This window comes from Runella sp. SP2, from assembly GCF_003711225.1.
Taxonomy (GTDB): Bacteria; Bacteroidota; Bacteroidia; order Cytophagales; family Spirosomataceae; genus Runella.
In genome coordinates, this window is the sequence record NZ_CP031030.1 from 7237844 (window position 1) to 7295514 (window position 57671).

Annotated in this window: 49 protein-coding genes (1 of these 49 cut by a window edge); 28 read left to right on the forward strand and 21 right to left on the reverse strand. The window is 45.1% G+C overall.

Annotated elements, in window-relative coordinates:
• From DTQ70_RS29130 to DTQ70_RS29155, 5 genes are all read left to right on the forward strand, one after another.
• Positions 1 to 740, forward strand: partial view of a D-alanyl-D-alanine carboxypeptidase/D-alanyl-D-alanine-endopeptidase gene (locus DTQ70_RS29130; protein ID WP_122934067.1) — the 3' portion only. Its footprint begins 595 nt before the window's first position; only the last 740 of its 1335 coding nucleotides appear in the window; the start codon falls outside the window, past its left edge; it ends in the stop codon at positions 738 to 740.
• Positions 741 to 754: 14 nt separating this feature from the next.
• Complete coding sequence (locus DTQ70_RS29135) at positions 755 to 1945, forward strand: DUF2252 domain-containing protein (protein WP_122934068.1); 1191 nt, start codon at positions 755 to 757, stop codon at positions 1943 to 1945.
• A complete protein-coding gene (locus DTQ70_RS29140; protein WP_122934069.1) occupies positions 1942 to 2508 on the forward strand; it encodes a Crp/Fnr family transcriptional regulator in 567 nt (188 codons plus the stop codon). The genes DTQ70_RS29135 and DTQ70_RS29140 overlap by 4 nt, the downstream gene beginning before the upstream one ends.
• 69 nt (positions 2509 to 2577) lie before the next feature.
• A complete protein-coding gene (locus DTQ70_RS29145) occupies positions 2578 to 3186 on the forward strand; it encodes a hypothetical protein (protein ID WP_122934070.1) in 609 nt (202 codons plus the stop codon).
• A gap of 289 nt (positions 3187 to 3475) precedes the next feature.
• Entirely contained in the window at positions 3476 to 3934 is a 459-nt protein-coding gene (locus DTQ70_RS29155) for a hypothetical protein (RefSeq protein ID WP_122934072.1), read from the forward strand.
• Positions 3935 to 4065: 131 nt separating this feature from the next.
• On the opposite strand, the gene dnaJ is transcribed toward DTQ70_RS29155, so the two are convergent.
• From dnaJ to DTQ70_RS29170, 3 genes are all read right to left on the reverse strand, one after another.
• Positions 4066 to 5217, reverse strand: a complete 1152-nt coding sequence (gene dnaJ / locus DTQ70_RS29160; protein ID WP_122934073.1) for a molecular chaperone DnaJ — start codon at positions 5215 to 5217, stop codon at positions 4066 to 4068.
• Between the two features lie 4 nt (positions 5218 to 5221).
• A complete protein-coding gene (locus DTQ70_RS29165) occupies positions 5222 to 5770 on the reverse strand; it encodes a nucleotide exchange factor GrpE (RefSeq protein ID WP_122934074.1) in 549 nt (182 codons plus the stop codon).
• A 244-nt stretch (positions 5771 to 6014) separates the two neighbouring features.
• Positions 6015 to 8804 (reverse strand): putative LPS assembly protein LptD, encoded by a 2790-nt coding sequence (locus DTQ70_RS29170; protein ID WP_206019613.1) that lies wholly within the window; start codon positions 8802 to 8804, stop codon positions 6015 to 6017.
• A 170-nt stretch (positions 8805 to 8974) separates the two neighbouring features.
• Between DTQ70_RS29170 and DTQ70_RS29175 the strand changes: the two genes are divergently transcribed.
• The 9 genes from DTQ70_RS29175 to dapA all read left to right on the forward strand — a co-directional run bounded on the left by DTQ70_RS29175 (position 8975) and on the right by dapA (position 21737).
• On the forward strand, positions 8975 to 10615 hold the full coding sequence (locus tag DTQ70_RS29175) for a sulfatase-like hydrolase/transferase (RefSeq protein WP_122934075.1): 1641 nt from the start codon (positions 8975 to 8977) through the stop codon (positions 10613 to 10615).
• 30 nt (positions 10616 to 10645) lie between these two features.
• On the forward strand, positions 10646 to 11788 hold the full coding sequence (locus DTQ70_RS29180; RefSeq protein WP_122934076.1) for a Gfo/Idh/MocA family protein: 1143 nt from the start codon (positions 10646 to 10648) through the stop codon (positions 11786 to 11788).
• A 209-nt stretch (positions 11789 to 11997) separates the two neighbouring features.
• Positions 11998 to 12867 carry a type 1 glutamine amidotransferase gene (locus tag DTQ70_RS29185; RefSeq protein ID WP_122934077.1) on the forward strand — a complete coding sequence of 290 codons (870 nt, stop codon included), beginning with the start codon at positions 11998 to 12000 and terminating at the stop codon, positions 12865 to 12867.
• 74 nt (positions 12868 to 12941) lie between these two features.
• Positions 12942 to 13151, forward strand: a complete 210-nt coding sequence (locus tag DTQ70_RS29190) for a type II toxin-antitoxin system HicB family antitoxin (RefSeq protein ID WP_122934078.1) — start codon at positions 12942 to 12944, stop codon at positions 13149 to 13151.
• Positions 13152 to 13408: 257 nt separating this feature from the next.
• On the forward strand, positions 13409 to 14608 hold the full coding sequence (locus DTQ70_RS29200; RefSeq protein ID WP_122934079.1) for a hypothetical protein: 1200 nt from the start codon (positions 13409 to 13411) through the stop codon (positions 14606 to 14608).
• A gap of 353 nt (positions 14609 to 14961) precedes the next feature.
• Positions 14962 to 18039, forward strand: a complete 3078-nt coding sequence (locus tag DTQ70_RS29205; RefSeq protein ID WP_122934080.1) for a TonB-dependent receptor — start codon at positions 14962 to 14964, stop codon at positions 18037 to 18039.
• Positions 18040 to 18066: 27 nt separating this feature from the next.
• The gene (locus tag DTQ70_RS29210; protein WP_122934081.1) at positions 18067 to 19383 is read left to right on the forward strand and encodes a RagB/SusD family nutrient uptake outer membrane protein; all 1317 of its coding nucleotides are present in this window, start codon (positions 18067 to 18069) and stop codon (positions 19381 to 19383) included.
• 119 nt (positions 19384 to 19502) lie between these two features.
• Positions 19503 to 20768, forward strand: a complete 1266-nt coding sequence (locus DTQ70_RS29215) for an aspartate aminotransferase family protein (RefSeq protein ID WP_122934613.1) — start codon at positions 19503 to 19505, stop codon at positions 20766 to 20768.
• Between the two features lie 84 nt (positions 20769 to 20852).
• Positions 20853 to 21737: a 4-hydroxy-tetrahydrodipicolinate synthase gene (dapA, locus tag DTQ70_RS29220; RefSeq protein WP_122934082.1), complete on the forward strand. Its 885-nt coding sequence runs from the start codon at positions 20853 to 20855 to the stop codon at positions 21735 to 21737.
• Positions 21738 to 21817: 80 nt separating this feature from the next.
• On the opposite strand, the gene DTQ70_RS29225 is transcribed toward dapA, so the two are convergent.
• Positions 21818 to 24346, reverse strand: coding sequence for a M14 family metallopeptidase (locus tag DTQ70_RS29225; protein ID WP_122934083.1), 2529 nt, complete (start codon positions 24344 to 24346; stop codon positions 21818 to 21820).
• A gap of 167 nt (positions 24347 to 24513) precedes the next feature.
• Here DTQ70_RS29225 and DTQ70_RS29230 point away from each other — a divergent pair, with 167 nt between their 5' ends.
• The 3 genes from DTQ70_RS29230 (at position 24514) to DTQ70_RS29240 (ending at position 28437) form a co-directional block, all read left to right on the forward strand.
• A complete protein-coding gene (locus DTQ70_RS29230; protein WP_122934084.1) occupies positions 24514 to 25620 on the forward strand; it encodes a Gfo/Idh/MocA family protein in 1107 nt (368 codons plus the stop codon).
• 292 nt (positions 25621 to 25912) lie between these two features.
• Positions 25913 to 27412, forward strand: a complete 1500-nt coding sequence (locus DTQ70_RS29235) for a choice-of-anchor I family protein (RefSeq protein ID WP_122934085.1) — start codon at positions 25913 to 25915, stop codon at positions 27410 to 27412.
• A gap of 143 nt (positions 27413 to 27555) precedes the next feature.
• Entirely contained in the window at positions 27556 to 28437 is an 882-nt protein-coding gene (locus tag DTQ70_RS29240) for a serine hydrolase (RefSeq protein WP_122934086.1), read from the forward strand.
• A gap of 366 nt (positions 28438 to 28803) precedes the next feature.
• On the opposite strand, the gene DTQ70_RS29245 is transcribed toward DTQ70_RS29240, so the two are convergent.
• Both DTQ70_RS29245 and DTQ70_RS29250 read right to left on the reverse strand, forming a co-directional pair.
• A complete protein-coding gene (locus tag DTQ70_RS29245) occupies positions 28804 to 30600 on the reverse strand; it encodes an acyl-CoA dehydrogenase (RefSeq protein ID WP_122934087.1) in 1797 nt (598 codons plus the stop codon).
• A 4-nt stretch (positions 30601 to 30604) separates the two neighbouring features.
• The gene (locus tag DTQ70_RS29250; RefSeq protein ID WP_122934088.1) at positions 30605 to 32317 is read right to left on the reverse strand and encodes an AMP-binding protein; all 1713 of its coding nucleotides are present in this window, start codon (positions 32315 to 32317) and stop codon (positions 30605 to 30607) included.
• Positions 32318 to 32549: 232 nt separating this feature from the next.
• Between DTQ70_RS29250 and DTQ70_RS29255 the strand changes: the two genes are divergently transcribed.
• The 4 genes from DTQ70_RS29255 (at position 32550) to DTQ70_RS29270 (ending at position 34237) form a co-directional block, all read left to right on the forward strand.
• Positions 32550 to 33098, forward strand: coding sequence for an RNA polymerase sigma factor (locus tag DTQ70_RS29255; protein ID WP_122934089.1), 549 nt, complete (start codon positions 32550 to 32552; stop codon positions 33096 to 33098).
• A 23-nt stretch (positions 33099 to 33121) separates the two neighbouring features.
• Positions 33122 to 33451, forward strand: coding sequence for a hypothetical protein (locus DTQ70_RS29260; protein ID WP_122934090.1), 330 nt, complete (start codon positions 33122 to 33124; stop codon positions 33449 to 33451).
• A gap of 99 nt (positions 33452 to 33550) precedes the next feature.
• Positions 33551 to 33802: a hypothetical protein gene (locus DTQ70_RS29265; RefSeq protein ID WP_164490264.1), complete on the forward strand. Its 252-nt coding sequence runs from the start codon at positions 33551 to 33553 to the stop codon at positions 33800 to 33802.
• A gap of 15 nt (positions 33803 to 33817) precedes the next feature.
• Positions 33818 to 34237, forward strand: a complete 420-nt coding sequence (locus tag DTQ70_RS29270) for an Hsp20/alpha crystallin family protein (RefSeq protein ID WP_122934092.1) — start codon at positions 33818 to 33820, stop codon at positions 34235 to 34237.
• A gap of 116 nt (positions 34238 to 34353) precedes the next feature.
• On the opposite strand, the gene fumC is transcribed toward DTQ70_RS29270, so the two are convergent.
• Positions 34354 to 35775, reverse strand: coding sequence for a class II fumarate hydratase (gene fumC, locus DTQ70_RS29275; protein WP_122934614.1), 1422 nt, complete (start codon positions 35773 to 35775; stop codon positions 34354 to 34356).
• A gap of 168 nt (positions 35776 to 35943) precedes the next feature.
• On the opposite strand from fumC, the gene DTQ70_RS29280 reads away from it, so the two are divergent.
• From DTQ70_RS29280 to DTQ70_RS29295, 4 genes are all read left to right on the forward strand, one after another.
• Positions 35944 to 36195, forward strand: a complete 252-nt coding sequence (locus DTQ70_RS29280; RefSeq protein ID WP_122934093.1) for a hypothetical protein — start codon at positions 35944 to 35946, stop codon at positions 36193 to 36195.
• The gene (locus DTQ70_RS31370; RefSeq protein ID WP_122934094.1) at positions 36176 to 36439 is read left to right on the forward strand and encodes a type II toxin-antitoxin system RelE/ParE family toxin; all 264 of its coding nucleotides are present in this window, start codon (positions 36176 to 36178) and stop codon (positions 36437 to 36439) included. The genes DTQ70_RS29280 and DTQ70_RS31370 overlap by 20 nt, the downstream gene beginning before the upstream one ends.
• A gap of 173 nt (positions 36440 to 36612) precedes the next feature.
• On the forward strand, positions 36613 to 38274 hold the full coding sequence (locus DTQ70_RS29290) for a UxaA family hydrolase (RefSeq protein ID WP_122934095.1): 1662 nt from the start codon (positions 36613 to 36615) through the stop codon (positions 38272 to 38274).
• Between the two features lie 136 nt (positions 38275 to 38410).
• The gene (locus DTQ70_RS29295; RefSeq protein ID WP_122934096.1) at positions 38411 to 39637 is read left to right on the forward strand and encodes an MFS transporter; all 1227 of its coding nucleotides are present in this window, start codon (positions 38411 to 38413) and stop codon (positions 39635 to 39637) included.
• A gap of 69 nt (positions 39638 to 39706) precedes the next feature.
• Here the strand turns inward: DTQ70_RS29295 and DTQ70_RS29300 are convergent, their stop codons facing one another.
• The 3 genes from DTQ70_RS29300 to DTQ70_RS29310 all read right to left on the reverse strand — a co-directional run bounded on the left by DTQ70_RS29300 (position 39707) and on the right by DTQ70_RS29310 (position 41977).
• Entirely contained in the window at positions 39707 to 40435 is a 729-nt protein-coding gene (locus DTQ70_RS29300) for a hypothetical protein (protein ID WP_122929371.1), read from the reverse strand.
• 595 nt (positions 40436 to 41030) lie between these two features.
• Entirely contained in the window at positions 41031 to 41264 is a 234-nt protein-coding gene (locus DTQ70_RS29305) for a PspC domain-containing protein (protein ID WP_122934097.1), read from the reverse strand.
• Positions 41265 to 41386: 122 nt separating this feature from the next.
• Complete coding sequence (locus DTQ70_RS29310) at positions 41387 to 41977, reverse strand: Uma2 family endonuclease (RefSeq protein ID WP_122934098.1); 591 nt, start codon at positions 41975 to 41977, stop codon at positions 41387 to 41389.
• A 153-nt stretch (positions 41978 to 42130) separates the two neighbouring features.
• Between DTQ70_RS29310 and thrA the strand changes: the two genes are divergently transcribed.
• Entirely contained in the window at positions 42131 to 44593 is a 2463-nt protein-coding gene (gene thrA, locus DTQ70_RS29315; RefSeq protein WP_122934099.1) for a bifunctional aspartate kinase/homoserine dehydrogenase I, read from the forward strand.
• A 374-nt stretch (positions 44594 to 44967) separates the two neighbouring features.
• Here thrA and DTQ70_RS30955 read toward each other — a convergent pair whose 3' ends face one another.
• From DTQ70_RS30955 to DTQ70_RS29355, 8 genes are all read right to left on the reverse strand, one after another.
• Positions 44968 to 45561 carry a hypothetical protein gene (locus tag DTQ70_RS30955; RefSeq protein WP_164490265.1) on the reverse strand — a complete coding sequence of 198 codons (594 nt, stop codon included), beginning with the start codon at positions 45559 to 45561 and terminating at the stop codon, positions 44968 to 44970.
• Between the two features lie 20 nt (positions 45562 to 45581).
• The gene (locus DTQ70_RS29325; protein WP_122934101.1) at positions 45582 to 46085 is read right to left on the reverse strand and encodes a DUF6141 family protein; all 504 of its coding nucleotides are present in this window, start codon (positions 46083 to 46085) and stop codon (positions 45582 to 45584) included.
• A gap of 157 nt (positions 46086 to 46242) precedes the next feature.
• The gene (locus DTQ70_RS29330; protein WP_122934102.1) at positions 46243 to 46872 is read right to left on the reverse strand and encodes an HPP family protein; all 630 of its coding nucleotides are present in this window, start codon (positions 46870 to 46872) and stop codon (positions 46243 to 46245) included.
• A 99-nt stretch (positions 46873 to 46971) separates the two neighbouring features.
• The gene (locus DTQ70_RS29335) at positions 46972 to 47682 is read right to left on the reverse strand and encodes a class I SAM-dependent methyltransferase (RefSeq protein ID WP_122934103.1); all 711 of its coding nucleotides are present in this window, start codon (positions 47680 to 47682) and stop codon (positions 46972 to 46974) included.
• 34 nt (positions 47683 to 47716) lie between these two features.
• Complete coding sequence (locus tag DTQ70_RS29340) at positions 47717 to 48463, reverse strand: SDR family oxidoreductase (RefSeq protein WP_122934104.1); 747 nt, start codon at positions 48461 to 48463, stop codon at positions 47717 to 47719.
• An 18-nt stretch (positions 48464 to 48481) separates the two neighbouring features.
• Positions 48482 to 49636: a hypothetical protein gene (locus DTQ70_RS29345; protein WP_122934105.1), complete on the reverse strand. Its 1155-nt coding sequence runs from the start codon at positions 49634 to 49636 to the stop codon at positions 48482 to 48484.
• Between the two features lie 19 nt (positions 49637 to 49655).
• The gene (locus DTQ70_RS29350) at positions 49656 to 51104 is read right to left on the reverse strand and encodes an ATP-binding protein (protein ID WP_122934106.1); all 1449 of its coding nucleotides are present in this window, start codon (positions 51102 to 51104) and stop codon (positions 49656 to 49658) included.
• An 82-nt stretch (positions 51105 to 51186) separates the two neighbouring features.
• Positions 51187 to 53571 carry a TonB-dependent receptor domain-containing protein gene (locus DTQ70_RS29355; protein ID WP_122934107.1) on the reverse strand — a complete coding sequence of 795 codons (2385 nt, stop codon included), beginning with the start codon at positions 53569 to 53571 and terminating at the stop codon, positions 51187 to 51189.
• A 230-nt stretch (positions 53572 to 53801) separates the two neighbouring features.
• Here DTQ70_RS29355 and DTQ70_RS29360 point away from each other — a divergent pair, with 230 nt between their 5' ends.
• Together DTQ70_RS29360 and DTQ70_RS29365 are read left to right on the forward strand one after the other, a co-directional pair.
• The gene (locus tag DTQ70_RS29360; RefSeq protein ID WP_122934108.1) at positions 53802 to 54863 is read left to right on the forward strand and encodes a sensor histidine kinase; all 1062 of its coding nucleotides are present in this window, start codon (positions 53802 to 53804) and stop codon (positions 54861 to 54863) included.
• Entirely contained in the window at positions 54860 to 55558 is a 699-nt protein-coding gene (locus DTQ70_RS29365) for a LytTR family DNA-binding domain-containing protein (RefSeq protein ID WP_122934109.1), read from the forward strand. The genes DTQ70_RS29360 and DTQ70_RS29365 overlap by 4 nt, the downstream gene beginning before the upstream one ends.
• A 16-nt stretch (positions 55559 to 55574) precedes the next feature.
• Here DTQ70_RS29365 and DTQ70_RS29370 read toward each other — a convergent pair whose 3' ends face one another.
• From DTQ70_RS29370 to DTQ70_RS29385, 3 genes are all read right to left on the reverse strand, one after another.
• Positions 55575 to 56105: a GNAT family N-acetyltransferase gene (locus tag DTQ70_RS29370; RefSeq protein WP_229600036.1), complete on the reverse strand. Its 531-nt coding sequence runs from the start codon at positions 56103 to 56105 to the stop codon at positions 55575 to 55577.
• Positions 56062 to 56358 carry a DUF1778 domain-containing protein gene (locus tag DTQ70_RS29375; RefSeq protein ID WP_122934615.1) on the reverse strand — a complete coding sequence of 99 codons (297 nt, stop codon included), beginning with the start codon at positions 56356 to 56358 and terminating at the stop codon, positions 56062 to 56064. Before DTQ70_RS29375 ends, DTQ70_RS29370 begins: the two co-directional genes overlap by 44 nt.
• Before the next feature lie 235 nt (positions 56359 to 56593).
• On the reverse strand, positions 56594 to 57421 hold the full coding sequence (locus DTQ70_RS29385; protein WP_122934112.1) for a S9 family peptidase: 828 nt from the start codon (positions 57419 to 57421) through the stop codon (positions 56594 to 56596).
• Between the last annotated feature and the right edge of the window lie 250 nt (positions 57422 to 57671).

Sequence of the window (57671 nt, forward strand, 5' to 3'; positions counted from 1 at the left end):
GCACGGCCGCTTGGTCCGAAAAATTCAAACTAACGCGTGACGAATTTGCCAATAATTTTTACTCGATGGGTTGGCCTACCAAATCGTTTACCGAAGATTTACCCTTCCGCGTCGCCAACTCCACCATGGCCTATTTGCTTTCGGATACGCTCAAAAAAGAAGTTCGGTTGTTTCCCAAAACAGCTCTTGGGCCACAGTTTAAGACACTTTACAGCTTGCCTATCGATACCCTCTACCGCCGTATGTTGCAAGTGAGCGACAATATGTTTGCCGAGCAAATTTTACTCTTATGCGCCTCCCAAATCGACCCTAACAACGAAGGCATCGACGCTACGAAAGCCATTGAGCACGTTAAAAAACAGTTTTTGGCCGACCTTCCCGACGAGCCTATTTGGGAAGATGGTTCGGGCTTATCGCGCTACAATTTGTTTACGCCGCGTTCGGTGGTGAAATTATTACAGAAAATATACGCAAAAGTTCCTGAGCAAGAACGCCTCTTTGGGCTGATGGCCATTGGTGGAAAAGCGGGAACCATTCGGAATCAGTACAAAAGCAAAACGCCTTTTGTTTTTGCCAAAACGGGCTCGTTGGCCAATACGTATTGTTTGAGTGGCTATCTTCGTACCAAAAGTGGCAAAACGCTGATTTTTAGTTTAATGAATGGAGCGTACATCAAAAAAACGGCCGAAATTCGTGCAGAAGTTGAGAAAATTTTGACCGAAATTCACGAAAAGTACTAGACGTAATTACACTTATGACAGTCAACGAACACATAAAGCAGTCGAATCAAGGACGTAACCCACAGTTGTTGGAGCAAAAATACGAGCGTATGTCGGAGGGGTTGTTCCTATTTTTTCGGGCAACTTCATCGGTCTTTTTTCAAGACCTTGCGCAACATTTTTCGACTACCGACCCAACTCGCGTTTGGGGGTGTGGGGATTTGCATTTGCAAAATTTTGGTACCTACAAAGCCGAAAATCGTTTGGTTTATTTTGACATTAACGATTTTGATGACGCCGCCCTACTTCCCGCTACTTGGGAGTTAGCGCGAATGCTTACGAGCCTTTATATTGCGGGGGAAGAGTTGGATTTGGAACCCGAAGAAAATGAACAAATGGCGCTCGCGTTTTTGGACAGTTATACCAAAACCCTGCTTTCAGGAAAACCCATCGACATTGAGAGGCGTATTGCGACGGGGATGTTGGCCGAATTTTTTGACCAACTCGAAAAACGCCGTCGCAAGGATTTTATCAAAACACGTACCGTCAAAGTAGAAGGCGAACGCAAACTCAACCTCGAAAACGGGAAGGTGTTGCCTATATCGGCGCAAAAGCGTTCGGAAATTGAAACGTTGCTAACGGCTTGGCTTCAACAACATCCCAATCCGTTTTTTACCCGTATTTGTGACATTGGTGTTCGGCTTACGGGTACGGCGAGTTTGGGCTTAGAACGTTACGTGATTTTGGTCGAAAACACCAAAGAAAAGCAGTATTTGCTCGACCTCAAAGAAGCAAGAACGTCCACGCTAACACCATTTTTGCCGCTTCCCCAGCCCACTTGGCCGACCGAAGCCGCTCGGATTGTGGGTGTTCAAAGTCGGGTTAACAATGTACTACCAACCTTGTTTTGTGAAATCGTAGCTCAGGGAAAATCGTTTGTGTTGAAAGAACTTCAACCTGAGCAAGACAAGCTAGACTTTCATTTGTGGGACGGCGAGTTGGAGACGCTCGAAGACCTGATCCGAACTACGGCCGTTATTGTTGCCTCGGGGCACTTGCGAAGTGCAGGGCGGCAAGGTTCGTCGATTGCTGATGAGCTGATTGACTTTGCAAAACAACCGCAGTGGCAGCAAGACCTACTCACGTTTTGCCGTGAATACCCCAACAAAGTTCACCAAGATTATTTCGCCTTCTGTGAGGCGCACGAAGAAGGTTTCTTTGAATGATGTCGCCCATTATTCAGTTTTTTGACGAAATAGAACGGCTTCCCGAGGAAGCCAAAGCGCTCATTGCCCAAAAAGCCAAGCTGCACCGATTTACCAAGGGAGAAATTATTTTCCAACAAGGCCAAGCCTGCCACCATATGTTTTTTATGGTGTCGGGCTTGGCGCGGGTTTTTCACGGAAAAGAAGACAAAGAAGTGGTCGATTGGCTGGCGACACAGGGAAACCCTTTTACAGCCATCGATAGCTTTTATGCTCGGCAGCCTAGCCGATATACGATTGAGATTCTGGAAGATTCGCAGGTGTACTCCATTGGGTATGATGACCTAGAAGCGCTTTGTCGGCAGTTTCACGTCGTGGAGCGCATTGCCCGTTTGGTGACAATGGAGCAGTTTTTGATTTTACAAGAACGCGTTGACATGATTCAGTTTCAGAATGCGCAACAGCGGTACGATACCTTCCTTCGCCGCTTTCCCGACCTTGCTAACCGCCTGCAACTGACGCATATTGCCTCCTATTTGGGCATTACCCTCGAAACCTTGAGCCGCATCAGGGCCAAATATTGATTTTTTGACATTTGTCAAATGAAGTGTTGGGCGCTTTCCAGACTTTTGGGGGTATAAACGCTCCCCACAATGGACAAGACAAAAAGCCTTCACCGAATTTCGGGAATCATCATTGCAATCTTTGCCGCAGCCCACCTTTTTAATCACGCAATGGCGTGGTATGGCATTGATAACCACCGCGAAATAATGGAAGCCCTGCGCAAGATATACCGTCAGCCCGTTGTCGAGACAGGACTTCTGTTGTGTTTTGGGTTTCAAGTATATAGTGGTATCAAGCAAGCGATGACCCTTAGAAAAGCTCCTCATTTGAGCTTAAACGACCGTTTGCAAATGTACGCGGGTTTAGCTTTTGCGTTTTTTATTGTTCAACACATTGGGGCAGTGGTTGGGCAGCACCTCTACTTTGGTACCGACACCGACTTCTATTTTGCGGCTCGGGTAGTGTTAGAAGCACCGTTTAAGTTTTACTTTATTCCCTATTATTTCTTGGGAATCATGGCGTTGGGTATCCACGTAGCAGCTACGCACCGTAAAAAAATCGCTGGAAGGGTGGGTGAAAAGCAAGCCAATTTTCACGCTTGGATTATTATCGCTTTGGCCTTTTGTACTGCTATTCTGATTTTGTATGTTTTTATGGGAGGGCGCTATGAGATACGTGGATTTTTGGGTATTGATTAAAAGAAGTAGCGGGGGACAGAACCCGAGTCTAGTACATGTTATGGAAACAATTTTGATTATTTTATGTATCTTTGAATATACAAACATAGAGTAATTATATGCCTCGAAATATGGCTTTGGTGGGCACAAAAACTCACCAACACATTTATAATCAAGAAGAATCTGATTTGGCCTACTGGCTATCAAGAAGCCCAATTGAACGACTACAAGCGGTTACTAATTTGGTTAGACAAACTCTTCCAGTAGGGAAACGAATGAATAGAAAAGTGGCTAATAAAAAGACAATGAAATGACTTTAGACCCTGATTTTGAAGAGTTTATTAAGCTACTCAATCAGTTTGAAGTAGCCTATATGGTAGTTGGAGGATATGCCTTGGCTTTTCCTGGAAAACCGAGATATACTGGCGATTTGGATATTTGGATTGGAATTTCGGACGATAATGCGTCTAAAATGCTCTTGGTACTCAAAGAATTTGGATTTGGCTTACTTGGTTTTGAAAAAGAAGATTTTTTAAAAGAGAACCTTATTAATCAATTGGGGTATCCACCTCTCCGAATTGATATTCTGACAAGCATTGATGGAGTCTCATTTGAAGAAGCGTACCAACATAAACAAATCATCGAAATAGAAGATTGGAAGGCCAATTATATTGGCCTGAATGATTTTATTCGTAACAAACAAGCCAGTGGCCGTTTGCAGGATTTGGCTGATGTGAAAGTACTGGAAAGTAAACAGCGAAAACCGTGATTTTATAAAGTAGCGTTTACTCTTATTTCCGAACTGTCATACTGAGATAAGTAGCAATTCCACTATCACGTTTCCCAAAAACAAAAAAACGGGCACTTCTCAGCGCCCGTTTTTTGTTATATATGAAAATCTTAATGGAAGAAATCCTTCATTTTTTCAAAAAAACCTTTCTCATTTTTTCCAGGTTTAGGCTGGAAGTTGGGAGAATTACGGAGTTTTTCGAGCAGGGCACGTTCGTCGTTACTTACTTGTTTTGGCGTCCAAATATTGATGTGAATCAACTGATCACCACGGCCGTAGCCATTGAGTTCTTTGATTCCTTTTCCTTTCAAACGCAAAATTTTACCGCCTTGAATACCCGCTTCAATCGGTACGCGTGCCTTTCCGTCGAGGGTAGGGACTTCTACGGCTGTTCCTAATGCAGCATCAATAAAACTCAGGTGCAAGTCATAGACTAAGTTGTTGCCATCACGCTTCAACTGTTCGTCTTCTTCTTCCTCCACGACAATCAGCAAATCACCTGCTATACCGCCACGGGGAGGCACGTTTCCTTTGCCACTCATTGAAAGCTGCATTCCGTCGGCTACACCGCCAGGAATTTTGATGCTAATCAAATCCTCTTCTAACACCCGTCCTTCACCTGCGCAAGCTTCGCAACGTTCGGTGACAATTTTTCCTTCTCCGTTACAAGTGGGGCAAGTGCTAGTCGATACCATTTGGCCGAGCATTGTGCTTACTACTTTACGTACTTGGCCGTTTCCGTTACAAGTATGACAGGTCTTCAGCGAGCCGCCATTTTTAGCGCCGTTGCCGCCGCAAGTGTTGCAACTTACGTAGCGTTTTACTTTGATTTTTTTATCAGCTCCTTCGGCGACTTCACGAAGGTCTAGTTTGAGTTTGATGCGGAGGTCTGTCCCACGGCGCACGCGGCGACCACCGCCGCCGCCACCGCCAAACATATCCCCAAATGGTGATGAATCACCAAATATATCCCCAAACTGAGAGAAAATATCGTTGATGTCGAAACCTTGGCCACCGCCAAAGCCGCCGTTTCCGCCCATGCCTGCGTGCCCAAATTGGTCATAACGTTTGCGTTTTTCGGCATCACTAAGCACTCCGTAGGCTTCGGCAGCTTCTTTAAACTTTTCTTCTGCCGACGGGTCGTCAGGATTTTTGTCAGGGTGGTATTTGATAGCCAATTTACGGTAGGCTTTCTTGATTTCATCCTCCGACGCCCCTTTGCTTACGCCAAGAATTTCGTAATAGTCTCTTTTTTGTGCCATTATCTTAACTACCCACTACCACTTTTGCGTAGCGAATCACTTTTTCGTTCAAGAAATATCCTTTTTCTATTTCATCAATCACCTTGCCCTTTAAGTCTGCGCTAGGGGCAGGGAACTGCGTAATCGACTCGTGTAGGTCTGCATCAAATACTTCCCCTTTTGCCGTCATTGGTTTTAGACCTTTGGCTTCCAGTGTTTTGGAGAACTTGTTGTAAATCAACCCAACACCTTCTTTCAACGGGGCAATTTCGCTTACCGTTTCAAAAGAGGCCATCGCGCGTTCAAAATCATCAACGACTGGCAACACCGCCTTCATCAATTCTTCATTGGCATTTGAAATAAGGTCGAGTTTCTCTTTGGCAGTACGGCGGCGGAAGTTCTCAAAGTCGGCGTATAAACGCAAATATTTGTCTTTCAATTCCGCTACTTCGGCTTCCAATTTTTCCGTTTTGGTTACTTCCGTTTCTTGCGCTATTTCTGTAGCCTCTTGGGTAGGCGTAGTTTCTTCTGCCACAATCTCTTCGTTTTGGATTGGTTCGTTCTCGGTTGTCATATTTTTAAAAATACCTTTATTGCTCTTTTTTATAACTACAAATATCTAAAATTTCTTTGCCACAGTAGCCAAAACTGACAGATTGGCAGATGTGCAGCGGGTTGCTCACAACCCGCTTGAAAGCGGCAAAGATGAAAGGGCAAAATTTAAAAATGTAAATGTGCAAAACCTCAAGTGTGCCAAGGGTTGCTCACAACCCGCTCGAAATCGCAACAAATAAAACCTCAAACAGGAAACCCCCAACCTAAAACCCACCCTGATCGTAGAAGGTACGGCGGCGTGAAAGTTTCAAGTCTCGTAAAAGGGCGGATTTGGCGCGGATTTCAAAGTTATAGTTGTTGGCGCGGAAGCCTGACCCAGCAAAAGGTGTCCAGTTGAACGACATTTCCCAGCAGTGCAAGTCGCGAATGATACCGATATTGGTAATCGAAGGTGCTTTGGCTACAACGTCAACGCCCGTCGAATACGTAAATTTCCACTTAGGAGTCAAGCTAAAGTCTCCCTGCATGGTCAGGGCCTGAATGGTCGTTGCTTTGGCCAAGCCTTGTTTGGTGTATCCGAAGTTGTAACTAAAATTAACCGTCCACGGAATGTTAAAATCAACGTATGCCGCAGGATTGGCATTAATCATCCGTTGTTGTTCTTCGGTATTAGGGGTATTGGCTTTTTTAGGCTTATCGGCACCTTTGGGGGCAAACCGCGTCGAAAAGGCGATGTTCATGTTCGACAGCTTGGCCAGCCCTTGGTTTGCCATCACCGAATATTTATTGATTTTACGTCCAACCGTACCGTAAGCCGCGTCTTGCACATAAGCGTAGGGGTCAAAACTAGCCGAGAAGTTGAAATTCAGGTTTTTAAACAACTGCGCGTTGGCCGCTAAACTAATATCTGACATATTGAGCGAGTCGGCCATGAGGTTATACGAACCGTTCAAACTCAAGTTGTCCAAAATAGATTTTTTCTCAAACTGTTTGCCCGTAGAGTCGGATTTAGGGCGGAGTTTGGCTTCAAATAAGTTGTTCAAACTCCACGAAATTGCGGCGGCTGAGGTACCTGAAGTCGTTAAGTTTCCACCCACGGTTCGATAACGATTCAAGTAACGCACTTCGCCTCGCTCATTAACCACCGTTTTTTCGTACAAATTCGACTGGTCAGGTACATAACTAATGCTTGCCGATGGAATCACGGTATGACGAATGGCCTCCAAGCGTTTGCCTTTGATAAAAAATGTTCCGTAGAGGCGGGTATTGACACTGGCGCTGAACGAAACGTTGTTGGCAAAATAGAACCCTTTGAGGGTGTCCACTTGTACTTTGTTTCCGCTAATGTATTTGTATTGAAACTTTTGCGTAAAGGCATCACCCGACATCGAAATGCCTGGAGTGATGTTAATGTAGCGGAATAGTTTAATGTTCGGTAAAGAAATCGGAATCGAAAAACGCCCCGTAAACTGTGAGTTTTTGATAAACTGACTGAAAGTTTCGGCGTTTAACGCATAAGTAGTGATGGGACTTGTGCTACTTCCCACCACGTTGGTAGGAGGATTCGCCCATACAAATCCCAAGCGTGCACTTGACGTATCAGCATACACAATGTTGTTGTTGGCCGTTAGCCCTCCGCTGAAATCCATCCCCAAGCGAAAGCTTTCATACCACGCACCCGTCCCACCTTTGAGGGCAAAAGGAGCGATTTGGTTGATACCGAAGTTAAAATCAATACCTGCATCAATCGCCCCTGGGTCAATTTGATTTCCGTCGGCATCTACTTTGGAGCGGTCGGGGAAACGCTGATTGACGCGCATACTAGCTCCCATCCGCGCAAATTGCCCAAACTGCTTGTTGTATTGTACCGACGACCCCGCCACGTTTTGGATGTAGCGCTGGGTGCTAAATTCGTTGAACTGGTTAAAGCTATTGCTACCGATGTTGACCGAAGCACCAAAACTCGACGTCCCGCGGGTGACGGGTGTGTGTGTCCAGTTGAGACTAAAGTCATTACGTGGTTTGTTCAACACCTTGATTTCGTTTCCTTGCACGTTGCGGTTGAAGCGCAGGTTAAAGTTCCCGTTGAAACGGTATTTGACCGCATACGGCATGGCTAGTCCTATTCCCCAGCTTCCTCGGGAGTAAATCTGCCCCGTAATGCTCATGTTGATTTTGTCACTAATCGCCCAGTAATAGCCCCCGTCGCGGAGGTAGTAACCACGGCCATTGGGCTCTTCGCCGTAGGTAGGCATGATGAGTCCCGACGTACCAATTTCTTTTTTCTTAGGAATGGGAAAAAAGCCAAAAGGTAAACCAATGGGCAAAGGTACATCGGCAATTACTAAATTGAACGGCCCCGAAATGACCTGTTTTTCGGGAATGACTTTGATTCTCTTGGCTGCGATGTGGAAGTGAGGGTGGGTCAGGTTACAGGTTGTATAAATCGACCCACGAATGTACATATTGTCCTCGGCGTCTTTCTTTACCGTTGTCCCACGGATATTGCCATCGCCTTGTTGGGTCACAATACCTTTAATAAATCCTTTCCTTGTCTTGAAATTATACCGCAGTTCTTTGGTGTCATACTTTTCGCCGTTGTCCTCAAAAATAGGTTCTCCAACCCATTTTTTGGAGGTTGTATCGTACGTTCCTTTGGCAAAAACCTCGTTGGTTGTCCAGTTTAAACGAATGTAATCCGCCTGTAGGACAATGGCTCCATACGTCACTTTGGCTTGTCCGTAAAGATGCACTTCCTGGGCGGTAGGATCCATGATGGTCGAATCTTTGGCGCTATAGACCACCGTGCTTTTGAGGTCGCTTTCGGCTTGGAGGGTATCTTTTTTGGTGCTATCGGCATTGGCCATGGTAACTCCAACGCGAGGAAGTGATGCCGAGCGCTTTTGGAGCGAATCGGGAGCTACAACGGGATTCGTTGGTTTACGAGGAAGTAGCCTTTGGGCCATTAACCCAAAGTTGCCCATCAAGATTAGGGCCAAACATAGCAGCCAATGGGCGGCACTTGCGATACTCTTCTGTGTTCGTGGAGACAACTTTACAACTACTTTATTTGCAAAAGTACGGCATTCCGCGTTTTGAAGGGACGAAAGTTTGTTAAAAGTTATTAAAGCCCTTTTTTGTCTCCCCTCAATTTGCTTCCCTCATCAGTAAAATCAGACGAGCCAAGTCTTAAAACGTCAGACTGTTAAACTTCGTATTTTTTATGAAACACGTCTTTGCGGGGGTGCTAGCCATCGCCTTTCTACTGTCAAGCTTTAAGCAAGCGAATTTCAACGCTCCGCCGCCAAAACATCCTAATATTTTGTGGATTACGTGCGAAGACATGAGTTATCACCTAGGGAGTTTTGGAAGCAAACTGGTTCAAACCCCTCAGCTTGATCAACTTGCCGCCGAGGGTACGCGCTACACCAACGCGTTTGCTACTGCGGGTGTGTGCGCCCCTAGCCGTTCTGCGATTATTACGGGGATGTATCAACAATCCATAGGTACCCAACACATGCGTACCTTGGCTGCTTCAGCGGTGGCTTCCGACGCCTATCCACCTGGTTTTAAGGGTTATTCGGCGGTTATTCCTGATTATGTCAAATGTTTTCCTGAATACTTACGAGCGGCGGGTTATTATTGTACCAACAATTCCAAAGAAGATTATCAGTTTGAAGCTCCTCCGACTGCTTGGGACGAAAGTAGTACACGGGCGCATTGGCGTAATCGTCCCGATAAAAACCAGCCTTTTTTTGCCGTTTTTAATTTTACCACTACACATGAGTCGCAGGTATGGGCGCGGTTGAAAGAACCTTTGCTCGTCAAACCCGAGGATGTCACCGTACCTCCCTATTACCCCGATACCCCCGAAGTCCGCCTTGATATTGCGCGGCATTTGTCGAACGCCATGGTGATGGACCAACAAGCAGGAAAAATATTGGAACAACTTCGGGAAGATGGCCTTGCCGACAATACCATTGTGTTTTTCTTTTCCGACCACGGCGATGGCCTTCCTTACGTCAAGCGCGAAGTGACGCAGCGCGGTTTGAGGGTTCCTTTTATTGTTAAAAATCCGTTTGTTCCCCAAAACCAACGAGGAAAAGTAGATAACCAACTGATTAGCTTCGTTGATTTGGCACCGACGCTGCTGTCGTTGGCGCACATTCCTATTCCCAAACATTTGCAAGGGCAGGCATTTTTGGGACAACAAAAAGCCAAAAACCCACGAAAGTTTGTATTTGCCGCCCGCGACCGCATGGACTCGGAATACGACCGCGTACGAAGTGTACACGATGGGCGTTATCAGTACCTCCGCAACTACATGCCCGAAAAATCATACTACCAGAATATTCGCTACCGATTGCAACAACCGTCGATGCAATCCATTTTAAAACTCAAAGAGGCAGGTCAGCTCAATGCGACGCAGTTACGGTGGTTTAGTCCCAGCAAGCCTACCGAAGAATTGTACGACTGCCAAAATGACCCCCACCAATTTGTCAACCTTGCAGAAATGGCTCAGTATCAGCAAAAATTAAAAGAAATGCGGGACGTCTATGACCGTTGGATTCAACAAGTAGGTGATAAAGCTGCCGAACCCGAAATGGAAATGGTTGGTCGATGGTGGGGAGGAAAAGACACCCCTCCGCAAACGCAAATCCCCATTATCTCCGTCAATTCTTCTAAAATTACGTTAACTTGCGCCACCAAAGGAGCCTCTATTGGGTACAAAAAACACTGGAAAGCATCAAGTTGGCAGGTATATACCCACCCTTTAGAGCTATCCAAAGGCGATTCGCTGTACGTGATTGCACAGCGGATTGGTTACCGACGGAGTGGAATTGTTACTTATCCTCAATTATAAACCCACGTTCAAACCCAAATCACTATTACTATGTCAAAAACTCAAGTAGCCGTAGTAGGTCTTGGCTTTATTGGCCCAGCCCACATCGAAGCTCTACGGCGTTTGCCCGACGTTGAAGTAGCAGGTATTGCCGATTTTTCGGCCGAAATCGCCCAAGCCCGTGCCCAATCGCTCGGCACAGCCGCTTACGATTCGTTTGATGACCTCCTTCGCGACGACTCTATCGAATGCGTTCATATTTGTACGCCTAACTTCCTCCACTACGAGCAAGCCAAAAAAGCGTTGTTGGCGGGTAAAAATGTGGTTTGCGAAAAACCACTTGCTACCACCACGGCTCAAGCCGAAGAATTGGTAGAGTTGGCCGATAAATTGGGCTTGGTTAATGCCGTTCACTTCAATCTTCGCTACTACCCATTGATTCGTCAGATGAAAACGATGCGTGAAAAAGGCGAACTCGGTGACATTTATTCGGTACAAGGTAGCTATTTGCAAGACTGGCTTTTCTTACCGACCGACTACAACTGGCGTTTGGAGCCTTCGCAATCGGGCGACTCGCGCGCCGTTGCTGACATCGGCTCGCACTTGTTCGACCTCATCGAATACATCACAGGTCTTCACATCACCGAAGTAATGGCAGATTTTAATACGGTTCACAAAACGCGTATGAAACCTAAGAAGGCCATCGCCACTTACTCAGGCAAGTTGTTGCAAGCCTCTGACTACGAAGAAGTACCTATCACTACCGAAGATTTTGCCTCGATTTTGTACCGTTTCGACAACGGAAACACGGGCGTCGCTACTGTAAGTCAGGTATCGGCAGGGCGCAAAAACCGCTGTACGCTCGAAATCAGCGGTGCAAACCAAACCTTCAACTGGTGCTCAGAAACCCCTAACGAAGTATGGATGGGGCGTCGTGAAGTAGCCAACCAAGTATTGTTGCGCGACCCTGCCCTTGCCCACGAAGAAGCACGTGCTTTGATGACTTTCCCAGGTGGCCACAACGAAGGCTTCCCCGATACATCGAAGCAGTTGTTTAAAGAAGTATATGCAGCCATCCGCAACGGAAAACCAGCCAATCCAACGTATCCAACGTTTGCCGACGGCTTGCGTGAACTTCGCCTCTGCGACAAAATCGTAGAAAGTAGCCGTGAGCGCCGCTGGGTAACTGTGTAGCCGCTGATTAATTTGAAAATTAGCTAATTCGACAATTTCCTCATTTTCAAATTACCACATTTTCAAACTGTTGAATTAATATTTCCGTAACTTTGCGGAGAAAATAGTATTTTTACATCGTACCGCCACTGACCTTTATGTCTCTTTTTCAGGAGCTTGAAGTCAATGGCAGTACGATTTTTTTATTAAGCTAATAGAGAGAAATTACAATGGAGCCACTAAAGATTGCCATTTTGGACATGTACGATGGGTATGCCAACGAAGGAATGCGTTGTATCAAAGCCATCACAGAGCACTTTGTGAATCAAGAAGGAATGGCGGCTACCTATGAGGTATTTGATGTGCGCCAAAAATGCGAAGTGCCTGATTTGAGTTTTGATATTTTTATTTCATCGGGCGGGCCAGGCAATCCTCAACCCGTGGGCGAGCCGTGGGAAAAACCTTTCTTTTTGCTCCTTGACCAACTTTGGCAATACAACCGCCAACCGCATCATCCCCGCAAAAAACACCTCTTTTTGATTTGTCACTCCTTCCAAATGGCGTGTTTGCACTGGGGCGTTGGATTGGTTTGTAAACGTCGTTCGACTTCTTTTGGGATTTTTCCAATGACCAAAACGCGCAGCGGCCAAAATGAGCTCTTATTTAAAAATTTGCCTGACCCATTTTATGCTGTTGATTCACGGGACTTTCAGGTGATTGAGCCTAATCATCATCATTTAGAGCGGATTGGTGCCAAAATATTGTGCATCGAAAAAGAACGTCCGCACGTGGCGCATTTGGAAAGAGCAGTGATGGCAGTACGCTTTTCTCGTGAAGTATTTGGGACGCAGTTCCACCCCGAAGCCGACGCCGAAGGGATGCTTCGTCACTTCCAAAAAGACGAAAAACGCGAAGGAATCATCAAAAACCACGGGGAAGAAAAATACAACGACATGGTTGCTCACCTCCAAGATCCCGACAAAATTATGCTTACCGAAGCATCTATCATTCCAACTTTTCTCCAAAAAGCAGCCGAACAACTCAGTGCGAATGTCGTAGTTAGCATGCAAAGTGAGATGAATGTCGAGGTCAGAATGTAGCGTGTCGAATGAAGTTTTATTTGGAGAAATTGATTTGTTGATTATTTTTGGTTGATTATCGAACTTCAAACGAGATGCAAGAGCTTATTTTTATCGTCGAAGAAGATGTTGAGGGTGGATATACAGCCCGCGCATTGGGTGAAGCTATTTTTACTCAGGGAGATACCGTGGAGGAACTTAAAGAGATGATTAAAGATGCCATCGAATGCCATTTCGATTCTCACGAGGCTAAACCTAAGATCATTCGTCTTCACTTCGTAAAAGATGAAGTTTTTGCAATTTAAATGAAGACTCCCAGAGATATAACAGGTGAACAGCTAATAAAACAGTTGAGAAAACTAGGATATGAAGTCGTACGATAAACTGGGAGCCATATTCGGATTAGAACACAACAAAACGGTATTCATCAAGAAACAATCCCTCATCATTCTCCCTTAAAAATAGGCACATTGAATGCAATCTTAAACTCAGTTGCGTTGCATTTTAAACTTTCGAAAGAAGAACTTTTGGCTATTTTGTTTGGGTAAACCTCTTAGTTCCTATGATTACACAACTTCGACAAACGTACAACGCAGCTTTCAGCGAGGAAAAATATAACGAATTTGTTGCGGGCATTCACGCCGATTGGCCCAATCAACTCGAATTTAGGGTGGCAGAAACGCCCGTTTTTGTGCCAAAATCCCTGAAAAATAAACTCATTGAAGCCTGTGAATCGTTTGTGGATGTGATTGTAGGAAGCGAGTTCAAAACCCAAACTCAACCCGCCATTCCTGCTGACCAAAACGTACCAAACGAAAATAATCATAGCTCATTTTTGGCCATTGATTTTGCCATTTGTAAAGATGCCAACGGAGAACTTACGCCTCAACTGATAGAATTACAGGGCTTTCCGTCTGTTTTTGGGTTTCAAAGTTACGTCACCGAGAAATTTCGCGATTATTTCCCTATTCCTGCCGATTTTAGCAATTATTTTAGCGGGGTGCGTACACAAGCTGAGTACATTGCCAAGTTGAAAGAAGTGATTGTTGGCCACGAAAATCCCGAAAATGTCATTTTGCTGGAAATTTATCCAGAACAACAAAAAACCCGCATCGACTTTGCCGTGACGGAAGCATTTTTGGGGGTAAAAGCAGTTTGTTACACAAAAATCAAAAAGCATGGACGTGAGCTATTTTATGAAAAAGACGGCCGCGAAATCAAAATCAAACGCATTTATAACCGACTGATTTTTGATGATTTGGGTAATTTTCCTGACCTTCAAACAGCGTTTAGCCTTACGGATGATGTGGACGTGACTTGGGTAGGGCATCCCAACTGGTTTTTTCGTATTAGTAAATATACACTTCCATTTCTCAAATCTCCCTACGTACCCGACACCCGCTTCGTGAGCGAATACGCTGGGCAATTTCCTGCTGATTTAGAAAATTACGTCCTTAAACCTCTGTTCTCATTTGCGGGAAGTGGCGTAAAAATCCACGTGTCTCCCGAAGACCTGACGTCCATTACCGACCCTGAAAATTGGATTTTACAACGAAAAGTGGCTTATGAACCTATTATTCAAGCCTTGGATGGACTAGTGAAATGTGAGATTCGGATGCTTTATGTGTGGGAAGACAATGCCCCGCGCCCGCAGTTGCTCACAAGCTTGAGCCGCTTGAGCCGTGGTGAAATGATCGGCGTTCGCTTCAACAAAGACTTTACGTGGGTAGGAGGGAGCACCTGTTTTTACGAACCTGACTAAGTATATCTGCTAAGTACAACTAACTTTTGACACGGTAAAGCTTTGACTTTTCGGTAATTGTGCGTTATGTTTGTGTTACCAAATAGTCGTTTTCCACACAAAAGAGTATTGTATGCCAAAACTGGCCAAGAAAACTAAGCAGGACTATTTCCTGTCAGTGGATGATTTGTTAAGTATAAACTTCTCAGACAATCTCATCGTACTTTCGTGTCGTTTTTTTAGTCCATTTTGGTCTAACAACGCCTCCTTTGTGTAATTTTTATCGTATCCAAAGTATTGTTTAAAGAATTCGATTGGAACAAGGTTCTGATTTGGTACTTTTTTTATTTATTAACTCTAACAAACTAAACTGTATGAGACACATTTTACGTGTAAGCCTATTAGTGGCTATGTGCTTGTCGGTTCTTCTGGCAAGAGCGCAAGACAAGGTGGTGACAGGAAAAGTTACCTCGGCAGAAGATGGGGTAGGAATACCTGGCGTTGCTGTTGCCGTGAAAGGCACAACCAAAGGGACTAACTCTGACGCTGAAGGAAACTATCGGTTGGCCGTTCCTGACAATGCAACGTTGGTTTTCAGTTTCGTGGGATTCACCGTTTTGGAAGAAAAAGTAAACGGCCGCTCAGAAATCAACGTTCAGCTAAAACCTGAAACAAGAAGTTTGAGCGAAGTCGTTGTAACAGGATACGGCTCACAAATCAAGCGTGAGTTGACAGGAAACATCGCCAAAATTCGCCCTGCTGATATCCAAGACATGCCTGTTAATACCTTCGACCAAGCCATTCAAGGAAAGGCCGCTGGAGTACAGGTAACGGCAGGTTCGTCGAAGCTAGGGCAAGCGATTCAGGTACGGGTACGTGGTAACTCGTCGGTATCGGCTTCTAACCAGCCTTTGTATGTATTGGATGGAATTCCAGTAACGACCCAAAACTTGAGTAACAACGGTGGTGCTACTAACCCATTGGCGGACATCAACCCGCAAGACATTGAGTCAATTGAAGTATTGAAAGATGCCTCTGCGGCAGCCATTTATGGTTCGCGCGCGGCCAATGGCGTTGTACTTATCACCACCAAACGTGGTAAGTCGGGACGGACAAACATCAACTTCGGTTATCAATTTGGTTCAAGTAAGCCAACCAAGCAGGTGAAGTTTTTGAATACGGAACAGTATTTGAAACTATACCGCCAAGCGGCTGCTAACTCGGATCGTATCGACGGTATTGACCCTAAAGCCGCTGATTCTTACACAACTTATATGGAAGATTTCTTCCAAACACAAAGTCTAGGAACATTTGGCACTGCTAACCAAGCTGACACCGATTGGGGTGGATTGGCGTACCAAAAAGCGCCAATGAGCCAGTATGACTTAAATATCAGCGGAGGAAATGACAAGACTTCGTTCTTTGTGTCAGGGCAGTTGCTTGACCAAAAAGGGATTTTGATTGGTAACGCCCTCAACCGTATGTCGGGTCGTATCAACCTCGACCAAAAAGTATCTGATCGTTTCCGCATGGGAATCAACATGAGCATGGCCCGTACGTTGAACAATCGTTTGTCGGGCGACCGTCAGTTTGACAACCCGATTCAGATGGTAGCTTTGCCTCCAATGACGCCACAAAACGACCCAGAAACGGGTCTTCCAGTAGGAACGCCTCCAGGTGATATTTCGATTCCTGTGTATTATAATCCACTTATCAATATCGGTAATGCCTACTACAATACAACTGTTAGCCGCAGTATTAGCAGCATATATGGCCAGTTGATGATTGTAAAAGGACTGAATTTCCGTTCTGAACTAGGGGTGGACGTATTGAATCAACAAGAAGAGTCTTACTACAATAGTAAAACACAACGTAATTTCGGTGCACCAAATGGTTTAGGCGAAAATGCCTTTACCCGGGTTGAAAACTACAACACCAACAATTACTTTACGTATAACAACAGTTTCGGAAAACATACCATTGATGGTACATTGGGGATGTCGTATCAGCAATCACAAGAGAAGTTTGCCCTTACCCAAGGCCAAGATTTCCCTTCGGATGCGTATCGTATGATTGCGAGTGCGGCCCGTAAAACAGCGGGTACTTCTACCGAAACCAATTTCCGTTTCTTGTCTTATTTTGCCCGTGCCAACTACAAATTCAACGACCGTTACCTGTTAGGATTGAGCGCACGCATCGACGGATCGTCACGTTTCGGACGCGACAGCCGCTACGGATTCTTCCCTGCGGTTTCGGCGGGTTGGGTACTTTCGGAAGAAAGCTTCTTGCAAAACAATGCTGTTATTAGTTTCTTGAAAGTTCGTGCGAGTTACGGACGTACAGGTAACGCCGAAATCGGAAACTTCCCACAACTTGGACTATACACGGGCGATGCCGCTTATGCAGGTTTGCCAGGCCAACGCCCTTCGCAGTTGGCTAACCCCGATTTGAAATGGGAAACTTCAGACCAAGTTGACATTGGTATCGACTTTGGTATCCTCAATAACCGCATCAGTGGGGAAATTGACTACTACAACAAACAAACTTCAGGGCTTTTGTTGAACGTAAACGTACCAGGTACGACTGGTTTTACAACCCAAGTGAAAAACGTAGGTCGCTTGGAAAATAAAGGAGTAGAATTTGTATTAAATACCGACAACTTGGTAGGGGCATTTAAGTGGAAAACAAGCATCAATTTGGCTGCTAACCGCAACAAAATCACCGATTTGCAAGGTCAAATTATCGAAGCGGGTCTTAACAACATGAGCCGCGCCGTAGAAGGACAACCACTCGGGACATTTTTTACCGCCGAATATGCGGGCGTAGATCCTGCCAACGGAGACGCCCTTTGGTATAAAAATGTGACAAATACCGATGGTACAATCGACCGCAGTACAACAAACGTCTATAACCAAGCACAACGCGTTGTCGTAGGAAACCCACAACCTAAACTCCTTGGTGGTTTGACAAACACGTTTAGCTACAAAGGATTTGACTTGAGTATCTTCTTCAATGGTGTGTTTGGTAACAAACTCAATTTCTACGGTGTAGGACGTTTCTCTTCAGCCAATGCTCGTTTTGAAGATAACCAAACGGCAGACCAGCTGGATTCTTGGACCAAAGAAAATCCAAACGCAAAATTCCCAGAAGCACGTTTGTTCTTCAACAACGGTGCGCAACCATCAAGCCGTTTTATCCAGGATGGTTCGTTTGTTCGTTTGCGTAACGTGACACTTTCATACAGTTTGCCAAAATCATTGTTGAACAAAGCCAAAATCAACAGTGTACGTTTGTTCTTGACGGGTCAGAACTTGTTGACCTTCACGAAATACACAGGTTGGGATCCAGAAGTAAATGCCGACGACATCGTAACCAACATTGCGCAAGGCTATGACTTCTACACAGCACCTCAAGCGAAAACCATTACGGGAGGTATCAACATTGGTTTTTAATTTTTCAACACTTTGATTTTTCACACAATGAATACATCCATTAAATCTTTTGTACTTGCAGGCTCAGTAATGCTCTTGAGCGCTGCCTGTGCCAACCGACTCGATGTACAGCCGACTCAAAGTATCGACGAATCGACGGCCTTGGCAACCGAACAAGACGTAAACGTAACCCTCGTTGGGGCGTACGACGGAATGAGTAGCATAAATGTGTATGGTGGCGCATTCCAATATACGGGCGACCTTCTTGGTGATGACCGCGAAGTGATTTTCGGTGGAACATTTACTACTTTAGACGAGCTTTGGCGTAAAACAATTACCCCTGGAAACGCCCAGACTACGCTCACTTGGAACAACTCGTATGCTGCGATTAACCGTGCCAATAACGTGTTGAGTGCCCTCGACAAAGTAAGCACTGCTAACCGAGGTCCCGTTGAAGCGCAAGCTCGTTTCATTCGGGCGGCGATTTATTTTGAACTCGTACGCTTGTATGCAAAAGCTTGGGGTGACGGCGATAATGCGGCCAATTTAGGCGTACCGTTGGTATTGAACCCTACTCGTTCGGTGACTGACGAAGATTACAAAGCGCGTAACAGCGTCGCAGAAGTGTATGCCCAAATCATTGACGATTTGACAAAGTCGGAGCAATTGGCCAAATACCCGCCTGCTATTGCCCTTTTGGCACGGGTCTATTTGATGCAAGGGAACAATGCCTCTGCGCGTGATGCGGCCAACCGCGTTATTGCATCTGGGTTATTTGAACTTGAAACTGATTTTGCCAATGCCTTTGTTGACGACAATGCCGAGAGCATTTTCAGCATCGTAGTAACCGATCAGGATGGTGCTAACGACATGAATACGTATTATGCTTCTGCTTTGAACCAAGGGCGTGGCGATATTCGTGTTCAAACAAAACACTTGGCATTGTACGAAGCAGGTGATGTGCGTGGGAAGTTTTTTGACACTAGTAACAACGGAACGCGTACTTTTACTAGCAAATTCAACGACCGTTTTGGCGATGTACCCGTGCTTCGTTTAGCAGAAATGTACCTTATCCGTGCAGAAACAAATTTCCGCTTAGGAACGACTGTAGGAGCAACGCCTTTGGCAGATATCAACATGATCCGTGCTCGCGCAGGTTTGGCACCACTTGAGTCACTTACTCTAGCCGCTATCCTGAAAGAACGTAAATTGGAATTAGCGTTTGAAGGTCAACAAATTCACGACATCAAGCGTACCAAAGGAACGGTAGGAACAACGGTTTTTAGTGCCAATAACTTGGTTCTTCCGATTCCACAACGTGAAATAGATACCAACAAAAAATTAGTGCAAAACCCAGGTTATTAATCACTTGGGAGTTTCTTTATCAACAATTTGAAGAGTAGTTCAGACACGTCGCATATTAATTTGTGCGACGTGTTTATTTTATTCGTAAATCGCTTTTTGATACCATTGTTTTGAATAGTATGACGAATCGTCACGAGCTTTTTTATAATTACCTCGCCCAAACGTCTGATTTTCCGCTCGCACTCGACATCGACCGTGCCGAGGGAATTTATCTTCACGGAACCAACGGCGAAAAATACGTTGATATGATTTCGGGGATTGGTGTTAGCAACGTAGGCCACCGACATCCCCACGTGCTGAAAGCCATTCACCAGCAGCTCGATAAATATATGCACCTGATGGTGTACGGGGAATACATCGAAACGCCCCAAGTGAAGTTGGCTGAGGCGTTGGTTGGAACTTTAAGACCCCACCCCTTGCCCGTCCCCTGCGAGGAAGGGGAGCTATTCAATCTCCCTCCCTTACAGGGGAGGGTTGGGGAGGGGTTAGACAACGTCTATTTCACCAACTCAGGCGCGGAAGCAGTCGAAGGAGCCATGAAACTCGCCAAGCGCTTTACAGGGCGCAGCGAAATCATATCTTGTTTCAATGCCTACCACGGCAGTACGCAAGGCGCGTTGAGTTTGGCGGGGGCTGAGTTTTTCAAACGTAATTTTCGTCCCTTACTCCCCGACGTCCGTCACATTCGTTTTGGCGTATTGGAAGACCTTGCCCTAATTACTACCCGAACGGCCGCCATCATCATCGAAGTGATTTCGGGCGAAGCGGGCGTGCGAGTTCCCGACGTTGCGTACCACCAAGCCTTGCGCGCGCGTTGTACCGAAACGGGTACCTTGTTGGTCTATGATGAAATTCAGACGGGCTTTGGGCGAACGGGCACCTTCTGGGCGTTTGAGCAATTTGGGGTCGTACCCGATATTTTGTTGTGTGCCAAAGGTATGGGTGGCGGAATGCCCATTGGGGCGTTTATTTCGTCCAAAAGCATCATGGCTGTTTTTAAAAATAATCCTATTTTAGGCCATATCACTACCTTTGGTGGACATCCTGTGAGTTGTGCCTCTTCGTTGGCTACGTTAGAAGTGATTCATTCAGAAGGGCTTGCTGAAAGTGCTGTCGCTAAAGGGCAGCTTATTCGCGAGTTGTTACAGCATCCTTCCATCAAAGAAATTCGGGGGAAAGGACTGATGTTGGCGGTCGAGTTTGAGTCGTTTGAAGTACTAAAACCCATCATTGACCGCGCGATATTGCGGGCAAAACAGGGCACGGGAGTAATCACCGATTGGTTTTTGTTTTGCGATAACTCCATGCGAATTGCCCCGCCGCTTGTCATCACGGAGGCCCAAATTAGGGAAGCGTGTAATATCATTTTAGAAGCAATAGATTGACAAATTTTAATACCTTTGTGGCCTCAATCTACCAATCATCTACCAGTATATATTGACGGGCAAGTTGTCCGTACCACAAATCAAATGGATACCCGATTTTTAGGAGTGGGCGTGGCTTTAGTTACCCCCTTCGACACCAACCACGATATTGATTACACGGCGCTCAAAAAACTCATTGATTTTGTAAGCGAAGGCGGTGTAAATTACCTTGTTGTTCAAGGTACAACGGGCGAAACCTCCACCACTACTGCTCAGGAGAAGCTCGATTTGTTGAAGTTTGTTCAAGACAATAATTCCAAAAAACTCCCAATTGTATATGGTTTAGGTGGCAACAACACCCGTGCTGTGCTGGAAACGTTGAAACAAACCGACCTTTCGGGTGTAGATGTTATTTTGTCGGTATGTCCTTACTACAACAAGCCTTCACAGCGTGGTTTGATTGCTCACTTTACGGCCATTGCCGACGCGAGTCCTGTGCCTGTGTTGTTGTATAACGTACCAGGACGTACGGTGGTAAACATGAAAATAGAAACCATTGTAGAACTTGCCAAACATCCTAATATCATTGGTATCAAAGATGCGTGTGCCAATTTTGACCAATACATGGAATTGGCTAAACTGTGCCCAAGCGACTTTTTGCTGATTTCGGGAGATGATAACCACGTTTCACCCATGATTAGTATTGGTTGGAAAGGGGTTATTTCGGTGATTGCCAACGCTTTCCCGAAAGAATTTACCGAAATGACGTGGCACGCCCTCGAAAATCGCCCCGACGAAGCCGCCGCAATTCAGTATCGTTTCTTGGATATGGACGGCCCGTTGTATGCAGAATCAAATCCTGTAGGCATCAAAAAGTGCCTCGAAATCAAAGGTATATGCAGCAGCGAAGTGCGTTTACCCCTGGTGAAAGCTTCGGATGAACTTGGTGTACAACTTACGGCTATTATGACCCGCGAAGGGTTGTTGTAGTAAATAAGTATTTTTTGATAAACGAAAAGAGGCTGTCATTGTGAGACAGCCTCTTTTCGTTTGTTTTTTGGTGAAAACCACTACGGCAACATAAACACCGCGTTGGAGAACAACAACTTACCGTTGTACCAAAAACCACGGAAAAGTGGGTTGTTAGCGATGTAAACTATTTTACCACGGCCTACTTCTTCTACACCAAGGAAAAGAGAGTTAGGGAGTTTTTCCTTCACGTTTTTACCCGTAAAACCAGCTACGTAGCCCTCTTTTTCGCTTTTTAAATAACCAACGTTCCAGCCATTTTTCAAGAATTCATAGTTATAAACGTTGTTGACAAGGGCAAAATAGTGGTCAGGAAATCCAAATGCCAATGGGTGCGAATTGTCCAATTTGATTTTATAGATACTTCCTGGAGATTCGTCTGACACCGACTCGCGCTCGCGGTTGGCAAACGCTTTCAGGTTATCGTCATCGTTCTTTTTGTCTGACTTCTTGCTGTCGTCTTTTTTGTTTTTCAAGCCAAAACCTTCTTTATCGGCCAAAAGCCCAGTAGCATTTTCCAACAAAATCAAACGACCACCGCTGCGGAGCCATTCGCGCAAGGCAGGGAATTGACTTTCTCGAATAAGTGAACCAAAACCCGATGGGACAATCAATACGTCCAATTTTGCAAACGGAATCCCTGCTCCAAAACGGCTATTAGGGTCGATGAGTGTCAGCGGGTAACTGAGTTCTTGGTCGAAGAAATGCCAAATTTCGCCTACGTTGGTCGCTGTAGTACCCTCACCTGCTAGAAGCCCAACCCGTGGCGTTGTTTTGAGATTATAGACATAGTCAGAGCCAAAGTCAGAGCCTTTAGAGGCCGCACCGCTTTCAGTGGCGCTGAGTGCTACCCCAAAATTAGCGGCTTCGGCTTGTACAATCTTGTCGAACGAATCACCTAGCCCTTCGTTTCCTGCACGGGTAATAATGAGTGTACCTGCGGCGTAGGTTTTACCGCCCATGTCAAACGTTTTTTCTGCTGCCCGAACCCGTACTTTTTGTTTTGAAATGGCGGCTAAAAACTTGGCATCTTCCGCCGATTTCCACGATACAATATATGCGTAAGGTTTTCCACTAATGGCAGGTTGTGGGCTGCTGGCGGGTGCTTGTGGGTTAGGCGTGAGCCGCTCTTTTACGCCGTATGTTTTGGCACCGTACGCCAACGGTACGCACCAAGACGTAATATCGTAAGTGATTGAATCCTCAAGCATCGGCTTGATTTCGAACAAAATCTTCAATAGATTCGACTTGGGTTGGTAAGCACTGATGACCAAGTCGCCCGCTTCAGTTTTAAAAGGTTCGTCTTTCTGGGTCAAATAGTTGTAGCCAGTCAATGCACGGCTGTCGTTGGCGTATCCGTAGCGGATTTGGTTTTTATCCAACAATGTTTTCAACGCTTTTACGCGGCCTTCGTCGCCTGCTGTTTTTACAACGTACGATTTATAAATGCCAATGGGACTATTTTGGTTACGGTCGTAGAATTTCACAAACTCTTCTACTACTTTGCCCGAACGGTCAGCGATGGCTTCCATGGTGGCAATACTCGCCGCCGATACGTGCGCCACGCGGTGGGTAAGGCGAAGGGTATCTCCTTCATCAGGGCGTTCGTAGGCCAATCCAGCGATGCCGCCACCACCTTGCTCGTAGGTCATCGCAATTGCACCGTTGTAAGTAGGCCAAGTATCACCATAACTTGGGTAAAACAAGTCGAAACGCTCGCGTGTATAGTAGAGCCAGTTGTTGCGGTCAAAGTAGCGTTTGTTGTATGTACCTACCACATCCTGCATTTCACGTTGCCACGGTGTGATGTCTTCGTGGTAAGGCTTGGCTGATGGTGCAAAATAGTAGGGGCTGTTGGGACCCATTTCGTGGAAATCGCCGTGTACTTGTGGCATCCATTGTTGAAAAGCAGCCACGAGTTGTTGCATAATCTCTTGGGTTTGCCACGCCCAGTCGCGGTTGGGGTCAAACAAGTAGTGGTTCCAACGTCCTCCTGGCCAAGGCTCGCCGTGTTCCCAAGCGGAGGTGTTAGCATTGGCGGTCACCCCCACTTTTTGGTTGTACCAGTTGACGTAGCGGTCGTGGCCGTCGGGGTTAAGGCAAGGGGCTAAAATAACCACGGTATTTTTTAGAATCTTGTCGGCTACTGCTCCACCCGCCAACAGTTCGTGCAGTACTTTGGGAAATGCGGCTGAATTGGTTACTTCGTTTCCGTGTACGTTGTAACTCATCCACACAATCGCAGGGCGCGTTTTGCTGGTCGGTTGACCGCTCATCAAACCGATGCTTTTGAGGTTATCGGTACGGATCTGGTCTAAGTTTTTAATGTTTTCTTCCGAACTCACTACGACCATCATCAGTGGGCGTTTTTCAAATGTTTGTCCGTACGACATCAATTTTACTTTGGCAGGCACTTGCTGCGATACGTGCGTAGCATACTGATAAAGACGGTGGGTAGGGACCATTTGTTCCCCTGGCGCAAAACCAAAGAACTGCGTAGGTGATTGAAGCTGGGCCAGAGACTGTAAGCTCAAAAGTAAGCCCGCTAAATACAATAAGGGTTTTCTCATGGAGGTTTTTAGTTGAAATGAGTTGTAACAAATGCTTAGTTTGGTACAACAATTAAAATGAATGGCCAAAAATAAGCAAACTTTAAAGATACCGTAAATTTATTGGACAAGCCCGAAAGAAAAAGCGATGTAGCTGCTTTTAATGAAAACTAATCCAAGCTCTTTTTATGAACTCTCGTCGCGATTTCCTTCGCCAAGTGGGCGGGTCTGCCCTTACGTTATCATTGGCTACTACTACTTTTCACGAACAAGCACACGCTTTACCTGCCGACGGCAAGCAACTTGGCGTGGCTTTGGTAGGATTGGGGAGCTACGCCGACCGCGTGGCTACGGCCATGAAAGATTGTAAGTTGGCAAAACTCATAGGGGGTGTCACAGGAACCCCTTCTAAAATTGATACTTGGAGCACCAAGTTTGGGCTGGACAAAGCCAATTTTTACAGTTACCAAAATTTTGAACAAATCAAAGATAACCCCGCCATCGACGCGGTGTATATAACACTTCCCAACTCTATGCACCACGAATACGTGATTCGGGCGGCCAAAATGGGGAAGCACGTGATTTGTGAAAAACCAATGTCGGTAACGGTCAAAGAGGCCGAAGAAATGATTGCCGCCTGCAAAAAAGCGAACGTCAAACTCTACATTGGGTATCGTTTACACTTTGAACCCTATACCCGTGAACTGATTCGCTTGCGGAAATCGGGCGAATTAGGGAAAATTTTACACGTAAATACCTACGATGGTTTCAAAATTGGTGATCCAAAACAATGGCGTCTCAAAAAAGCCTTAGCGGGTGGAGGAGCCATGATGGACGTGGGTATTTACTGCATCAACGGCGCGCGTTACGCCACGGGAGAAGAACCGATTTGGGTGTCGGCGGAAGAAACTAAAACCGACCCTGTTAAATTCAAGGAGGTTGACGAAACCATCACTTGGCAAATGGGCTTCCCAAGTGGGGCGATTGCGTCGTGCGTAACAACCTATAATTTCAACAACTTAGAACGGCTTTATGTGATTGGCGAAAAAGGCTACGTCGAACTTGGTCCTGCGTTTGGGTATGGCCCTATCAAAGGGCGTACTAATCGCGGCGAAATGAGCTGGGACACCACCAAAATGCACCAAACATGGCAAATGGACGGCTTAGCCGATTGTATTCTCAACGGAAAACCCGATCCTAACATGACGGGCGAAGAAGGACTAAAAGACATGAAAGTGATTGAGGCGGTTTATAAGTCTATTGCAGCTGGGGGGAAAAAGGTGTCGGTGGTTTAGTGTACTAGTTGATTTCGGTCAGACGATAGTCAGACCGCTAGTGCAGTTGGAACTAAAAGATCGTCACTTTTTAGCAATTTCGGTCTGACTGTCGTCTGACCAACGTTGCATCGGTCTGACTATCGTCTGAACTGAATCACGTACATCGGTCAGACGACAGTCAGACCGATGTACGTAAACAAATTGTAAAAAAATAGCTGAAACACTACTGAAAACTTCATTTGAACTTAATTTTTGCGTGAAATAGAGGTAACAACGCACAGGTACTTTTGCAGCTTAATCCATTTCGTTTATGCAAAAGATACTTTTACCCCTCACCCTATTGTTGTTTGTGTATGCTTGTGCCGATCACCGACTCGACCCTGCATTCAATGAAAACCCAGCTACTTTTACCGAAATTGCAAGCATCGACATCGGTGATACAGGTGCTGCCGAAATCAGTGCTTTTGACCCTACCACTGGGCGTTTGTTTGTGGTGAATAACAGTACTGTTAACAAAATTGACATCCTTGAAGTAAGTGCAAATAGCCAACTCAGGGTGGTAGGAAATATCAGCATGACCCCGTACGGCGGAGCTGTCAATAGCTTGAGTATTTTCAACGGCAAACTAGCCGCTGCCATTGAGTCTGCTACTAAAACCGACCCAGGTAAAGTTGTCGTATTCAACACCATTGACCAAAAAGAACTGAAAGTAATTCCGGTAGGTGCTTTGCCTGACATGGTGACATTCTCACCTGATGGTCGTTATATCCTTACTGCCAATGAAGGCGAACCCAACGACGCCTACACCATCGACCCCGTCGGAAGCGTTTCTATCATTTCGGTGGATGACAACTATTCGGTAAAAACCCTCGATTTCTCAGGTTTTGCGCCTCAGCAAGCAGCCCTTAAAGCCCAAGGATTGCGTATTTTTGGACTCAACGCTAGTTTTGCCCAAGACATTGAACCCGAATACATTACTGTCTCGGATGATTCAAAAACCGCTTGGGTGACGCTGCAAGAAAACAATGCCATTGCCAAAATTGACCTTACGTCAAAAACGATTAGTACGATTTTTCCATTAGGCTTCAAAAATTATAACCTTGACGAAAACGCCATCGACGTGAGCGACCAAGACAATGCCATTGCCTTGAAAAAATGGCCTGCTTTTGGCATGTATCAGCCCGACGCCATTGCCGTTCTAGAGTCAGGTGGTGTACCTTATCTTTTCACGGCCAATGAAGGTGACGCCCGCGAATACACTGGTTTTTCTGAAATCCGTCGTGTCAATCACAGTTCAATAATACTCGACCCGACGGCTTTCCCTAATGCTGCTACTCTTAAAACTAATGCTCAGATGGGACGCCTTAATATCACAACTACCCTTGGCAATACCGACGGCGATAATGATTATGATGCGCTTTATTCGTTGGGAGCACGTTCGTTTAGTGTATGGAACGGAAATACGGGTGCTCAGGTATTTGATAGCAAAAATGAGCTTGAAGTACGCAGCATTGCTGCGGGAGTTTATGACGATGCCCGTAGCGATGACAAAGGCGTTGAGCCTGAGGGTATTGCCATTGGCCAAGTAGGGACTCGCAAAGTAGCTTTTGTAGGAATGGAACGCGCCGACGCAGTGGCTGTTTATGACGTTACCAATCCTACTGCTCCCGTCTTTTTACAACTTCTCAAGACGGGTGATGCACCAGAAGGTGTTTTGTTTGTCCCCGCAAACCAAAGCCCGCTCAAGAAGAGCTTATTGATTGTCAGCAGTGAAAATGACGGGATTATCAAAATTTACCGTCCTCAATAAGGAGAAAATTGTGGTTGTGAGCAACCACAATCACAAAACGAACGAATCTGTCAACGGCGTTGTCTAATTTAGGCAGCGCCGTTGTTGTTTTTAGTGCTAAATTCCGAAAAAATTGGTATGTTTCGTGTTTAAACGTCATCAACATGAAACTTCTTTACCTAGCCTTTTTTTCTTGTTTATCCCTCTGCGTTTTTGCCCAAAAACCTCCTATCTCTAGCCTCAAAGAAACGATTACGGCACGCCTCAAAACCGTAGAAGGGGAGTTCGCAGTTGCTTTCAAAGACCTTCAAACGCAAGAAACATTCTTTATCAATGAGCGAGAAAATTTTCACGCGGCAAGTACCATGAAAACGCCCGTAATGATTGAGGTTTTCAAGCAAGCCAAAGCGAAAAAATTCAAACTTACCGATTCGATTTTGGTTAAAAATGAATTCAAGAGCATTGTCGATGGCAGTCCGTTTAAGCTTGATATTAGTGACGATAGCGCCGATGATATGTACCGCCAAATTGGCAAAAAAATGACAATCTATGATCTCACGTACCAAATGATTATTGTAAGTAGCAACCTTGCCACGAATATTTTGATTGACCTGGTGGACGCCAAAAATGCCAATGCAACGATGCGTCAGCTCGGAGCGAAAGAGATTCAGGTTTTGCGAGGTGTGGAAGATACTAAGGCGTTTCAGAAAGGCCTAAATAACTCCGTCACGGCTTATGATTTGATGCTTATTTTTGAAAAAATTGCGCTTAAAAAAGTGGTTAACAGAAAAGCCTGTGATGAAATGATTCGCATTTTATTTGATCAAAAATTTAATGAAATTATTCCAGCTCAGCTTCCAGGGATTGTGAAGGTTGCTCACAAGACAGGGTCTATTACGGGAGTTCAGCACGACTCAGGTATTGTATTTCTTCCCGATGGCCGAAAATATGTGCTAATTTTACTTTCAAAAAAATTGGTAAAACCCAAAGAAGGAGTAAGAGCACTCGCGGATATTTCAAGGCTGATTTATGAAGCCGTAAAGTAAGTTGGGGCTATCTTTGGAAGGTTTAGGGCGGCTAATCGTAAGTTTAGTAAAAAAATTTGTGCCAAAAAGACGGTAGAACATAGCCTTTTTTAGCCTTTTCGTGGGCTTTTTGTTAATTTTTATCTTTTTTTCAATGAAATGTATTTCTTTCTAAAAGAATAAGTCACTAACTTTGTAGAGTTGTTTAAACGACTGCCGCCAAACTAGGTTGTCTTTAAGTAAACTAGAAGCTACTACATTTACTAATGATGTTACTTCTTATGATAAGAAGAGTCAAAATAAAGAGTTTTTCATAACGTTGAGTAAAGTCAAAAAGCCGCGCGGATCTTCTGCACGGCTTTTTTGTTTTTATACTATTCAATAGAATTAGAACCACTCGGGCTGCATCTCCACCGTTGCTCGATTTTGACTAAGAAGTCGCTTGGCTAGGGCCGTGGTCTTTACCAATTCATATTCAAAGAAATAATGAGCAGTAGCTATTTTTCCTTGGTAAAAATGGCGTTCTGAATCAGCGTTGGTATCCACCAGTTTTTTGTTTGCTTCGCTAGCTTGTTTGAGCCACTGCCAAGCGATGGTTGTAATTCCAAACATTTCTAAATAAAGCGTGGCGTCGGCCAAAAATGCCTCCACATTTTGCGGAGCTATGGCCAACAGGTGCCCCGTTACTTGTTGCACCTTGAGCAATGTCTTTTCTAACTGCTCTGCCCAAATAGGTAGCTTTGGTTCGTTGACAGCGGCTTTGGCCTGCGCGATGGTCAGGCTCATTTCTTCGGCCAGCAATTGTACCGCTTTTCCACCTTTGAGGGTAATTTTTCGGCCTAATAAATCGAGCCCATGAATCCCCGTTGTACCTTCGTGAATGGGATGAATACGCGCTTCACGGTAATATTGTTCGAGCGGAAAATCGGTCGTATAGCCTGCACCTCCCAAAATCTGCACGGCTGCACTGGTAGTTTGGCAGCACATTTCGGACGGGTAGGACTTGGCAATGGGCGTAAGCAAATCTAGTAATAATTCTGCCTTTTCTCTCTCAGCTCCTTCGGCGACGTGGGCAATATCGGCCCAAAGTCCACACTGCAACAACAACGACAGCGAACCTTCAACCACCGATTTTTGAAATAATAACATTCGTTTGACATCCGCGTGGTGGATAATCAGCGTCTGAGGCTGGGCTGGGTCTTTGGCCGCGATGGGCCTGCCTTGTGGACGTTCTTTGGCATAGGCCAACGAGGCGTAGTAGGCTGCCGTGCCGATGGCCGCCGCGTTGGTGCCCACTCCAACCCGAGCTTCGTTCATCATTTGGAACATATAACTCAGCCCTTTGTGTTCTTCTCCCACCAAATAGCCCAAGCAGTCGGTATCAGAACCAAACATCAAGTGCGCGATTGGCGCTCCTTTGTAGCCCATTTTATGATAGACCCCTGGTGTGGTGACGCCGTTGGGCACCAATCCTTCGGGCGTAACGCGTTGCTGAGGTACTATAAACAACGAGATTCCTTTCGTACCGATGGGGCCGCCTTTGATTTTGGCCAACAACAAATGAACCACGTTTTCGCAGGCGTCGTGATCACCGCACGAAATAAAGATTTTTTGCCCTTGTATTTTGTAAACACCTGCGGTTTGAGTAGGTTCGGCGCTGGTTGAAATGTCTGATAGCGAGCTTCCTGCGTTGGGCTCGGTCAAGGCCATGGTTCCTTGCCAACGACCGTTGTACATGTTGGGCGTGTAGGTATCAATGAGTTCTTGTGAACCAAAACTTCTAATCAAATTGGCCGCTCCTGTGGTCAAAAATGGATACACACTGGCCGAATAATTAGCGGCTTGAAAAATAAACGCTGCCGCATTGTGAACCGTCGCGGGGAGTTGTTGCCCGCCTTCTTCGTAGCTAAAAGTGGCATTTATCCAGCCATCTTCCCCAAAACGCCGCGTGATGGCTTTCATCCCTTCGTGGACGAGGATTTTTCCATCGACAAGTTGGGGCTCATTTCTGTCCATTTCGGTCAGCAAAGGGCGCAACATTTTGTCGGCGATTTGCTCGGCGGCGTCCAGCACCATATCAAACGACTCCCGATTGTGGTCTTGGAAGTACGGGTATTGTACCAACTGCTCCACGTCAAGCAGTTGGTACAGATTAAATTGAAGGTCGTGTTTTGAAAAAAACATACGATTATTTTTTTACCTCATCCCGCAAAGCCTTTCGTAGAATTTTGCCTACGTTGGTCTTGGGCAATTCGGTACGGAATTCGATGTGCTTAGGGCATTTGTAGGCCGTCAAGTTTTCGCGACAATAGGCCATAATTTGCTCTTTTGTAAGGCTTTCATCTTTTTTTACCACAAAAATCTTCACCGCTTCGGTTGTTTTTTCGTCGGGTACACCAATACAAGCAACCTCCAAAACACCCTGACATTGCGCTACCACATCTTCTATTTCGTTGGGATACACGTTGAAACCTGACACAAGTACCATGTCTTTTTTCCGATCCACGATTTTGAAGAAGCCATCGGCATCCATCACTCCAACATCCCCCGTTTTGAACCATTGACGGCCATCGGAAGGGTCGGTAAACATCACTTTGGCCGTTTCGTCGGGGCGGTTGTAGTAACCTGGCATTACTTGTGGGCCTAATGCACAGATTTCGCCTGCTTCGCCTATGCCGGCCCAGGTGCTATCGTCGCGCATGATGCGCATTTCGGTACTTGGGAAGGGAATTCCTATCGTACCTACGCGGTTATCAGTTGTTTTTAGAGGGTTAGCACAAAGTACGGGCGATGTCTCAGACAAGCCGTAGCCTTCGGTTGGCAAATTGCCTGTGAGCTTATACCATCGTTCGGCCACCACTTTTTGTAGTGCCATTCCTCCCGCCGAGGTTATTTTGAGGCCGCTAAAATCAACTTCGCCAATTTTGGGGTGATTCATCAAGCCATTGTACAATGTATTCACGCCCGTAAAGGTGGTCACTTTGTACTTTTTCAGGTCTTTGATAAACGCCTCCATGTCGCGAGGATTAGTAATGAGCAAGTTCATCCCGCCGTTTTTAAGGGCAGAAAGGGCGTTGCACGTAAGCGCGTACACGTGGTACAGCGGCAAAGCTGCCACAATCACGTTGGTCTGTCCTTCGGGAATCGTATTGAGCATCGGGCTCAAATAGACGCAGTTGGCTTCTACGTTAGAAATGATGTTGCGGTGGGTTAGCATGGCTCCTTTCGACACCCCCGTTGTCCCACCCGTATATTGAATAAAGGCCAAGTCTGAATTTCTCAAATCAGGTTTTTGGTATTCGGCGGCGGCGCCTTTGCTCAACGCATCCGTAAACGACTTTGCGGTAGGAAGGTCATAGTCAGGAACCATCTTTTTGACATTCTTTACCACAAAGTTGACAAGTTGTTTTTTGCCAAAACCCAACAAATCGCCAATCTCGGTGACCAGCACGTGCTCGATATTGGTATGAGGAAGTACCTTTTCAAGGTTAGAAGCAAAGTTGGCCAAAATCACAATGGCTTTTGCTCCCGAATCTTTGAATTGGTGCTCCATTTCGCGGGGCGTATAAAGCGGATTGGTATTGACCACCGTGAGTCCTGCCCGCAATGCACCAAACATCGCAATGGGGTATTGCAGCACGTTGGGCATTTGAATCGCAAGGCGGTCGCCTTTTTGGAGGCCGATGCTTTGCAGATAGGCAGCAAAATTGCGAGATTGTTTGTCTAACTCAGCATACGTAATTTCTTTGCCCATGCAGGAATAAGCTTTACGCGAGGCATACTTTGTAAAGCCTTCATCAATCATTTCTAACAACGAAGAATAGATATCTGGATTAATTTCAAAGGGCATTCCCGCTGGGTAAAATTTTAGCCACGGAAAGGTATCTCTAGTTACAGCCATTCAGATTTTAGGTTGATGTTTAGAAAAAATTGTACACTACAAAGATATAAATGAAGTTAGAGGGAAGAAGTTTTACCCCAGACTTTTCATGACAAAAAATGATTTTAAGGTCTTTTCCTCTATATTCAGTACGACAGAACGAGCAAAAACGTCTACTACAAAAAAAACTTTACCCAGTTTAAAGTAATTTTCAAAGTTGTTCGTCTAACCAATTAACCACTTAAAATTAACATTGGCAACCGCACGACTACCTATTGTTCAGACCATCAAAAAGTACAGCAAGCAACTTTTTGGCTTCATTCGTCAGCGCGTAAGCAGCGACGAAGATGCTGAGGATATTTTGCAGGACGTTTGGTACCAACTGAGCAGTCAGCCCGAAGTAGAAGCCATTGAGCAAGTGGGAAGCTGGCTGTATCGCGTGGCTCGGAACCGCATTGTGGATACTTACCGTAAGCAGCGCCCCGAAACCCTCGAAGATTACGGCTACGAAGACGAAGACGGCGAAATTGTGTTCAAAGATTTATTGCTCGCCGACGACGGAACGCCCGAAAGTGACTATCTCCGCGAGTTGTTTTGGCAACAACTCATGGAAGCCCTCGACGAACTTCCCGAAAACCAGCGTCAGGTGTTTGTGTGGAACGAACTTGAAGACGAGACGTTTCAGGAAATAGCTGACCGCACGGGTGAGAACATCAAAACGCTGATTTCTCGCAAACGCTACGCTGTGCAGCATTTGCGCAAACGGTTGGCGGGTTTGTACCAAGATTTATTGATTGATTAACCATTTTTTTGACCAACGCAACCATGACTACTAAACACAATCGTCGGGCCTATTTTTTCTTATTTCCGCTTTTTGCGGTGGTGGCCGTTTTGGTACTTGGGGCTGCCGTCATGTGGCTTTGGAATGCTATTTTGCCTTCCTTACTCGGCACCGCTTTTATATCTTATTGGCAAGCAGTGGGATTATTGATTTTGTGCCGTTTGTTGTTTGGGAACTTTAGCCGTGGCAAGGGTGCACCTTGGGCACAGCACGCCCAAAAGAAAGCTGCTTTTCGGGAAAAATGGCTTCACATGAACGACGAAGAGCGCGCTCGCTTGCGCGAAGAATGGCGTAAACGCTGCGGTAAAAATTAATTCAAAAAAAATCAGAATTCGTTAAAGTAATTTTTGATTTCAATCGTCATCCTATTTGTACAGGGTTTGTACACATCACCATATAACCATTTAACAGCTATGTTTACTATTTTGAGAGTTATCGGAGCCGTACTTTTTGGCGCTTTATTTCTGTTCATGTTGCCTTTCTTATTACTGAAAGCGTTTTTCTTTTTCTTGTTTTTTGGCTTGGCATTTCGACTTATGATGGGTCGCCGCCGTCGCCAATGGAAACGCTATCAGGCGTATTACACACCTTATGAGGACGTAACAGCGCAATACCGTAAAGAAAACTTGAACGATTCGTTTCAACACCCTATCACGAAAATTTAATCAATTTTAATAGCCATGTATCATCATCACAGAAAATGTGGGCACGGACACTCTGGAATGGGGTTCGGCCCGTTTGGAAAACAGTTCGGTCGTGCCTTTGCAGGTAATCAATACCGAGTACCTGTCAATGTACTAAAAACCGAAAACAGCTACGAAATCTTCGTCATCGCTCCCGACCGCGCTAAGGAAGACTTTAAAATCAGTCTCAAAGGCAACGAGCTGACGATTGCGTATCAGGCAAAAGAAGACATCAAAGAAAACCAACAGTGGATTCGTAACGAGTTTACCAAGGCTTCGTTTGAGCGTACCTTTGTCATTGACGAAACCATCGAGTCGGAGGGCATCAAAGCTGAGTACAAAAACGGCGTATTGCAAGTGACATTGCCGATTGTTCCAGGCTCAGCTAAGCCCGCACAGGAGATTGCAGTAGCGTAAACGTGGAAAGGGTTGCTCACAACCCGCCCTAAGCGCATAATAAAAATAGTCGGCTGCCAAGGTAGCCGACTATTTTTATTATAAACCTGTCAACAGGCAATGTAAAAACCACAAACTTATTTCAACCCACCCACCATGTCTTCAGGGCGTACCCACTCATCAAATTGGTCAGAAGTCATGTGTGTGAAATCCAGACCTTTGAGTTCAAACTCAAGCGCGGCTTGTTTGAGGGTAATGCCACGCTTGTGGGCATCTTGCGCGATGGCCGCCGCGTTGTAGTAACCGATTTTAGGGTTCAATGCCGTTACCAACATCAACGAGTTGTTGACGTGCTTACGGATGTTGTCCGTCAATGGCTCGATACCTACTGCACACTTATCGTTGAAAGCTACGCATACATCGCCAATCAAACGCGCTGAGTGCAAGAAGTTGTAAATCATCACAGGCTTAAACACGTTCAACTCGAAGTGACCGTTTGAGCCACCGATGTTAATTGCTACGTCGTTGCCCAATACTTGGCAGGCTACCATGGTCATGGCTTCGCACTGTGTTGGGTTTACTTTTCCTGGCATGATAGAGCTTCCAGGTTCGTTGTCAGGAATGAAGATTTCGCCGATACCCGCGCGTGGTCCCGACGAAAGCATACGGATGTCGTTGGCAATTTTCATCAAGCTAACGGCTACCGTTTTAAGCGCGCCGTGGGCTTCCACAATGGCATCGTGGGCTGCCAAGGCTTCAAATTTGTTTTCGGCCGTGATGAATGGCAGACCCGTCAACGCCGCGATGTGACCCGCTACGTTTTCAGAATAACCTTTTGGCGTGTTGATTCCCGTTCCTACGGCCGTTCCACCCAACGCCAATTCTGACAAGTGCGCCAAGGTATTGTTGATGGCGCGCAAGCCGTGGTCAAGTTGAGAAACGTAGCCCGAAAACTCTTGCCCGAGGGTTAATGGCGTCGCATCCATGAAGTGCGTACGACCAATTTTTACGACGTCCTTAAACGCCTCCGATTTGGCTTTGAGCGTATCACGGAGTTTTTGGATGCCAGGAATAGTAACTTCGATCAAAATTTTGTAGGCCGCAATGTGCATCGCCGTCGGGAACGTATCGTTGGAAGACTGCGATTTATTGACGTCATCGTTGGGATTCAAGAATTTTTTCTCGTCCAACAACGAACCACCGTTGATTACGTGGGCGCGGTAAGCAATCACCTCGTTGCAGTTCATGTTTGACTGCGTGCCTGAACCCGTTTGCCAAACGACCAACGGAAACTGGTCATCGAGCTGACCTGCCAAAATTTCGTCGCACACTTGTGCAATCAAATTCTTTTTGTCTTCTGGAAGGATACCTGCCTCAAAGTTGGTGATAGCAGCCGCTTTTTTCAAGTAAGCAAACGCCCTAATGATTTCCTTCGGCATTTTGTTGATGTCTTGGGCAATCGGGAAGTTCATGATGGAGCGTTGTGTTTGTGCTCCCCAATACACGTGTGCAGGTACTTCTACCTTTCCCATCGTGTCTTTTTCTATACGGAATTCCATTGGATGAATGACGGGGCCGCCCGCGCGGTGAATTTGAATGAATGATTGAGTCGATGGATGAGCTAATTGGGACAATTGTTCAGCCATCTTGCAAAAGTAAACACAAATCGCTTACCCGCTTTTGATAGAAATCATAATCTCTCTAATTTTACCAAAAAAATAAAACCAATGACTGCATCTTCCACAATCCGCAAACAGCGTTTGAGGCTGGACATTGAGGTGACTCGTAAGCAGAAGAAAGCACTTCTGAGTGTGCTCAAAGCGCTTGATATTGAAGTGAAGCCACGAGAGCTTACCGAAGAAGAGGAAGATTTAGCGTTGGGCATTGCGGTAGAAGAAGGGAAGAAAGAGGGCAGATTGTCAGAAAGAGAACAAGAAGAGTTTTTGAAATGGATGCAGAATGAAATTTCAAACCAATAAATCATTTGAAAGAGACTTAAACAAGAGTCCTTCTGCTCTTATTTCTGAAGTGCTAGCAATTTACAATCAAGTTAGTAACGCTCAGAACCTCAAAGATATCCCAAATCTCAAAAAGCTATCGGGGTATAAAAATGTTTACCGAATTCGAGTTGGAGAATATCGGATTGGGCTTTACGTGGAGGAGGATACCATTGTCTTTGGACGAATTTTGCCCCGAAAGGAAATTTATCGATTTTTTCCTTAAAAGTTAGTAGTCAAGCAACGTAGATTAAGAGTAAAAGAAACAGAACCTTTGTATAAGTTTAAAATACAAACACATAACGTTAAAAGTCTCGTAGAGACACAACCTTTGTAGAACCTACAAGATTAACCAATAATTAATAACTGTGGCCACGCCACTCATCTCAATTTGTTAAAATGCTTCACAAAGTATTAAAAGTAAACCCCAACGATAACGTAATCGTAGCTTTGCGCGACCTACCAGCGGGCGAAGTTGTTGAGTTTGAAGGAGAATCTTATCTCTTACCCCACACCGTTTATGCCAAGCATAAGTTTGTAACCCACGATTTGGAAACGGGCGATGCCGTGACCATGTATGGCGTATTGGTAGGTCGTGCTTCGCAGTCTATCAAGCGCGGCGAACCCATTACTACCTATAACCTCAAGCATGACTCTGAGCCGTATAGCACAGCCAAACGTCAGCCGTATAGCTGGACCCCGCCCGACGTAAGTAAGTGGGTAGGACGCACATTCAAAGGCTACCGCCGCTCAGATGGAAAAGTAGGAACCTACAACTACTGGTTGGTGATTCCGTTGGTATTTTGCGAAAACCGTAACGTGATGACCCTCAAGACCGCTTTTGAGCGTGAATTGGGCTATGCGCAACCTGAACTTTACCGCGACCAAGTGCGCGAAATGCTGCATTTGTACCAAAATGGTCAGTTGGAAACGGTTCAAAAGTTAGCGCCTTTCACCGACTCTTCAGCGCCTCGCCCGTGGTCGAGTGACTTAAATCGTCCTTTCAAAAACGTTGATGGGATTAAGTTTTTGACCCACGAAGGTGGCTGCGGAGGTACGCGCCAAGACGCCCACACGCTTTGCTCGTTGTTTGCGGCTTATGCCGTTCACCCCAACGTGGCAGGTGTGACGGTGTTGAGTTTGGGTTGCCAAAACTCGGAAGAAAAAATCTTGATGGACGAAATCCACAAGCGTAGCCCTAAGTTTGACAAGCCGTTGTATATTTTTGAACAACAGCAAGGAACGGAGGCAGCGATGATGTCGGCGGCGATTAAGCAAACGTTTTTGGGATTGATCAAAGCCAATGAATGCGAGCGCGAAGACGTGCCTATTACTGAACTGGTAGTTGGCTTAAAATGTGGCGGTTCGGATGGTTTCTCGGGAATTTCGGCGAATCCCGTTTTGGGACAAGTATCGGATATTTTGGTGACATTGGGTGGAAAAACCTTGTTGGCCGAGTTTCCAGAATTGCACGGGGTGGAGCAAGAACTCCTCAACCGCTGCGTGACGGAAGAAAAAGCGGCCAAGTTTGAAAAACTCATGCGCGACTATTCGGGCAAAGCCGATGCCGTAGGTTCAGCTTTTGCGTTTAACCCTTCGCCTGGAAACATCAAGGATGGTTTGATTACGGACGCCATCAAATCGGCGGGAGCTGCGAAAAAAGGTGGCTCGGCACCGATTCAGGACGTGACCAACTACACCGAAATTTCCCACGAAAAAGGTTTGCAGTTGGTGTGTACTCCAGGCAACGACGTAGAAGCCACCACGGGAAAAACCGCCGCTGGAGCCACCGTGATTTTGTTTACGACGGGCTTAGGAACGCCCACAGGAAATCCCATTTGCCCCGTGATGAAGGTGTCAACCAACTCCAAACTAGCCGAAAAAATGGTGGATGTGATTGACTTTAATTGCGGAACGGTCGTGACAGGAGAGGAAACCATCGCCCAAAATGCCGATGCCTTACTCGAAGAAATCATCGCCGTAGCAAGTGGTAAACTCACTCACGCCCAGCGCCTCGGCCAAGACGATTTCATCCCGTGGAAACGCGGCGTATCGTTATAAACTGGTAAATTGTACGATAGATTCAAAAGGGTCAGTCGGAAATTTACCGACTGACCCTTTTTTTGCTTGTCTCGAACTCCGTTTCGGGACACTTCCGGTTTAGCGTTTTCTGACGCATTTAATCACAGCTAAAAACATGATACAAAAAACAGCCACACTTTATCGAAATGCGTACGGCGGGATGTCGCGCGAAATATGGTTGCTTGCTGCCGTGATGCTCATCAACCGCTCGGGGACGATGGTCATTCCCTTCATGAGCGTTTACCTGACTCAATCACTGCATTTTACGCTTTCCGACGCGGGGCTGGTCGTAAGCTGCGCGGGTGCGGGAGGTATTTTGGGTGTCTATTTGGGAGGGAAACTGACCGATAAACTCGGCCATTATTACGTGCAATTATTCAGTTTGGCGCTGGGGGGAATGACATTTTTTGTGTTGATGCACATGCGCACAATTCCTACCCTTTGCGTTACGGCCTTCTTTCTCAATTTGGTGGGAGAGGGGTTTCGTCCCGCCAATTCCACCTCCATTGCCTTTTACAGTACGCCCGAAAACCGAACGCGGGCGTACGCGCTCAACCGTTTGGCTATCAACGTCGGCTGGGCGATAGGGCCTGCTTTGGGCGGAATTTTTGCAACGATTGGCTATAAGTACCTCTTTATTGCGGATGGCATCACCAACGTATCAGCAGCCTTGTTTTTACTGTTGTTGGTAAAAAATAGAAACAAAGCTACCGAAGAGCAAAAACATACCGAGCGAGAAGTGCCCATTAATCAATCAGCTTTTCGCGACGGAGTTTTTATGCGGATGTTGGTTTTTACGGTGCTTTTTGCCATTTGTTTTATGACATTTTTCAGCATCGTTCCCGTTTTTTGGCGTTCTGAGTTGAAAATCAAGGAAGTGTATATTGGATTGTTGCTGGGAATGAACGGGGTACTGGTAGCTGCCATCGAAATGCTGTTGATTTACCGAATTGAACGACTCCGTTCCAAACTGACCTTTATTGGCTGGGGAGTGTTGTTGTGCGGTTTGGCCTACTTATTTTTCGTTCTTTTCCCTGGAATGGTGTGGATTCTGCCCGTGGCGGTTGTCACCATTACGTTTAGCGAAATGCTGGCGATGCCGTTTTTGAATTCCCTCACCATTGAGCGCTCAACTCCCCAAAATCGCGGACAATATTCGGCTTTGTATTCAATGTGCTACTCTGTGGCGCAGGTAACGGCTCCCATATTGGGTGGACAAATCGCTACTCGTTTTGGGTTTTATACACTTTGGGGCGTGTTGGTAGCGGTATCGGTAGCGAGTTATCTGGGATTTCGGTGGGTAGAGTCGTTGATGGAAGAACGAAGCCGTGTGCTTTCTTAAAAAATAAAACCTCCCGAAAGTTTTGAACATTGTTGTACGCTTTAAAGTTAGGTACGCTCAAACAGACATTTAGTTTGATTGGTTTTTTTGTTTTGAAAATACGGTCATATTTTTGATTCTATCATCAGTAAGACAGTTATCGGCAATATTTTTGATAATTTGAGTGGAGTTCGAGATTTGCCACTTCAAGGTATCTGGCTTGAATTTAAGTTGGACAAATTGGTGAGCAAATTCTTTTCCTACCCTAATCGTTTGTCCGAAATGCGTAATTTGTCCTACTGATGATACTTTTCGAGTGTAGATTTTTTTTGCAATAAATTCATGAACTCTCTTTGAATCAAAGTCTTTACTTGAAAATACGCGTTGTTTAGTAATTAACTCAGGGAAAGCCATCGCCCTGGTTTTTCCCTCCAGCCGAGTTACTGGATACAGCTGTCGTTGAATATGAATTTGGGCATCTAGCTTGGCTTGTAATTCTTGTAAACAACGGCAAGCTTGCACTTCTGCCCAGCGTTGAGTGGTATCTTGCATTTTCTCAACGCGATTATTCATCTGTGGACAATAAGGTTTATTCCAAGTCAAATCAATATCGTGAGCGATAAGCCACAGCGCTAAAGGCGGAGTAGGTGCCCCAGCAGGACTTCCGAATGGCTCGCCATTATCTACTCTAAAACAACCTGCTTTTCCCCATTTGTTGAAAACCTCAATAAGTTTTTGCCGTATTTGGTCAATGGGCACTTGATTGATTCGGGCATAGGGGGAAAACGGGTGCTTCCAGACAAGCTCCACTTTTTTCATCCACAATGGTCAAATAACAAGCTGATTGACCATTTTCTAAGCTTAATCGTTCTTTGGCATCTACCTGCCAGATGTTATGAACCTGTGTTGATTGCCCAATTTTGGGTTCTAATTTTTAGGAACGTGGTTTGCTCATATGAGCTGACAAAAACCAACGTTGAATCGTGCGTACATGAACCACCTGAGAGCAACCATAGCGATTGACCAGGTGCATATGAATCAAGGGGCTTCCCCAATTTGGATGTAAACGTTTTAGCCAAAGAGCTCCTCGATAAATCACATCGGATCTACTGGGCGGCTTTTTGCCACAGTTCTCATATGCTGTTCGTAAATTTGATTGGGGAGTTTTTTGGTGTTTATGCCATAAGTTTCGCAGGGTAGCATAGGGAACACCTAAGTGTTCACTAATATATTTTAGTGTTTTACCTGAGGCTTTTAACTCCAGTAATGACTGCCGTATCGCTGTATTGGTCGCTTGTCCCATCGGTTGTTGCTTGTATGAGCGTATATCAAAAAACAAAAGTACTTAACTTCTTGCCGCTATAAATACTTAACTTTAAGACGTACAGCAACTTTCTGGATGTTACAACCGCTATTAATTTTGCAACCTAATCACGTGGATAGGCTTCTCTTCCATCATGGCTTTGGGCAAAAATGCCCATAAAAGCACATAAATAAAGACGACAGGTACGCCTGCAGCAAAGAAAAACGCAAGCACAAACAAAATACGAACAATCGAACGGTCGATGTCGAAATAATGCGCTAAACCTGCGGCTACACCACCGATGGCGGCTTGATTTTTTATGCGGTACAATCTGTTAGTTTCCATGGCTGTTAAATAGTTTTTGTGTTATTGTTGAATCAAAGGTACTATGTAATACCCAATAGTTGCAACTACACTCACACCAATGGAAAAAAAGCGGGACAAAGGGAGATTTTTAGGGACGAATTTTAACCGTTGATGTGTAAAAGCCCCACCGTTTGGGCATAAATATCTTGGAGCGAAATGGCTGATGGTAGCATCATTAACTGAATAGAATCGTCCAAACGGCGCGTTTCGTGCACCAATGCCCATACGTTAGGTGATTCTAATTTTTGCCATACTTCTACTTTAACTCGCTCTGAATCAATGAGGACGTATTCCTTAAAAGAGGGGATGCTGCGGTAGTATTCAAATTTTTCGCTTCTGTCGTATTGCGCTGTACTTTTAGACAAAACCTCAATGATGGTCGTGGGATTGAGCATGGTGTCAAACTGGTCATCGAGCAGCTCAAGCTTTCCACAAACAATCGTTAAATCGGGGTAGGTGTAAAATTCTTCGGTAGGGATCCATAGCCGAAAGTCTTGAGAAAAATGCTGGCAACGAGAGTTCTTGAGGCGAACTCCTATCTCTACGCTTAAATTTGCGCTCACACGATTATGATTGCGTGACGCCCCCGCCATCAACGTGATTGTACCTCGATGGTACTCACTTTTGAATTCAGCAGCGCGTTCCCATTGCAAATAATCATCGGGCGAGAGTATTTTTTCAACGGCAGACATAACTTTTAAGGCATTGTTTACAACAAAAATACGATAATTCCCCTATCACCGCACTATATTTGCAGCAAGACAAGTCAAAGTGGTGCTAGTCACCCGATTATTCACTCACCGAGGCGGTTCGCCGCTCCAGTTTAACGATACGCTATAGTTAGAATGAAAGTCCTCAAGTTTGGCGGCACTTCGTGCGGCACAGTCGAAAGTATCCAGCAAGTCATCCAGATTTTACAAGATAATATTGCAAAAGGCGAACGCATTGCCGTGGTGTACTCGGCAATGGGGGGCGTCACGAATAAACTGATTGAAATCGGGCGCATGGCGTCCACGGGAAATACCGATTATTATGATGCACTCAAAGCCCTCGAAGAACGCCACTTTACGGCCGTACGCGGGTTGATTGATATTAAAAGCCAGAGTAGTTCTATTGCAAAAGTGCGCGGATTGGTCAATGAATTGGAAGATTTGTTGAAAGGGATTTCGCTGATTCGTGAGCTATCGACGCGCACGCTCGACTTGTTGATGTCGTTTGGCGAACGCCTATCGACGACCATCATTACCGAAGCCCTCAAGGCACGCGGTGTAAACGCGGAGTTTTGTGATGCGCGCACGCTCATTCGTACCAATAATCACTTTAGCTACGCCGAAGTAGATTTTGAGGTAACCAATGCCCAAATCAAAGCGCATTTTGCCAAAACTGACGCCTTGTTGTGCATCACGGGCTTTATTGGCTCTACCGAAGACGGAATCACGACGACCCTCGGCCGCGGAGGTTCTGATTATACAGGCTCGATTTTTGGGGCGGCATTGGACGCCGAAGTGATTGAAATTTGGACGGACGTGGACGGAATGATGACCGCCGACCCGCGCAAGGTGTCAAACGCCTTCACGATTCCAACCATTACGTACGCCGAAGCGATGGAGTTAAGCCACTTTGGGGCAAAAGTGATTTATCCGCCGAGCTTACAACCTGCCTTTGCCAAGAACATTCCGATTAAAGTTCTCAATACGTTTAACACGGCTTCGGAAGGAACTACCGTGCACAACACGGCCCTAGAAACGCCCTACGCCATTACGGGGATTAGTTCGATTGACGACATCGCGTTGGTCAACGTCCAAGGAAGTGGGATGATTGGGGTGGCTGGGGTGTCGGCTCGCTTGTTTTCGGCCATGTCGCGCAATAAAATCAGCGTGATTTTGATTTCGCAGGCGTCGTCGGAGCACTCAATCTGCTTTGCGATTGACCCAAAAAATGCTGAACGAGCCAAAGATGTTCTCGACCAAGAGTTTGCGGTTGAAATTAACGCAGGCGACATCGACCGCGACGGTATTCAGATCCAACGCAACGTTTCCATCATCGCGATTGTGGGTGAAGGAATGCGCCGTAGTACGGGGGTATCGGGTAAATTGTTTACCGCCCTTGGTAAAAACGGCATCAACGTGATTGCAACTGCCCAAGGCTCTTCGGAGTTGAATATTTCGGTGGTAATTCAGAAAAACGACCTTTCGAAGGCACTTAACGCCATTCACGGAGTATTTTTCCAGTCGGAAGTACGAACGCTCAATTTGTTTGTCGTAGGTACGGGCTTAATTGGAAGTACATTTTTGAAACAACTTGCGGCGCAATCGGATTATTTGGCCAAAGAAAAGTTGTTGAAAGTCAATGTGGTAGGGTTGGCGCGTAGTAAAAAAATGTGGCTTAATCCCGAAGGAATAAGCTTGCAAAATTGGCAAGAAGAACTGGACGAAAACGGTAAAACGACCAGCCTTTCGGCCTTTGTTCAACGCATTCGGGAGTTCAACTTACCCAACAGCGTTTTCATAGATTGTACGTCTGACAAAGACATTATTCAATATTATTTCCCGTTGCTCGATGCGAGCGTGTCGGTAGTAACGCCCAACAAAGTGGCTAATTCGAGCAGCTACGCGGAGTACCGTCGTTTGCAACAAACGGCCGTTCGGAAGGGTGTTAAGTTTTTGTACGAAACCAACGTAGGTGCTGGTTTGCCCATCATCAACACGATTCAAGGGTTGATGTCGAGTGGGGATAAGTTTGTCAAAATTGAGGCGATTTTATCAGGAACGTTGTCGTTTATCTTCAACAGTTTTGTGGAAGGTACTCGTTTTGTGGACATCGTTGGTGAGGCCAAAGAAAAAGGTTACACCGAACCCGACCCACGCGACGATTTGAGTGGCTTGGACGTAGCGCGCAAAATCTTGATTTTGGCACGGGAAACGGGCATTGCACTCGAAATGAGCGATATTCAAATTGCCCCAATTTTGCCCGAAAACTGTTTACAAGCGCCCACCGTCGATGCGTTTTTTAAGGAAGTAGAAGGTTCGGATGCGTATTTCGCGAATTTGCTCAACGAGGCCGTCGCCAAAGGTGAAAAGCTTCGCTACATTGCCACCCTCGAAAATGGCAAAGCCACGCTTCAACTTCGCACGGTGGATGCTGACCATCCGTTTTATTCGCTTTCAGGTGCCGACAACATCGTCTCGTTTACAACTGAGCGTTATAACACCCGCCCGCTCGTGGTGAAAGGCCCAGGTGCAGGGGCAGAAGTAACGGCCTCTGGTGTGTTTGCCGACGTAATGAGTATCAGTAGTTATTTGGCGTAACCGTACCGCTTTCTTACTTCGGTTTTGAGAAACCTCAGGCACAGAGCGTGTTGCTGGTTTCTCAAAACCAGCCTGTTGGTATCGAGGTTTATGCGGCATTGGGTTTTGAGAAACCCTTACTTCGGTTTTGAGAAACCTCAGGCACAGTGCGTGTTGCTGGTTTCTCAAAACCAGCCTGTTGGTATCGAGGTTTATGCAGCGTTGGGTTTTGAGAAACCCTTACTTCGGTTTTGAGAAACCTCAGGCACAGTGCGTGTTGCTGGTTTCTCAAAACCAGCCTGTTGGTAGTGAGGTTTGTGCGGCATTGGGTTTTGAGAAACCCTTACTTCGGTTTTGAGAAACCTCAGGCACGGCCATGTGGAAACCTCAGGTATTTATAAACCCTTTCGCAGATAAATAGCTTTTAAATGGGCATTCTTCCACTTCTTATCGGCAAAGTCAAATACTTTTTTGTCCATCGTTAATTCAAAAGAGTCGGAGTTAATCCGTTCTAAATGAGTAACGGTGCCTATCTTTTCTTTGTTTGTGAGTAACTTATCAATCAGCTTGATACTTCGGCCGTTTTGTATTTCGTACGTAAATCCTTCAAAAACAGGTTGGTAAAAGTGAAGGAAATAGGCACGATTCGCCAATGAAGTTGAGTCAATGGATTGGTGTGGGAAGTTAAAATTAATGCTGGGGTAGGCAGTTTGATTACTCGTGTGTGGTCTTATTTCAGCGTTATACAAAGAACCTGTTGGGGTAAACATGGGAAGTGATGTAGATTGGTTAGGTGCGTAATAACGTGCAGTTAATTCCTTCAAAAAATCAGCCGAACGCACTCCATCGTTGTTTAAATCTACAGGTGTGTCAGAGGAAATAGACGTAAGTGTGTACCATCCTCCTAGGGTATTGATAGGTGGGTGGGAATCGCTAAGGCAACTTTGTAGGACGAGGGATACGAGCAAAATAAGGATAAGGTTTTTCATAAGATGTTGATTTTTTGAGATTATAGCTTTGCTCGGTCGAGTGCTTCTGTTAGTTCTTGGGGTTTTTGAGTCCCAATTAGGAGCTTTTTAGGAGTTAAAAATTCAAGTTGGAGCCCATAATCGCCATCTACGTTGTAGGCTGTTCCTTTTCCAAATAGGCTAATTCGAACTCCCCAACCTCCAAAATCCCCAATGGGAGAGTATTGTTTTACGTAGCATTTACGTATTGAACCCCAAGGGTAATGTTTAAATGAAAGATGAAATGGGAAAAAGCGTACGTAAATTCCGCTTGGTTTAATGATGGTTTCGAGTTCTAAATAATAGAAAAAAGCAAGAAAAAACGCCATAATAAAGAGGCCAATTACGTACCCTTCGTTGCTCAATGGATTGTCTCCGAGTGGAGTACCGCCTATTATTTGCATCAAAAAGGTACCAACAAAGATAAAACCAACCCCCAAAAGAATCACCCAAAGCCACCATTGGGTAAATTTTTGTTTTTCGTGAAAAAGGATTTTGTCTTGCATGGTTTTGTTTTTAAAGGTGTCTAGCCGTGCAGCTGGTTTCTCAAAACCAGCCTATTGGTAGCGAAGTTTGTGCGGCATTGGGTTTTGAGAAACCCTTACTTCGGTTTTGAGAAACCTCAGGCACGGCCCGTGTGCGCGTGCAGCTGGTTTCTCAAAATTAGCTTGTTACAGCCTCTCTTTTCATTCTTTTCAGGATTTTTTTTGTGGTATAAGCTGCCCATGGAAAAGTCCTCGAAAAACGACGGCTTGTAGAATACTTGCGACGAGGGGTAAGATTGTTAAAAATAAGCGCTACTACCAACAGAATAAACACACCCGAAGCGACGGGCGATAAAACAAACCAATAACCCAAGTGCTTGATTTTTTCTGAACCAATGACCGCAATCAATGCTGTGGCGCCACCAGGTGGGTGCAAGGTCTTGGTGACTTGCATACACAGGATGGATAAAGAAACTGCCAAAGGGGCTGTCAGCCAGATGATATTGGGGAATACTTGAAAGATTGTTACACCTAAAATAGCCGAGATAATATGTCCACCAACTAAGTTGCGAGGCTGCGCCAATGGACTTTGAATAGCTCCAAAAATCAAAACGGAGGAGGCGCCAAACGACCCGATTAAAAACAAATTATCGGCGTCGGAAAGGGTTGTTTGCAAGAGTGCAATGAGTCCAATTCCTAAAAAAGCACCAGTAAACGACCAAAAATTTTCGACCGAATCAACCAGCGTTTCTTTATATACAATGTACTTGGCTATTCTGTAGCCTCTTCTAATTTTTGACTTTACCATCTTTGGAATACAACTTATGAGTGGTGCTACGACGTGCGGAATTCGTAGCAAATCTGATATGACTGCAAATATCAAAAAGTTGTACCAAATTTCAGTAGGCTATTTTTTTACGGCACGAATACACATAAAAGCGGGGAACTCATTGAGCTCCTTGAAATGCTTGGGGTCGAGGGCTTCAAACTCGGGGGTGGGTTTGGGTTCTACGAGTTTATCAATGTAAAAACCATTGTCGGTTAACGGGGCGATGCACTCGTTTAGAGGTCGTCGAAAACTGTTGATTTCCACAGATTGCCCAAACCCTTTCCAAACACATTTGACGTGCTCAACGTCAAAATAGTTGGTCGATTTGAAATAATTGTACTCAAAAAACGGGTGCTCTATCGATACCACAAGGAGCCCTTGAGGCGTTAAGACACGGCAAAATTCTTGTATCGTAAGCGTCCAATCAGGCAGATAATGCAAAGCTAAGGCACAAAGAACAATATCGAACGAGCCATTGGAGAGTTGCTCGAAGGGCGTGGCCAGGTCATGAACGTAGAAGCTGTCTTGGTGCTGGGGATTGCGTTGTTTGGCCAAAGAAATCATCGTAGGACTGAGGTCAAATCCCGTCACTTCAGCACCTTGTGCCAGCAGCAGCTCGGCGTATTTTCCTGGACCACAGGCTGCATCTAAAACCTTCTTACCTGTCACATCGGGCAGTAAACTAAGTGTATTAGGACGGTCGTAGTGCGCGTTATGGGGCTTGTATTCAATTAGTTCGCTGTATTTGACAGCCATTTGTTCGTAGGCCTGTAAAATGAGGTCTTTCATGGGCTGTTATAGAAATGAAATACGAAAGATAAAGCTATATTCCACCAGTGATGTCAATAAAAGCCCCCGTAGTGAAGGACGCTTCGTCAGAAAGAAGCCACAAAATCGCATTGGCAATTTCTTCGGATGTCCCTCCCCGTTTCAAAGGAATAATCGCTTTGAGACGATCAACTCGGTGAGGTTCGCCGCCACTGGCGTGAATGTCGGTGTATATAAAACCAGGTCGAACAGCGTTTACCCGAATTCCTTCACCTGCCAACTCTTTGGCGAGTCCTACGGTAAAAGAGTCAATAGCACCTTTGGAGGCGGCATAGTCCACGTATTCGTTGGGAGAGCCCGTACGAGCAGCAACAGAGGATACATTGACAATTGCTCCACCTGTTCCGCCGTGTTTGGTGGACATCCGCTTGATGGCTTCTCGTGCGCAAATAAAACTTCCTACGACGTTGTGGTTAAAAATTCGCAGAAGGCGGTCGGATGTGATGCCTTCCACCCTCGACTGGGTTTCTAAAATTCCTGCATTATTGACTAAAGCCGTGAGTCGGCCCAAGTCCTTATCAAGTTGCTCAAATAGCCCGACGACTTCGTTTTCTTTGGAAATATCAGCCTGTAATGCGATGGCTTTGCCTCCGTTTTCTTGGATGGTATCTACTACTCGAAAAGCTGCGTCTGTATTTTTATAGTAATTGATACAAACGCGATAGCCCCGTTGAGCTGCTAAAAGAGCCGTAGCCGCCCCAATTCCACGGCTTCCACCTGTAATCAATGCTATTTTATCCACTTTTGAATATTTTTAAGGTTACTTCCCTGTCACGGGCATTCGTACGGTTTTGATGATAGGTTCCGAAAACGTTTTTTTCTCGTAGCGAGGCGTAAGGGTGGTTTCAGTAATGACTTTGTCTTCGTAGGTCGTGGTTTCAACGATGGCAATTACTTTCACTGACGCATCTACGCCTTGCACAAGGTTGTCGTTGGACAGCAAAATGTAGTACGCTCCTTGGCTCAAGGCTGGGTCAGAAAATTTTCTAAAACCCGCGACTCCCTTGCCTTGGTCAATGACTCGATGGGGTTGCCCCGCCATAAATAAATCGCGATTGACTTTATCGGCTACGGCATAATACACGTCTTCGCCCATTTTAGGAATGGCTAAGTCGGTGACGACTCCCGCTGCCAATGCCCCGAGGGGTGTGGTGAAATAGGCCGCTGCCCCTTTGGCGATGCTGACGATGATTTTAGAGTTTTGTTTCCACGCTTCGTTGGCTTCATTGCCCACACCCACCCAATATGCCCACGACACTACTTTTGTGGTTTTGTAAGGGGTAATCACGTTTTTGGGCAAGGTAAACGACAACGACGCCTTGTTGCCGTTGGTGTTGGCGGAAGAATGTACGCGTTGGGGTTTGTCAAATACCAATTCTTCGCGCTGCTCCGATTTTACGACCACTTTTTTGGTTTTGCGCGTGTAGGTAGTGTCGTAGCCAGCGAGTACCTCTTTGGTATAGGTATTGTAGGTGGTTTCTTGCTTGTCTTCCCACGACACGGCCGTATTGAAGTTGACGGTGGCCTCGCTGGCGGGTACGCGTTGGATTTTGATTTTACAAATACGGCCTAAAATTGCCCCATTTTTAAACTTAAACAAATACACCCCCTGTTTTACGACTTGAATGGTCTTGGTGTCTATTTGGGTAGTTTTATAGTCCGAAAACTTTGAGGTCGTAGGGTATTCAATGACCTCTATTTCCTTGAGTTCTTTGTCATTTATTTCCTTAAACTGAAACAAAATTTTATCGCCCGCCGCAAACCCAAACTGCAATTCTTGCTCCTGCATAGGGCCAATTTTGATGGTTTGTTCGGTGACGTCGATGGGGGCTTGCTGAGCAAAAGCGGTGGTGGCCAACAGCAGACTCCAAAAAAGGGTAAGTTCTTTTAGTATATTTGGGTTTAATTGTTTCATTATAAATGATTTATTATTTTCAATTACTATTCTTAATTTTCAAAGTGATATCACCTATATTATAACTGTAAATAGAAGCTGGTAAAAAGGTAAATAAAAGGCTATCTACCGTTTTTACACCATTTTGGTCAATAGAGGTTACTAATGCTTTTTCAAATGAATTAGCTTTACAAAATTGAACAAGACTTCTGAGCTCTTTAGGTTTTTCAAAATAGCGATTACTCCACTTGATTTCAACACCCCAAACTGGCTTATATTTTTTGTCGTCAACCAAAACTAGATCGACTTCTCCTTCACTTCTACCATCTTTCCATCGTGCATAGGTTAAATCTAATTTTTCTCGGTGCATCCATTGTGATAGAACTGCTGTTTCTACTAAGTTTCCCATTTCACTATCGGTTTCAGTTATGGGCGAGAATAAAGCTGTACGTAGAGAGGGATTAGTTAAATATACCTTAAAACTTGTTACTCTTTTTAACCGTTTGGCATTTACATCAACTTTATTTAATACTTTTATGAGAAATGCGGCTTCTAAATATTCTAAATATTTTTTCAGAGTATCTTTTTGTATTCCACTATCTTTACTCATTATTTCATACGAAAATTCATTTCCTGTATTGTATGCAATATAGGTGAAAAATCGGTTTAATTCTTGTACGTCTTTTATGCCATATAAGCTAGGTAAATCACGCAATAATACTTTGTCTACAATGTCGTTTTTTACGTATCGCCCCATATCATTTTGTATCTTATCAGAGAGAACTACTTCAGGGTAACCACCAAAATTTAAGTAATGAACAAACTCTTTATTGAGAGCTTTTATATCATGAGTAAGGCAATAAGGAAGCTGTTTTTTGCCATATATGATATTACCTTCATAGATTAAATGATTCATGCTTTTTAGATGAATATATTCTTGAAACGTAAGGGGGGGGAGCATAAAATCAGTAAATCTTCCTGCACCACTTTCGGTGCTGTGCCATTTTAAAGCTGCAGCCGCGGATCCCGACACAACAAATTTTGTTTCAGGGTATAAATCTACAAGTACTTTGAGGTGGCGCTCCCAATCCTTGAGATATTGTATTTCATCAAAAAATACATAACAATCTTGCAGGTTATTTTGATTAAGTGATTGCTTACATAAGGTTAGAATGTCTTCTAGACTTAAATGAACGTAAATAGGGTTATCTATTCCTACAAAGAAAATTTTTTGCGGACTTATATTATCCATTATTAATTGCTGTATGCTGTGGAATAGCATGACGGTTTTTCCCACACGCCTTGGCCCCATAAGTACTAGGGCTCTACGTACATCTTTTTCGTTTACATAGGGATAGAACAGCTTAAAATACAGCCGTTTAGACATGGTGCTATATACCTCAGGTATTTGTTTGTTTACCCACCAAGGGTTTTCATAACGTAGTCGCTCAATTATTTTTTCTGTTGGAATAAGGCTTAAATTGTTCATAAAATCTGTCTATTTGTACAAAAATAGTAAAAATAGGTAGATTTAAAACTTCTTATATTGACAATTGTCTTGATTTTAACCGTTACTGTACTCTTCGGCGTTCTTCTTCGGCGGCGTCTTCGGTTTGGCGGCGACGGGTGTATTTTTCGTTGCCAAAACGATAGCTGAAATTGAGCCCAATGCGGCGAGTATCGCTCTGACTTTGGCGGTATTGGGTCGTATTTTGGTAATTGGTCATGGTTTCGGTGCGGTAGTTGGCAAAAGTCGGGTCGTCAATCATTAAGCGGATACTGCCTTTGTCTTTCAGGATTTTCTTGCCAACGCCTACGTAAATTGAGTAAAAACTGCCCATGGTCATGGTAAATACTTGGTCGCGGGCTGCAATATTGGCATACAAGTCCGCCGACCAGCCTTTCCCAAAACTAAACTGCTGCCCCACATTGATGCGAAACGAAACGTACCGAGTGATGGCTTCATCGCCGTTTACTGTGCCCTGAATATTGAAACGAAACCCTTGAAAACTCACGTTGGTCGTCCAATACTTGTTGATTTTTTTATTGTAATTGCTCACAATCCCAAACCGATAGCCCTTGCCCAAATTGAACGGTTTTCGGACAAATACATCGCCCTCACGAATGTTCAAATCACCATTCAAGCCATCGGCAAAATCCATGGCCAATCCTACACTAATACCGTTGTTGTTTTGGTAACGAAGTTGAAGATTGTGCAGATAAAAGGGCTTTAGTGCGGGGTTTCCGCTGGTAAAAGTGTAGTCGTCCACGTAGTTGAGAAATGGGTTAAACTGCTGATAACTTGGGCGGTTGATGCGGCGGCCGTAGTTGAAACTCAAACTGTGTTTGCCCACGCTGTCCAACGCCCGCCGAAAGAAAAAAGTGGGGAAGAGGTTGGTAAAATGCTGCGAAAATTGCTCGCCCGTGGTAGCGATGTTGGGTAGTAGATTGCCTTCAATATTGGTGTTTTCGGCGCGTAGCCCCATTTGCAAACTGGTGCGTTTATTCAGCGTATGGCGTAGGTTGAGGTAAGCGGCATTGATGTTTTCGTTGTAAAAAAAATGGTTGCTTTTGGTGGGGTCAAGTACGAAGTTCTGGTCTTTTTTATTCTCCACATCGGCTTCGTTGGCGTTTTTTACAAAGCCTATTTTTGCACCCATTTCAAATGTTGTTGTTTTAGAAACAGGGCGTCGATAGTCCGTTTTGAAGGTCAGAATTGTGGCAGGCGTGAAGAAAACATTATTGAAAATCTGGGTGTTATTGGCATGGCTACTCTGAAAATTTCTAACGCCATTGGAGCCATATTGCTGGTAGTTTACGTCGCCGCTCCACTCGCTGCCTTGTTTTTGGGGTTTGTGGGTAAAATTGAGGTTGGCATTTAGATTGTTCCAATCAAATTGCCCTCGGTTGGTGCCGTAGTACGGTTCGTTGTTAATCAAATTTGAAAACACCGCGCCGTCGTTTCTTTGGTTTTTTTGCAAAAATAGCTGCCCACCGATGACCGTATTTTTGCTTTTGTCGTAATCAAAACCCAACCGAATTGTGCCACCAAAACTTTCAGAAGTAGCGGTGTTGTTGCTGGTATATTCTTGATTAGTAGTATTTTCGGTGATAGTTCGGGTGGAAGTAGTAACCGTACGATTGGCATCGCGAGGCAAACCTACGCCCCCAAAAAGATTGAGTTTTCCTTGTCGGTAATTGAGGTTAAGGTTGTTGTAACTCCGCCATGTATGCCCTACACTTTGGCTGGTGCTAATGTTTCCCGTTAGGCCGTAGAGGCGATTTTTTTTCAGTACAATGTTTACAATGGCCGAGCCTGTGGCGTCGTATTTGGCGGGTGGAGAGTCCATCAGCTCCAATTTGTCCAACATTTGGGCGGGTAGCGATTTGAGGTAAGCCACCAAGTCGGTGCCGCTCATGTAGGTAGGCCGCCCGTCGATGAGCACCAACACGTTGCTGCGGCCATTGAGCTGTACATTGCCGTTTTGATCTACCACTAGGCTCGGGGTTCGTTCCAACACTTCTTGGGCGGAGAGGGTGGCGGCACCGTTCATGGCTTCTACGTTAATGACGGTTTTGTCCTCTTCCTGAACCACCAACGGACGCGTCGTTTTAACGACAACTTCGGCAAGTTGTTGGGCTTTTTCGGGGAGTAAAAAAATGGTCGGTAGCACCAAAGACGTTGCGCTTAGCCGAATAGTGGGGCTTTGGTATTTCTTTGAACCCAAATAGCTGATTTTAAGGAAATAATTTCCCCGTTTTAAGCTCGTAAATTCAAATTTACCCTGGGCGTTGGTCGCGACGCCCGCTACTTGCTGGCTATCGGGCAAGGCAATCAATAGCACATTGGCACCTACGGCGGCTTCGTTGTGGTGGTCTTTGATTTCTCCCTTCAAGTTGCTCTGTGCCCATGCCGTGGTGGTAATGAAGAGAAAGAGTAGAATACAATTTTTCATGCTGCGTTGTGGTTTTTTGGCAAAACTCGGAAAGGGGCGGTTTATTGGAGAAGGGGACGGACAGAAAGGGCAGCTGCTGTGATAAAAAGGGAAAATCGACTGACGAAGGAGTAGAAGGAAGGCGTAAATTTGTATTTTATGGTTTTCGTCAGTCAAAAAAGCCTTTCTGTCAGCCGAGGAGGAAAGTAATGAAACAGATTTCCCATTTTTGACCCCAAAACTAAAATAATATGGCTGGAAATATTCTCGTTTTTACCCTTTCGGTGGTTGTACTTTGGCTTATTTTTGGCAAACCAAAGCAGATTGTTATTACCCTTTTTCAGTGGGCTATAGGAGCGGTGGGGTTGTTTTTTGCCGTCCTTTTCACATTTCACATCATTGATTTAGAAGGTGAAAAGAACCAAGCCTTGATAAGTAGCGTGTTGACGATAGGCTGCGCGGCGGCAGGGCGTTTTATCGCAGCGTATTATTTGAGCAAAAACCCGCGCAATCTAGACCTCGCCGTAACGATTTTAGGGGTGCTTTTTATTGGGTTTTTATTGGGTTTTGGCTTAGCAATCAATTATTTAAGGTTTACTGGGAGCTTTTCGGTGCTGTTGTATCTGAATCTGGCCTTGATGGGGTTGGGATTTGTTACCACGATGGGAGTGGCTATTATCAAACACCAGATTGAGCAAAAAATTACTACCGCCGAGACCAAAGCCAACGTAAGCGATGCCGAATTGAAGCTTTTGCAGAGTCAGTTGAGCCCGCATTTTTTGTTTAATACCCTCAATAATCTGTACGCACTTTCGATACACGATGCTTCTAAGTTGCCGCCGCTGTTGCTCAAATTATCTGACCTGTTGCGCTATACGGTATATGACACCAAGGCTACGTTGGTAGCCCTCGAAGACGAAATCAATTACTTGAAAAACTACATAGATTTTGAAAAAATACGGTTGGGCGAACGGTTGGAACTGGTCACAAATTGGCCCGAATCGCTTGCCGAAGCTCCGCCGATTGCTCCTATGCTTTTGATTGTGTTTGTGGAAAATGCGTTTAAGCATTCCAAAAACACCCAAAATCCGCAGATTAAGATTGCCATAGATGTCCAAATTTGGGGTAAAACGGTGCTTTTTTCCGTTCAGAATAGTTTTGACCCTAACGTCACCCGAAATGCGCTGGAGCAACACAGTGGTTTGGGATTGGACAATGTGAAAAAACGATTGGAACTCGCTTATCCTCACCGCCATGACCTAAGTATCGAGCAGAAAAACAATACTTTTACGGTTAAATTAAGATTGACATGATACTGAAGGCTCTCATAGTGGATGATGAACCACTAGCGCGTCAACTAATCGAAGGGTACTGTAGGTATTTGCCTGAAATAGAGGTGGTTGGTTCGGTAGTTGACGTGTTTATGGCAAGACCCATTTTGGAGACGGGCAGGGTGGATGTGCTATTTTTAGACATTAATATGCCCGTGATGAACGGTATTAATTTTCTGAGAAGCCTTCCGCACAAACCCATTACCATTTTTACGACGGCCTATAAAGAACACGCCCACGAAGCCTTTGACCTTGCGGCCACAGACTACCTGTTGAAACCTTTTTCGATGGAGCGTTTTTTGCAGGCTATTGATAAGGCCAAGGCTGCCCTAAAGCAGCAACCCAACACGCCCGAAAACCATATTTTCCTGAAGTCAGACGGCAGATTGATAAAGTTGTTTTTTGACGAACTGTATTACGTAGAGGCGCAAGGCAATCAAGTTAAATTTGTAACCGAGCACAGCACCTTCAACATCACGCAGACGTTTGGTTCGGTGTTGGAACTTTTGCCCGCGTCGCAGTTTGTGCGGGTTCATCGCTCATTTGCGGTCAATATTCAGAAAATCAGCATTATAGAGTCCTACCGTATCCTGTTACTTCAAAAAGGAGAAGTACCGCTCGGAAGCAATTTTCGGGAAGATTTTTTGAAAATGGTGATGAGTAAGGGAGGGGAGTGAAGTGCTTGTTTTTGCTCTATGTGAATAGTTCCTGCAATGTCTTGATAGCAATAAACATTTTTTTGCTGTCAGGAAGTTTTATGAAGTCATATTTCGTGTAAAACTTTTCAGCGTCTTCGTCGATTGGGTCAACAACAACCGCAAATGAGCCTATTTCTTGGGAAATGTGGTAACTTCTTTTTAAAGCATCAATTAACAATATTTTTCCAATTCCTTTGCCTTGGTATTTGGTGTGGATTGCTAACCTTCCCAATAAAGTAGTTGGGATGGAAGTGTACGATTTTGGAAGCTTCTTTTGAATGGATTCGGGAAAACTACTCAAGGGGATGCTATTATTCGAGAGGGTATAGTAGCCTTGAATATCGTTGGTTGCTGCATCTGATAACACAAAACAGGCAGATAGTTTTCTTTTGATGTCTTGTCCTGCTTGGGTTTTTAAGTAATTGTTTAAAAGCTCTTTCCCGCAGTCAAAACCCTCCCGATTATGTTTTTTGTCTAAAAGCTCAGTCATTTTTTTGAGTCGATACAAACGCATTATAGTCTTCATACGCGCTTTTTAGCGTTTTTGAAGGTTTTCGGGGATTGGTAATTGCGTCAAAAAAGATTTGACTGTCTCTCTCAGATGCTAGTATTTGTTCTTTTTCCTTCATAATTTCTTTTGCTTTTTCTTGCACTGTCAAAATCACGAAGTCAGTCAAGCTTCTAAAACCACCTAGATAAGCGGCTTTTTCAAAGAATTCTTTTTGTTCCTTTGAAAGTCTTGCGTCAAATCGCGCTTGTTCTTTAATTGCGGTATTCATAAATGAAAATTTTCCATAAATGTACGTAAAATACCCGTACATTTCAAAAAGTAGAAGTGCCACTCGGAAGCAATTTTCGGGAAGATTTTTTGAAAATGGTGGTGAGAAAGGGAGGGGAGTGATGGAAAAAACGATGCTGTTAAGTCAGTTTATCCGTGTGCTAAAATCGTCGATAATAGTACACGGATATTATGGATTAGACACGGTTTTTATGGATTTAAAAATAGTCGAACCCTCAATTCCCCGTATTTTTTAAAATAAAATCAACGATGGGTTGCGGGTCTTTTAGGCAGTGTGGGTGATGTCCTACTCCTTTTTTTACAATGAGCTCAATCGCCCCGCCAGCACTTCGATACTTTTCTGCTAACTGATACGTATTTTCATCAATGGGGACGACATCGTCTGCGTCTCCACAAACGTGTAAGAGAGGAATTTTGGCGGCTGCCAGTTTTACACAATTGTTGATGGGGCTGTCCTTAAAATCATTGACTGTCACTTCGGTCAAGTCGTAGGCTTTAAGGCATTTTTCCCAGTCAGTTTTTGAACCTTTCCCCTTGCCCAAGCCGCCTGGCCAACTTTTTATGTCGCATACGGGCGCATCGGCATAGATACAATACACTTTATCTGCGTTCTGCGAAGCCCAATTGTAGGCATCCAAACCGCCTCGGCTTAAACCTTCAAAGACCGTTTTGGGGTTAAGCCCGAAACGTTGAATCAGATGGTTGTAAAAACCATCGAATCGGCGCATTGACTTTGGTCCACCGTACAAATCCACCACATCGACATACACCACATGAAACCCTTTTTGCAACAAGGCAATGTCCACTTGCGGTTCGTGCGCCCAAAACTGAGTACGCCAAATCCAGTTTTTGTGTTGGTTGGGTTGTTGGGGAAGAACTACTTTGGCTTCGACGCCCTCAAATTGAAACTCCAGCATTTCAAACCCGTTCCATGTCGTATGAACGGTGGCACGCTCATCGCTTGCATGGCTAGTGAAAACAAGAGTGGCTATGATAGAAAGAAGGATGCAAAGCTGGAGTGTGGTTTTTCGGAATGCCTTCATTTGGGTGTAAGTTTAAAATGGCCTGGTCTGAAGCTAAGCTACTAATTTAACGCGAACTTTTCAAGAAATGTGCCTATAGGCACTACCTCTTTGTAGTTATAGGGGCCTATTTTCTTATTTTAGTGTGCCGTAGGTACACAACATCGCTTACAAGTGGTGTACCTATGGCACACCAAATCGGACAAACCCTCATTGTTCTACAAATGTTAAGCCTCTATGAGGCACAAAACCAAGTACTTATCTTGAAAAG

Bases quoted from the DNA above. Each gene is read 5' to 3' on its own strand.
- DTQ70_RS29135 (WP_122934068.1), top strand. From the start codon at position 755: ATGACAGTCAACGAACACATAAAGCAGTCGAATCAAGGACGTAACCCA.
- DTQ70_RS29140 (WP_122934069.1), top strand. From the start codon at position 1,942: ATGATGTCGCCCATTATTCAGTTTTTTGACGAAATAGAACGGCTTCCC.
- DTQ70_RS29145 (WP_122934070.1), top strand. From the start codon at position 2,578: ATGGACAAGACAAAAAGCCTTCACCGAATTTCGGGAATCATCATTGCA.
- DTQ70_RS29155 (WP_122934072.1), top strand. From the start codon at position 3,476: ATGACTTTAGACCCTGATTTTGAAGAGTTTATTAAGCTACTCAATCAG.
- dnaJ (WP_122934073.1), bottom strand. From the start codon at position 5,217: ATGGCACAAAAAAGAGACTATTACGAAATTCTTGGCGTAAGCAAAGGG.
- DTQ70_RS29165 (WP_122934074.1), bottom strand. From the start codon at position 5,770: ATGACAACCGAGAACGAACCAATCCAAAACGAAGAGATTGTGGCAGAA.
- DTQ70_RS29175 (WP_122934075.1), top strand. From the start codon at position 8,975: ATGAAACACGTCTTTGCGGGGGTGCTAGCCATCGCCTTTCTACTGTCA.
- DTQ70_RS29180 (WP_122934076.1), top strand. From the start codon at position 10,646: ATGTCAAAAACTCAAGTAGCCGTAGTAGGTCTTGGCTTTATTGGCCCA.
- DTQ70_RS29185 (WP_122934077.1), top strand. From the start codon at position 11,998: ATGGAGCCACTAAAGATTGCCATTTTGGACATGTACGATGGGTATGCC.
- DTQ70_RS29190 (WP_122934078.1), top strand. From the start codon at position 12,942: ATGCAAGAGCTTATTTTTATCGTCGAAGAAGATGTTGAGGGTGGATAT.
- DTQ70_RS29200 (WP_122934079.1), top strand. From the start codon at position 13,409: ATGATTACACAACTTCGACAAACGTACAACGCAGCTTTCAGCGAGGAA.
- DTQ70_RS29205 (WP_122934080.1), top strand. From the start codon at position 14,962: ATGAGACACATTTTACGTGTAAGCCTATTAGTGGCTATGTGCTTGTCG.
- DTQ70_RS29210 (WP_122934081.1), top strand. From the start codon at position 18,067: ATGAATACATCCATTAAATCTTTTGTACTTGCAGGCTCAGTAATGCTC.
- DTQ70_RS29215 (WP_122934613.1), top strand. From the start codon at position 19,503: ATGACGAATCGTCACGAGCTTTTTTATAATTACCTCGCCCAAACGTCT.
- dapA (WP_122934082.1), top strand. From the start codon at position 20,853: ATGGATACCCGATTTTTAGGAGTGGGCGTGGCTTTAGTTACCCCCTTC.
- DTQ70_RS29225 (WP_122934083.1), bottom strand. From the start codon at position 24,346: ATGAGAAAACCCTTATTGTATTTAGCGGGCTTACTTTTGAGCTTACAG.
- DTQ70_RS29230 (WP_122934084.1), top strand. From the start codon at position 24,514: ATGAACTCTCGTCGCGATTTCCTTCGCCAAGTGGGCGGGTCTGCCCTT.
- DTQ70_RS29235 (WP_122934085.1), top strand. From the start codon at position 25,913: ATGCAAAAGATACTTTTACCCCTCACCCTATTGTTGTTTGTGTATGCT.
- DTQ70_RS29240 (WP_122934086.1), top strand. From the start codon at position 27,556: ATGAAACTTCTTTACCTAGCCTTTTTTTCTTGTTTATCCCTCTGCGTT.
- DTQ70_RS29245 (WP_122934087.1), bottom strand. From the start codon at position 30,600: ATGTTTTTTTCAAAACACGACCTTCAATTTAATCTGTACCAACTGCTT.
- DTQ70_RS29250 (WP_122934088.1), bottom strand. From the start codon at position 32,317: ATGGCTGTAACTAGAGATACCTTTCCGTGGCTAAAATTTTACCCAGCG.
- DTQ70_RS29260 (WP_122934090.1), top strand. From the start codon at position 33,122: ATGACTACTAAACACAATCGTCGGGCCTATTTTTTCTTATTTCCGCTT.
- DTQ70_RS29265 (WP_164490264.1), top strand. From the start codon at position 33,551: ATGTTTACTATTTTGAGAGTTATCGGAGCCGTACTTTTTGGCGCTTTA.
- DTQ70_RS29270 (WP_122934092.1), top strand. From the start codon at position 33,818: ATGTATCATCATCACAGAAAATGTGGGCACGGACACTCTGGAATGGGG.
- fumC (WP_122934614.1), bottom strand. From the start codon at position 35,775: ATGGAATTCCGTATAGAAAAAGACACGATGGGAAAGGTAGAAGTACCT.
- DTQ70_RS29280 (WP_122934093.1), top strand. From the start codon at position 35,944: ATGACTGCATCTTCCACAATCCGCAAACAGCGTTTGAGGCTGGACATT.
- DTQ70_RS31370 (WP_122934094.1), top strand. From the start codon at position 36,176: ATGAAATTTCAAACCAATAAATCATTTGAAAGAGACTTAAACAAGAGT.
- DTQ70_RS29290 (WP_122934095.1), top strand. From the start codon at position 36,613: ATGCTTCACAAAGTATTAAAAGTAAACCCCAACGATAACGTAATCGTA.
- DTQ70_RS29295 (WP_122934096.1), top strand. From the start codon at position 38,411: ATGATACAAAAAACAGCCACACTTTATCGAAATGCGTACGGCGGGATG.
- DTQ70_RS29300 (WP_122929371.1), bottom strand. From the start codon at position 40,435: ATGAAAAAAGTGGAGCTTGTCTGGAAGCACCCGTTTTCCCCCTATGCC.
- DTQ70_RS29305 (WP_122934097.1), bottom strand. From the start codon at position 41,264: ATGGAAACTAACAGATTGTACCGCATAAAAAATCAAGCCGCCATCGGT.
- DTQ70_RS29310 (WP_122934098.1), bottom strand. From the start codon at position 41,977: ATGTCTGCCGTTGAAAAAATACTCTCGCCCGATGATTATTTGCAATGG.
- thrA (WP_122934099.1), top strand. From the start codon at position 42,131: ATGAAAGTCCTCAAGTTTGGCGGCACTTCGTGCGGCACAGTCGAAAGT.
- DTQ70_RS30955 (WP_164490265.1), bottom strand. From the start codon at position 45,561: ATGAAAAACCTTATCCTTATTTTGCTCGTATCCCTCGTCCTACAAAGT.
- DTQ70_RS29325 (WP_122934101.1), bottom strand. From the start codon at position 46,085: ATGCAAGACAAAATCCTTTTTCACGAAAAACAAAAATTTACCCAATGG.
- DTQ70_RS29330 (WP_122934102.1), bottom strand. From the start codon at position 46,872: ATGGTAAAGTCAAAAATTAGAAGAGGCTACAGAATAGCCAAGTACATT.
- DTQ70_RS29335 (WP_122934103.1), bottom strand. From the start codon at position 47,682: ATGAAAGACCTCATTTTACAGGCCTACGAACAAATGGCTGTCAAATAC.
- DTQ70_RS29345 (WP_122934105.1), bottom strand. From the start codon at position 49,636: ATGAAACAATTAAACCCAAATATACTAAAAGAACTTACCCTTTTTTGG.
- DTQ70_RS29350 (WP_122934106.1), bottom strand. From the start codon at position 51,104: ATGAACAATTTAAGCCTTATTCCAACAGAAAAAATAATTGAGCGACTA.
- DTQ70_RS29355 (WP_122934107.1), bottom strand. From the start codon at position 53,571: ATGAAAAATTGTATTCTACTCTTTCTCTTCATTACCACCACGGCATGG.
- DTQ70_RS29360 (WP_122934108.1), top strand. From the start codon at position 53,802: ATGGCTGGAAATATTCTCGTTTTTACCCTTTCGGTGGTTGTACTTTGG.
- DTQ70_RS29365 (WP_122934109.1), top strand. From the start codon at position 54,860: ATGATACTGAAGGCTCTCATAGTGGATGATGAACCACTAGCGCGTCAA.
- DTQ70_RS29370 (WP_229600036.1), bottom strand. From the start codon at position 56,105: ATGAAGACTATAATGCGTTTGTATCGACTCAAAAAAATGACTGAGCTT.
- DTQ70_RS29375 (WP_122934615.1), bottom strand. From the start codon at position 56,358: ATGAATACCGCAATTAAAGAACAAGCGCGATTTGACGCAAGACTTTCA.
- DTQ70_RS29385 (WP_122934112.1), bottom strand. From the start codon at position 57,421: ATGAAGGCATTCCGAAAAACCACACTCCAGCTTTGCATCCTTCTTTCT.